This is a genomic window from Thermodesulfobacteriota bacterium (assembly GCA_040754335.1).
In the GTDB taxonomy this organism is placed as follows: Bacteria; Desulfobacterota_D; UBA1144; order Nemesobacterales; family UBA2774; genus 2-12-FULL-53-21.
Genome location: JBFMCV010000002.1, coordinates 518,640 through 576,310, shown reverse-complemented (window position 1 = coordinate 576,310; position 57,671 = coordinate 518,640). Strand labels below are relative to the sequence as shown.

General features: G+C 53.8%; 53 protein-coding genes (1 of these 53 only partly in view). 21 read left to right on the top strand and 32 right to left on the bottom strand.

Going from position 1 to position 57,671, the window contains the following annotated elements:
- Positions 1-299 precede the first annotated feature (299 nt).
- From AB1598_06070 to AB1598_06055, 4 genes are all read right to left on the bottom strand, one after another.
- Positions 300-818 carry a hypothetical protein gene (locus tag AB1598_06070; protein ID MEW6144569.1) on the bottom strand — a complete coding sequence of 173 codons (519 nt, stop codon included), beginning with the start codon at positions 816-818 and terminating at the stop codon, positions 300-302.
- A 141-nt stretch (positions 819-959) separates the two neighbouring features.
- Positions 960-1,712 (bottom strand): IPTL-CTERM sorting domain-containing protein, encoded by a 753-nt coding sequence (locus AB1598_06065; GenBank protein MEW6144568.1) that lies wholly within the window; start codon positions 1,710-1,712, stop codon positions 960-962.
- Between the two features lie 369 nt (positions 1,713-2,081).
- Complete coding sequence (locus AB1598_06060; protein MEW6144567.1) at positions 2,082-2,597, bottom strand: IPTL-CTERM sorting domain-containing protein; 516 nt, start codon at positions 2,595-2,597, stop codon at positions 2,082-2,084.
- 26 nt (positions 2,598-2,623) lie between these two features.
- Positions 2,624-3,136, bottom strand: a complete 513-nt coding sequence (locus AB1598_06055) for a hypothetical protein (protein MEW6144566.1) — start codon at positions 3,134-3,136, stop codon at positions 2,624-2,626.
- A gap of 147 nt (positions 3,137-3,283) precedes the next feature.
- Between AB1598_06055 and AB1598_06050 the strand changes: the two genes are divergently transcribed.
- Positions 3,284-3,949, top strand: coding sequence for a hypothetical protein (locus tag AB1598_06050; GenBank protein MEW6144565.1), 666 nt, complete (start codon positions 3,284-3,286; stop codon positions 3,947-3,949).
- Between the two features lie 496 nt (positions 3,950-4,445).
- Here AB1598_06050 and AB1598_06045 read toward each other — a convergent pair whose 3' ends face one another.
- From AB1598_06045 to AB1598_05970, 16 genes are all read right to left on the bottom strand, one after another.
- The gene (locus AB1598_06045; protein ID MEW6144564.1) at positions 4,446-4,637 is read right to left on the bottom strand and encodes a hypothetical protein; all 192 of its coding nucleotides are present in this window, start codon (positions 4,635-4,637) and stop codon (positions 4,446-4,448) included.
- Between the two features lie 264 nt (positions 4,638-4,901).
- Entirely contained in the window at positions 4,902-5,420 is a 519-nt protein-coding gene (locus AB1598_06040; protein MEW6144563.1) for an IPTL-CTERM sorting domain-containing protein, read from the bottom strand.
- A 339-nt stretch (positions 5,421-5,759) separates the two neighbouring features.
- Positions 5,760-6,302 (bottom strand): hypothetical protein, encoded by a 543-nt coding sequence (locus tag AB1598_06035; GenBank protein ID MEW6144562.1) that lies wholly within the window; start codon positions 6,300-6,302, stop codon positions 5,760-5,762.
- Between the two features lie 632 nt (positions 6,303-6,934).
- Positions 6,935-7,438: a hypothetical protein gene (locus tag AB1598_06030; GenBank protein ID MEW6144561.1), complete on the bottom strand. Its 504-nt coding sequence runs from the start codon at positions 7,436-7,438 to the stop codon at positions 6,935-6,937.
- A gap of 344 nt (positions 7,439-7,782) precedes the next feature.
- Positions 7,783-8,295 (bottom strand): IPTL-CTERM sorting domain-containing protein, encoded by a 513-nt coding sequence (locus tag AB1598_06025; GenBank protein MEW6144560.1) that lies wholly within the window; start codon positions 8,293-8,295, stop codon positions 7,783-7,785.
- Positions 8,296-8,614: 319 nt separating this feature from the next.
- Entirely contained in the window at positions 8,615-9,139 is a 525-nt protein-coding gene (locus AB1598_06020) for an IPTL-CTERM sorting domain-containing protein (protein ID MEW6144559.1), read from the bottom strand.
- Positions 9,140-9,214: 75 nt separating this feature from the next.
- Positions 9,215-10,078 (bottom strand): hypothetical protein, encoded by an 864-nt coding sequence (locus tag AB1598_06015; GenBank protein MEW6144558.1) that lies wholly within the window; start codon positions 10,076-10,078, stop codon positions 9,215-9,217.
- Positions 10,079-10,506: 428 nt separating this feature from the next.
- A complete protein-coding gene (locus AB1598_06010; GenBank protein MEW6144557.1) occupies positions 10,507-10,881 on the bottom strand; it encodes a hypothetical protein in 375 nt (124 codons plus the stop codon).
- Between the two features lie 514 nt (positions 10,882-11,395).
- Complete coding sequence (locus AB1598_06005; GenBank protein ID MEW6144556.1) at positions 11,396-11,548, bottom strand: hypothetical protein; 153 nt, start codon at positions 11,546-11,548, stop codon at positions 11,396-11,398.
- Between the two features lie 111 nt (positions 11,549-11,659).
- Positions 11,660-12,403: a hypothetical protein gene (locus AB1598_06000; GenBank protein ID MEW6144555.1), complete on the bottom strand. Its 744-nt coding sequence runs from the start codon at positions 12,401-12,403 to the stop codon at positions 11,660-11,662.
- A gap of 376 nt (positions 12,404-12,779) precedes the next feature.
- Positions 12,780-14,633: a hypothetical protein gene (locus AB1598_05995; protein ID MEW6144554.1), complete on the bottom strand. Its 1,854-nt coding sequence runs from the start codon at positions 14,631-14,633 to the stop codon at positions 12,780-12,782.
- Between the two features lie 126 nt (positions 14,634-14,759).
- Positions 14,760-14,936 (bottom strand): DUF559 domain-containing protein, encoded by a 177-nt coding sequence (locus AB1598_05990; GenBank protein MEW6144553.1) that lies wholly within the window; start codon positions 14,934-14,936, stop codon positions 14,760-14,762.
- Positions 14,937-15,061: 125 nt separating this feature from the next.
- Positions 15,062-15,181: a DUF559 domain-containing protein gene (locus AB1598_05985; GenBank protein ID MEW6144552.1), complete on the bottom strand. Its 120-nt coding sequence runs from the start codon at positions 15,179-15,181 to the stop codon at positions 15,062-15,064.
- A 195-nt stretch (positions 15,182-15,376) separates the two neighbouring features.
- Positions 15,377-15,646 (bottom strand): hypothetical protein, encoded by a 270-nt coding sequence (locus AB1598_05980; GenBank protein ID MEW6144551.1) that lies wholly within the window; start codon positions 15,644-15,646, stop codon positions 15,377-15,379.
- A gap of 190 nt (positions 15,647-15,836) precedes the next feature.
- Positions 15,837-16,247: a hypothetical protein gene (locus AB1598_05975; GenBank protein MEW6144550.1), complete on the bottom strand. Its 411-nt coding sequence runs from the start codon at positions 16,245-16,247 to the stop codon at positions 15,837-15,839.
- An 85-nt stretch (positions 16,248-16,332) separates the two neighbouring features.
- The gene (locus tag AB1598_05970; GenBank protein ID MEW6144549.1) at positions 16,333-16,761 is read right to left on the bottom strand and encodes an endonuclease domain-containing protein; all 429 of its coding nucleotides are present in this window, start codon (positions 16,759-16,761) and stop codon (positions 16,333-16,335) included.
- 217 nt (positions 16,762-16,978) lie between these two features.
- On the opposite strand from AB1598_05970, the gene AB1598_05965 reads away from it, so the two are divergent.
- Positions 16,979-17,623, top strand: coding sequence for a S24 family peptidase (locus tag AB1598_05965; protein ID MEW6144548.1), 645 nt, complete (start codon positions 16,979-16,981; stop codon positions 17,621-17,623).
- Between the two features lie 709 nt (positions 17,624-18,332).
- On the opposite strand, the gene AB1598_05960 is transcribed toward AB1598_05965, so the two are convergent.
- Positions 18,333-20,507, bottom strand: coding sequence for a cation:dicarboxylase symporter family transporter (locus tag AB1598_05960; protein ID MEW6144547.1), 2,175 nt, complete (start codon positions 20,505-20,507; stop codon positions 18,333-18,335).
- A 236-nt stretch (positions 20,508-20,743) separates the two neighbouring features.
- Positions 20,744-21,373 (bottom strand): carboxymuconolactone decarboxylase family protein, encoded by a 630-nt coding sequence (locus AB1598_05955; protein MEW6144546.1) that lies wholly within the window; start codon positions 21,371-21,373, stop codon positions 20,744-20,746.
- Between the two features lie 311 nt (positions 21,374-21,684).
- On the opposite strand from AB1598_05955, the gene AB1598_05950 reads away from it, so the two are divergent.
- Positions 21,685-22,119 (top strand): GFA family protein, encoded by a 435-nt coding sequence (locus AB1598_05950; GenBank protein ID MEW6144545.1) that lies wholly within the window; start codon positions 21,685-21,687, stop codon positions 22,117-22,119.
- 932 nt (positions 22,120-23,051) lie between these two features.
- On the opposite strand, the gene AB1598_05945 is transcribed toward AB1598_05950, so the two are convergent.
- Positions 23,052-23,906: a class I SAM-dependent methyltransferase gene (locus tag AB1598_05945; protein MEW6144544.1), complete on the bottom strand. Its 855-nt coding sequence runs from the start codon at positions 23,904-23,906 to the stop codon at positions 23,052-23,054.
- A 158-nt stretch (positions 23,907-24,064) separates the two neighbouring features.
- Between AB1598_05945 and AB1598_05940 the strand changes: the two genes are divergently transcribed.
- The 5 genes from AB1598_05940 to AB1598_05920 all read left to right on the top strand — a co-directional run bounded on the left by AB1598_05940 (position 24,065) and on the right by AB1598_05920 (position 27,932).
- Positions 24,065-24,766, top strand: a complete 702-nt coding sequence (locus AB1598_05940; GenBank protein MEW6144543.1) for an IPTL-CTERM sorting domain-containing protein — start codon at positions 24,065-24,067, stop codon at positions 24,764-24,766.
- A 546-nt stretch (positions 24,767-25,312) separates the two neighbouring features.
- Positions 25,313-25,891, top strand: a complete 579-nt coding sequence (locus tag AB1598_05935) for an IPTL-CTERM sorting domain-containing protein (protein MEW6144542.1) — start codon at positions 25,313-25,315, stop codon at positions 25,889-25,891.
- A 376-nt stretch (positions 25,892-26,267) separates the two neighbouring features.
- Positions 26,268-26,441, top strand: a complete 174-nt coding sequence (locus AB1598_05930) for a hypothetical protein (protein MEW6144541.1) — start codon at positions 26,268-26,270, stop codon at positions 26,439-26,441.
- 237 nt (positions 26,442-26,678) lie between these two features.
- Positions 26,679-26,849 (top strand): hypothetical protein, encoded by a 171-nt coding sequence (locus AB1598_05925; protein MEW6144540.1) that lies wholly within the window; start codon positions 26,679-26,681, stop codon positions 26,847-26,849.
- Between the two features lie 477 nt (positions 26,850-27,326).
- Entirely contained in the window at positions 27,327-27,932 is a 606-nt protein-coding gene (locus AB1598_05920; protein MEW6144539.1) for a hypothetical protein, read from the top strand.
- Positions 27,933-28,799: 867 nt separating this feature from the next.
- Here AB1598_05920 and AB1598_05915 read toward each other — a convergent pair.
- Positions 28,800-29,222: an ester cyclase gene (locus tag AB1598_05915; GenBank protein ID MEW6144538.1), complete on the bottom strand. Its 423-nt coding sequence runs from the start codon at positions 29,220-29,222 to the stop codon at positions 28,800-28,802.
- A gap of 623 nt (positions 29,223-29,845) precedes the next feature.
- Here AB1598_05915 and AB1598_05910 point away from each other — a divergent pair.
- Positions 29,846-30,196, top strand: a complete 351-nt coding sequence (locus tag AB1598_05910; protein ID MEW6144537.1) for a hypothetical protein — start codon at positions 29,846-29,848, stop codon at positions 30,194-30,196.
- A gap of 271 nt (positions 30,197-30,467) precedes the next feature.
- Here the strand turns inward: AB1598_05910 and AB1598_05905 are convergent, their stop codons facing one another.
- Positions 30,468-31,232, bottom strand: coding sequence for an IPTL-CTERM sorting domain-containing protein (locus AB1598_05905; GenBank protein ID MEW6144536.1), 765 nt, complete (start codon positions 31,230-31,232; stop codon positions 30,468-30,470).
- Between the two features lie 176 nt (positions 31,233-31,408).
- Here AB1598_05905 and AB1598_05900 point away from each other — a divergent pair, with 176 nt between their 5' ends.
- The 3 genes from AB1598_05900 to AB1598_05890 all read left to right on the top strand — a co-directional run bounded on the left by AB1598_05900 (position 31,409) and on the right by AB1598_05890 (position 38,358).
- Positions 31,409-32,119 (top strand): hypothetical protein, encoded by a 711-nt coding sequence (locus AB1598_05900; GenBank protein MEW6144535.1) that lies wholly within the window; start codon positions 31,409-31,411, stop codon positions 32,117-32,119.
- 1,009 nt (positions 32,120-33,128) lie between these two features.
- Positions 33,129-36,833 carry a PAS domain S-box protein gene (locus tag AB1598_05895; GenBank protein ID MEW6144534.1) on the top strand — a complete coding sequence of 1,235 codons (3,705 nt, stop codon included), beginning with the start codon at positions 33,129-33,131 and terminating at the stop codon, positions 36,831-36,833.
- Between the two features lie 631 nt (positions 36,834-37,464).
- Positions 37,465-38,358: an alpha/beta fold hydrolase gene (locus AB1598_05890; protein ID MEW6144533.1), complete on the top strand. Its 894-nt coding sequence runs from the start codon at positions 37,465-37,467 to the stop codon at positions 38,356-38,358.
- 302 nt (positions 38,359-38,660) lie between these two features.
- On the opposite strand, the gene AB1598_05885 is transcribed toward AB1598_05890, so the two are convergent.
- Positions 38,661-39,830 (bottom strand): Fic family protein, encoded by a 1,170-nt coding sequence (locus tag AB1598_05885; GenBank protein ID MEW6144532.1) that lies wholly within the window; start codon positions 39,828-39,830, stop codon positions 38,661-38,663.
- 223 nt (positions 39,831-40,053) lie between these two features.
- Between AB1598_05885 and AB1598_05880 the strand changes: the two genes are divergently transcribed.
- On the top strand, positions 40,054-40,749 hold the full coding sequence (locus AB1598_05880; GenBank protein MEW6144531.1) for a hypothetical protein: 696 nt from the start codon (positions 40,054-40,056) through the stop codon (positions 40,747-40,749).
- Between the two features lie 1,089 nt (positions 40,750-41,838).
- The gene (locus AB1598_05875; protein ID MEW6144530.1) at positions 41,839-43,458 is read left to right on the top strand and encodes a D-alanyl-D-alanine carboxypeptidase; all 1,620 of its coding nucleotides are present in this window, start codon (positions 41,839-41,841) and stop codon (positions 43,456-43,458) included.
- 364 nt (positions 43,459-43,822) lie between these two features.
- On the opposite strand, the gene AB1598_05870 is transcribed toward AB1598_05875, so the two are convergent.
- Positions 43,823-44,089 carry a hypothetical protein gene (locus tag AB1598_05870; GenBank protein MEW6144529.1) on the bottom strand — a complete coding sequence of 89 codons (267 nt, stop codon included), beginning with the start codon at positions 44,087-44,089 and terminating at the stop codon, positions 43,823-43,825.
- Between the two features lie 1,454 nt (positions 44,090-45,543).
- On the opposite strand from AB1598_05870, the gene AB1598_05865 reads away from it, so the two are divergent.
- Positions 45,544-46,179, top strand: coding sequence for a hypothetical protein (locus tag AB1598_05865; protein ID MEW6144528.1), 636 nt, complete (start codon positions 45,544-45,546; stop codon positions 46,177-46,179).
- 484 nt (positions 46,180-46,663) lie between these two features.
- On the opposite strand, the gene AB1598_05860 is transcribed toward AB1598_05865, so the two are convergent.
- The 3 genes from AB1598_05860 to AB1598_05850 all read right to left on the bottom strand — a co-directional run bounded on the left by AB1598_05860 (position 46,664) and on the right by AB1598_05850 (position 49,401).
- Positions 46,664-47,116, bottom strand: a complete 453-nt coding sequence (locus AB1598_05860) for a protein tyrosine phosphatase family protein (protein MEW6144527.1) — start codon at positions 47,114-47,116, stop codon at positions 46,664-46,666.
- Positions 47,117-47,611: 495 nt separating this feature from the next.
- Positions 47,612-48,361 (bottom strand): IPTL-CTERM sorting domain-containing protein, encoded by a 750-nt coding sequence (locus AB1598_05855; protein ID MEW6144526.1) that lies wholly within the window; start codon positions 48,359-48,361, stop codon positions 47,612-47,614.
- 257 nt (positions 48,362-48,618) lie between these two features.
- Positions 48,619-49,401, bottom strand: coding sequence for an IPTL-CTERM sorting domain-containing protein (locus tag AB1598_05850; protein ID MEW6144525.1), 783 nt, complete (start codon positions 49,399-49,401; stop codon positions 48,619-48,621).
- Positions 49,402-49,911: 510 nt separating this feature from the next.
- On the opposite strand from AB1598_05850, the gene AB1598_05845 reads away from it, so the two are divergent.
- From AB1598_05845 to AB1598_05830, 4 genes are all read left to right on the top strand, one after another.
- Positions 49,912-50,601 (top strand): hypothetical protein, encoded by a 690-nt coding sequence (locus AB1598_05845; GenBank protein ID MEW6144524.1) that lies wholly within the window; start codon positions 49,912-49,914, stop codon positions 50,599-50,601.
- 587 nt (positions 50,602-51,188) lie between these two features.
- Positions 51,189-51,572, top strand: coding sequence for a nuclear transport factor 2 family protein (locus AB1598_05840; GenBank protein ID MEW6144523.1), 384 nt, complete (start codon positions 51,189-51,191; stop codon positions 51,570-51,572).
- Positions 51,573-52,156: 584 nt separating this feature from the next.
- The gene (locus AB1598_05835; GenBank protein MEW6144522.1) at positions 52,157-53,251 is read left to right on the top strand and encodes an IPTL-CTERM sorting domain-containing protein; all 1,095 of its coding nucleotides are present in this window, start codon (positions 52,157-52,159) and stop codon (positions 53,249-53,251) included.
- A gap of 304 nt (positions 53,252-53,555) precedes the next feature.
- Entirely contained in the window at positions 53,556-53,867 is a 312-nt protein-coding gene (locus AB1598_05830; GenBank protein MEW6144521.1) for a hypothetical protein, read from the top strand.
- 546 nt (positions 53,868-54,413) lie between these two features.
- Here AB1598_05830 and AB1598_05825 read toward each other — a convergent pair.
- The gene (locus AB1598_05825; GenBank protein ID MEW6144520.1) at positions 54,414-54,695 is read right to left on the bottom strand and encodes a hypothetical protein; all 282 of its coding nucleotides are present in this window, start codon (positions 54,693-54,695) and stop codon (positions 54,414-54,416) included.
- 726 nt (positions 54,696-55,421) lie between these two features.
- Between AB1598_05825 and AB1598_05820 the strand changes: the two genes are divergently transcribed.
- Positions 55,422-56,090, top strand: a complete 669-nt coding sequence (locus tag AB1598_05820; protein MEW6144519.1) for a hypothetical protein — start codon at positions 55,422-55,424, stop codon at positions 56,088-56,090.
- A gap of 354 nt (positions 56,091-56,444) precedes the next feature.
- Positions 56,445-57,140 (top strand): SOS response-associated peptidase, encoded by a 696-nt coding sequence (locus AB1598_05815; protein ID MEW6144518.1) that lies wholly within the window; start codon positions 56,445-56,447, stop codon positions 57,138-57,140.
- A 219-nt stretch (positions 57,141-57,359) separates the two neighbouring features.
- Here the strand turns inward: AB1598_05815 and AB1598_05810 are convergent, their stop codons facing one another.
- Positions 57,360-57,671, bottom strand: partial view of a hypothetical protein gene (locus AB1598_05810; GenBank protein MEW6144517.1) — the 3' portion only. 369 nt of this gene lie beyond the right edge of the window; only the last 312 of its 681 coding nucleotides appear in the window; its start codon lies off the right edge, out of view; the stop codon is at positions 57,360-57,362.

Below are 57,671 nucleotides of genomic sequence, written 5' to 3'. Positions count from 1 at the left end.
GTGGGGGTTTACATTATTTCAACGAACGAAATCAGATTCAAACAGTCCGCGCCTTCCTTCTCCTCACCGCAAACCACACTCCCGCCATCGCCAACCCTGCCTTTAATTCCCTCCTTAGAAAAAGGAGGGTTAGGGAGGATTTATTCTTTTCTCTTTTTAAGAATTAAACGCCTTCCTTCTCTTCACCGCAAAGAATATGCCCACCAATCCTAATCCCGCAGCCGCCGCGATCATGCCCCATTCCTTCTTACATTCCCCCCTTTCGTAAAGGGGGGGTCGGGGGGATTTATATTTTTCTTTTAAGAATTAAACGCTCTTCTCTTCCTTATTGCGAAGAACACTCCCACAATCATCAGCCCCCCCGCCGCCGCGATCATGCCCCATTCGCTCAATGTCGGAATGGACGACACCGCACGCACGTTTGAGATCGTGCAAGTGGTCTCAACGATGAAGCCAGGCTGACATTCGATCTCGGCGCCGTTCTCGATCGGGGTGACGGTGAGCCCGTCCGTTACGTCGCATTCGACCCCCGAGAACGACCATCCGCCCGTAGGCAGCTCGATCAGCGTACTGGCCCCTTCCCCGGAGCTCAGCTGTACAGAGACGCATTCGCCAGAATCGAGCACACGAATCACCGGCTCGGGATTGACTTCCGTGAACGTTATAAACTGAAACGGAACGCCCACTACCCCCTCGGCTTCTTTGCAAAATTCTATGAAGCATTGCCCGGGCTGTGCGTGGGCGGAAACGCTGAAAAACATAATCGCGGCCAGAGCCGCCGTCGCAACGAAAGCACGAACACCGATCATTCTTTTCATATTATCCTCCTGGATTATTTACTCTATTTCCGAATCAAGCCGCCGCGATCATCCCCCACTCCTTATTTTCTTCCCTCCCCCTTGATTTAATGGGGAGGGTTTGGGTGGGGGTTTACATTATTTCAACGAACGAAATCAGATTCAAACAGTCCGCGCCTTCCTTCTCCTCACCGCGAACCACACTCCAACCATCATCAGTCCCGCCGCCGCCGCGATCATCCCCCACTCGGACAATGTCGGGATATTAGACACGCGTTGTCCGAACCCGAACCTCACCTCGTCCACGCCCTGCGCAATATCCTCCGGGCCCGAGATATCAACCCTCACCACCGGGACTGTTGAATCGAATCCCACGAACGTGCTGAAGAAGTCGTCGGTTTTCACTTCTATGGAATCGATGGTAATGCCGTTAGCGTCGAGGAGCCTTACCGTCTGAAGCGTATTGCAGCCGCTGCCCTCGGCAAAACACCCGATGTCCATTCCCGCGGTAGTCACGCCGCCCTCGAACAATATTTCAAACGTGCTCGGTCCGCCCCCGCGGGCAAGCGCGTTTTGAGGGTTCGCCGCCCCTTGAAAATTTATTCCTCCCAGGAATATGACGGTCGCATCTAACGGGAATGTCTCGAATGCAAGACCGGGGAATATGTCACCCGGTTCGAAGCAGTCGTCGTTGCTAAACTCATCCACAGGCTGGTTGCAAGTTTCATACTGTCCGGGATCGACTTTCCCCGCGTCGAAGTTCTGCACAAGCTGGTTGGGATGGTTCTCAATATAATCAGACTTGTCTAATAAAAATGTTACGCCAGCCGAGGCAGGGAGAGCCCACGAGAGGAACACGACCGCAACGAGCGCGGCCGGGAATAGGAGTTTTGTCACGGACTTTATACTTTCCATGCCCATCCTCCGCAAAGTTTTTATCCGCGGACATTAAATTCACGCCAGAAGCCGCTTACACCATTATACTATTTCCGGTAATAAAAACCAAATACCTTGACTTCCCGAAAGAATTAGTGATTATGGAAAGTTACACCTGCCCGTGTAGGCCCTCCTCTCTATCCTGATAATAAAAAAAGCCCCTTCCTCCGAACTGGAGGAAAGAGGCTCTGCAAATTATACTCCATCTTTTTATTCCCTCCTTTGAAAAAGGAGGGTGAGGGAGGATTTGTCTTTTATATTGTCATTTCGAACCGAAGTGTGAGAAATCTATCTTTATTCTTTCTAAAAAACAGATTTCTCGCGTACGCTCGAAATGACAGCTATTTTCTAAGCACGCACCTTCCTCCTCACCGCAAACCACACTCCCGCCATCATCAGTCCCGCCGCCGCCGCGATCATCCCCCACTCCGAAAGCGTCGGGATATTCGAAACCCTCACGTTCACGAACGTGCACTCTCCCTTGAAACCGCCCTCGGGGTCCAGGCATTCGAAAATAGCGCCGCCTTCAATTTCCGTTACAGTGACTCCGGGGTTGAGTTCGCAGACAACGTCCGCCAGAGTCCAGCCGGGTGTGGGAATCTCTGTAATAGTCACGGGCCCCGCTTGGCCAAATATGGCCGGGACAGGTATACCCGCCGGAAATTCAGCAAAGCCTATATTTCCATCTAACTCCACCTGAAATTCAAAGAGCTGACCTTCAGGCGCCCCCTCGGCGATCTTCGTCACTTCTAACGCACAAGCGTTCCCCTGGGCGCGTCCCTCCGCGGTTCCAAAATAAAACACCCCGGCAGCGGCCACGAAGAATAAGAGAAGTCTGAACAACGGTCTGGATTGTCTCAGCATTTCATCCTCCGAAAAGCAGATATTATTTATACGATCTGTGCTTTTTTCCTTTTAAGAACAAACCACGCTCCCACCATCATCAGTCCCGCCGCCGCCGCGATCATCCCCCACTCCGAAAGCGTGGGGATCGCCGCAGCCACAGGATCGTTGAATATCGTGCAGAATGTGGGAGCCTGCGGATTCACGCACTGCTCAACCCACCCATCCTCAAGTACTTCAAGTATGACGACTCCTCCCCCCGGTTCACATTCTATCCCTCCGAACTCCCATCCTGCCACAGGGACTTCTGTGATCGTAGCCGGGTCAGGTGATGCAAAGCCCGACGTGCTTTCACCCGCAGCGACAAAAAATGTAAAAATATTCTGTCCTTCTACCACGCCGTTGAATTCAAAGACCTGGCCCTCCGCCCCTGGCGCTATCTTGGTAACTTCGATAAAACAGCCCTGAGCGGCACTTTTCTCCGCCGAAACGAAAAAAAAGCCAAGAACAACAGTTACAAATAATACAAGGCTGAAAAAGGGGGCAAATTTCCTGTGCATATCATCCTCCTAAATGCGGAAAGTATCCACATTCTACATCAATACCGCATCTTATCCAATATAGTTAATATAATGCAAATGTTTTTCACACAAGGCTAGCATTATCCCGCGCTTGCCCCCCTCCTCTCCGCCGGTATCCTATTCAGCATGCATAAGCATATCACCGCCGTCTTGTTATCAACGCTGCTCATCGCACTCACCCCATTTGCACATGGAGAAGAATTCGCCGGATGGTTCGGGATACCGGGCGCCGACTCCGCGTGGAAGAAGGAGTGCGGCGGCGGGACCGCTTACGTCTATCCGAAATATATCATATATACGAGAAAGTCCCCAGCATTCGAGGGGCAGGACATATACGTCTACAAGCCCAGCTCCGGAGTCCCCGACCCGTGCCCGCTCGCCGCGAGGAACGCGTACTACACGATAAGCGCGGGCGAGTTCGGGGGCGCCAACACGTTCGCCGGAATGCACGGGGGCTACCTGCTCATAGACGAGTGGCCCGGGCGCGACCACAAGCGCCTGCTCGTCATCGACGCCGCGAAGCGGAGCCTGGTCTACTTCGACTGGTACGCCGACGCCAGGATCGAGGCCGGGACGCTCCTCTATAACCGCGTGCTAAAGGCGAGCAAGGCCACCCGGAAGAACATACCGTGCCCCGACGCGGAGAAATGGGAGAAGGAGGGGAAAGCAGTGCTCTACGTCGAGGGAATGACGCTCGACCTCCGGACGATGAAGGAAACGCACTCGGGCAAATTCTTCTGCGAGCCCGCCCCCGCCGTCACGCAAAGAGCCCGCGACTACACGATCCACTGAGCACACGCGCAGACACATAGTGTCATTTTACGATCCTTCCGAATCTCCTCAGCCTAGTCGAGTATCGTCACACTCCTCAGCTGTAGGAGCGGCTTCCATCCGCGATTCCTCCAGTATGTCATTGCGAGGAACGGAGTGACGAAGCAATCTCATCCTTTATCTTATATTCCCTCCTTTCGTAAAGGAGGGGTAGGGAGGATTTGTAATTATCTGTCTTTGCGAGGGAGCGGAGCGACCGCGGCAATCTCATGCTACATCACACCCGTAGGAGCGGCTTCCAGCCGCGATTCCTCCAGTATGTCATTGCGAGGAACGGAGTGACGAAGCAATCTCATCCTTTATCTTAAATTCCCTCCTTTCGTAAAGGAGGGGTAGGGAGGATTTTAGCGGATCCGACCCTCCATTCGACGCGCACACAATGCCCTTCCCACGGCGGCCGCGGACTTTTCCGCTCACACCGGCAATCCCTTATGTCCGCACTGCCGCCCGCCCCCGCTCAAATCCCGGCTGAGCCCATGCTCTCTTTCAGGTCCTCGAAATCGTCGGCGCTTATGTAATCGAATCCCGAGCCCCTGTCGCGCTGCACGGTGATGCCCGATTCGCGTATCTCGTCGAGGATGGTATCGACGTTGGTGCCGAGTATTCGCGCCGCTTTCTCGATTGTGACTTTTTTTATTTCGCTTCTCATAAGAAAAAGTCTATCAAATGATTCCAGATTTGGAATACTATTTTTTCCGCTTTAACCGGGCGTTCATAAAACCTTCGCGGGCAATTTATTCGCGGAACAAAAAAGCCCCTTCCTCCGCAGTGGAAGAAGAGGCTTCACAACTTTCCGTCATTCCCGACCCTGAATAGATCCCGTATTGAGTACGGGACATGGTTCACGGTAGGCGCCGATCGGGAATCCAGATATTTTGTCATCCTGAATTTATTTCAGGATCTCTTTTTTTAATCATGCATCCTGCATCTTTCTCCTCCGCACCGCAAACCACACTCCCACCAATCCTAATCCAACCACAGCGGAAATCATTCCCCACTCGCTCAGTGTCGGAATGGCACCCGTCTGCACGTTCAAGAATGTGCACGTAACCGAACCGAGGTTAGGCCCTGTACACATGAGGCTGACGCCGTCCTCAAGAAATCCTACTGCAACACCCTCGGCATTCGAGCAATCGATATCGACGAGCCGCCAGCCCTCAAGCGGTTCTTCAAACACCTCCGCGCTCTGCGTGAGGGGTATGCTTACGACAGTGTCGCAAGAGCCTTCCCCGCCGCCGGTCAGCGTAAACTCAAGCGGGCCTGAGGGAGCTTCCCCGATGAAATTAAATTCCGCATCGCCCGAGGCCGACTTGCATATCTCGATATCGCAATCCTGCGCTGAAGCATCCGACGGCCCGGCGGTTAGAAACAACAAGGATACGACGGGAACCAGAAGGAAAACACCAAGAGCATATTTAAATTCATGCCTCATAATAATCCCCCTTTAAATATGTTTAGAACAATACTACAATACGGATATTGCCGTTTCAATCATTTTTTCGGAGCCGGGAAAACGCGCGTCGGAGAGAACATAAAAGCCCCTTCCCCCGCAGTGGAAGAAGAGGCTTCACAACTTTCTGTCATTCCCGGCGCCGATCGGGAATCCAGATATTTTGTCATCCTGAATTTATTTCAGGATCTCGTTTTTAAATCCTCCCTATCCCTCCTTTTTCTAAGGAGGGAATTAAAAGCATTTTCCCCCTTTGGAAAAGAGCCTGTCCTGAGCTCGTCGAAGTATGAACGGGCCGCAGAGCATATCCTGTATCTTGCATCAAACAGCCGCCCTTCTCCTCCTCACCGCAAACCACACTCCAACCAATCCCAATCCCGCGATAGCGGAAATCATCCCCCACTCCGAAAGCGTGGGAATATTCTCCACAATCACTCTTTCATTCACCACTGTGCATTCAGCAAATCCGCCCGGCACGTTACATGCCGCCGTGAAACCTTCCTCGGTCTCCGTGATAGTAATTCCGTTCACGCCCTCACATATCACTTCCGCAATTTGCCAGCCGGGACTAGGCAGCTCGACCACTTCCAACAATGTGCCGAAACCGAAAGACGCCCCTATGAGTGCCATACCGTCCCCGGGCAAGCCCCCATCAAAAATCAAGACTCCGTTCTCGTACCCTTCGAAAAAGAAGACTGTGTCCCCCGAACGTTCTGCAAGTTTAAATATCCTGATATTGCACGGATCTGCCTGCGCCCAGGCGCTCCCGCCGGATGAAGGAATAAGCAGTGCTACGGAAATAATGAGTAATATCAGGGCAATACCTGAAACAGGTCTGAGAAAGCTCCACATAAGATCCTCCATTAAGTTAATTGCATGAATTTTACTAAATAACGGTTGCGTGTGCAATATGCACCGTCAGTGGAAAGTCCGCCATCCCCTTCTCCTTTTCCGTCATCCCCGAATGTCTTAATCGGGAATCCAGTTCTTATCTGTCTTTGCGAGAACGGTTCCGAACGTGTGCAAGAACCGGTCGCTATCGGCTGATTGCAAGTACGCTCATTTACTTATGCGCGAGAGTTACACAAACCAAATTACGCAGTATGCGACCGCGTCAATCCCATGCTACATCGCACCCGTAGGAGCGGCATCTTGCCGCGATTCCTTTTATTCCTCCCTTTCGTAAAGGGAGGTCAGGAGGGATTTTTATCCTGTCATTCCCGAAACAACTGCGATCGAGCGAGCAGTTGGTCGCTGCTGAATGAGAGCAAGGCAGCTCATTTCCTTGGGAAAATCTTGTGAAGCCAAATTAAACCGGTCGCTATCGGCTGATTGCAAGTACGCTCATTTACTTATGCGCGAGAGTTACACAAACCAAATTACGCAGTATGCGACCGCGTCAATCTCATTATTCTTTCAAATTCCCTCCCCCATTTGCCGAAAGGGGGGAGGGTTCGGGTGGGGGGTTTACATTAGTTTAATTGCACAAAGCGAGATCAAACCGCCCGCGCTCTTCTCCTCCTCACAGCAAACCACACGCCGACCAATCCCAACCCTGCAGCGGCCGCGATCATCCCCCACTCGGACAGCGTTGGGATATTCGACTCTACCGGACGGTTAAAGAACGTGCAGGTGCCTTCCGTGCTCTGGGTTATGCATTCAAGAGCGACGCCGTTCTCTACTTCGGTGACCAGGATACCGCTGCCGGTATCGCACTCCACGTGGTCGAGTACAAAGCCCTCGGTCTCGTTCTGCGTCACTACCTCCGAGCCGATTTTGAACAATACGGAACATGCTCCGTTTCCGAGAAAGAATTCGTCTGTGTTTCCGCCGCCGAAATCCCGTATGTAACTGAATTCAACGTGGCCCCCCTGGACCGTTACGTTGCAATAGCCGACGAAACATGACTGCGCGTTCGCGCTGTCGGTGAGCCCGGCGATCCCAGTCACAACAAGCACGAGTAGCGAAATCTTCAAAACAGTCTTGATAACTATATTCACGATCATCCTCCCCTAAATTTATTTTTTTACCATTTCTCCTTTCCGTCATTCCCGACCCCGATCGGGAATCTCATCATTTCTGCCTTTGCGAGCGATCTGTCCCCAGAAGCTTTAGAGAAGGGGGAAGCGCGGCAATCTTACCTTTAACCCGTTCGTACTGAGGCGCAGAATCTGCGCTCATATGCGATTGCTCCGTCACTACTCAGCTTTCGCCAAATACAGGAGCAAGGATAATACTGATCTGCGAGCCTGTCCTGAGCTCCGTTCATCCTGAGCCTGTCGAAGGACGAAGGGTCGAAGTATGGATGGGTTAAAGGACATTATCCTGTATCCTGTATCATGCATCATACAGCCTGCGCCCTTCTTCTTCTCGCCGCGAACCACACTCCCACCAATCCTAATCCCGCAGCCGCCGCAATCATCCCCCATTCTGATAGCGTGGGAATTGCATCCGTCTCCACGTTAAAGAATACGCATTCCACAAAGCCGCCGGGAATGAAGCATGTGGCAATAACTCCGTTCTCGATCTCAGTCGTGGCGATGCCGTCGTTGAAACAGATTATATCTTCGAGACGCCAGCCCGGAGGCACCGTCTCCGTAACTGTAATTTCGGATCCCGGATCGAATGCTATTAACTGAGATGTACCGCTAAAGACAGTAAAATCAAAAACCGAACCATCGTCTACCGATTGAAAATCGAACCCTAAATTCTCCGCCCTGGCTACTTTCGCAACCTCGATGTTACAGGTCTGCACCTGCCCCCATGCCTGACCACCGAAGGTAAACATAACCGCTGCTGATAATACTAGAATAAAGAATAAAACGCTCGTCAATAATCGTCCAGATTTGTATATCACGACCGTCCTCCTTTAATTTGGTTATAAATGAATTGGCTAGACACATTTTACGGCAATCCGGTCCGAATTACAATCGCTCTAAATCAGCAGTGATCATTGACTCATAGACGTCAGTCTGGTGCGAAAGAAGGGGTTGATAATTCCGAATTGTAAAAGCAACAAAAAAGCCCCTTCCTCCGCACTGGATGAAAGGGGCTTCACAATAACTTGTCATCCTGAAATTTATTTCAGGATCTCATCTTTTTTTCATTTGTCATTCCCGAAGTTATAATCGGGAATCCATTTCTTTTATCTCTTATCCTGCATCATGCATCTTGTATCATGCATCCTGCATCTTTCTACGTCTCACCGCAAACCACACGCCGACCAATCCCAACCCGGCAGCCGCCGCGATCATCCCCCATTCCGATAGCGTGGGAATGTTACCCACCTGTACATTGATAAAAAAGCATTGTGCCGCGCCGCCGTTGGGAGAACAGAAAAGTTGTATGCCGTTCTCGATTTCCGTCGCAATCACATTTTCAGTCTCACACTCCACATTCTGCAACACCCACCCGTCCGGCACCTCTTCGACTATCGTTGCCGTAACGCCTCCCGGAATCCCGAGGTCTTGACTCTCGCCGTTTTCCAGCCCGAATTCGTCCGAGTCAGTCCCGGTAGTTACGAACGGGAAGACAGTCGGGTCACCGGGTATCCCCTCTTTTACAATCCTGACCTCACAGCCGATCTGGGCATAGCTCTTCCCGGGCTGAAGAGTCACGAACAAGGCGAAAATAATTATAAATACAGAGAAACCGACGATAAAACACAGCAGATCAAAGGATTGATTAAACAGATATCTCATGGAATCCTCCTTCAATTAACTTGCCAAGATTATATAATTTTCCGAGGATTCATGCAAATACAACGTACCCCCCCCTCACTCCTCCTCCACATCCTCCGCCTGTATCCTCCTCACGTCCCTCTCCGGGATGCCGTAGAACAGGGCGAGCCTCCTCACGGTCTCGGTGCTGTACTTGATCGAGTACACGTCCTCCTCCTCTAAACCGAAGTGGAAAGCGATCCTCCCCGCCCGCGTCCTCTCCCGCTTCTTCGGAGGGTGCGGACTGTTCGCCGCGAGCGGCTCCCCTGCGGCCCTCCTCTTCTCTATCTTCTGCATGAGCCGCATGAGCGCGAAATAGTTCGTCTCCCCGTGCGCGATCCTCACGCTCCAGAGCGTGCCGAACCGCGAGCTCTCCGTGAACGATACCGCGAAGACACATTTGTGACCTTTTACGGGCGCAGCGGAATGTAGTGCCTTATTCTCTTCTCCAGCGGACAATTCACCCGCATCCGCATAAACCGCCGACCCTTCCGCGCGTCCTTGTATCGGCACAGCAGAAGCCGGCGTATCGTCCGCGCCTCCAGCTGAAGCCCCCTCCGTACGATGACGAACCTCGCATTCTTCGGTGTCATCCTGCATCATGGATCCTGCATCCTGCATAGCGTCGGCAGAATCTGGACTTTTATGACCTTGCTCCGCCGCTGCCCTTAGTGCCAACCTCAAATTACCTCTCTCCCCCTCATTCCATACCTTATATATATGGGGCCTCCCGTCCCCTCCCTCCGTGCCGCCCGCTCCATATTCCCCGCGCCGCTCGCGGAGCGCTGCCGCGGCCTCCCATTCCTCGCTGCTCATCGACTCGTACGGGTTCCGCGAGCAGCACATATCGTGCGTGCCTTCCGAATATATCAGCTCCCCGCCGCACATAGGGCAGCGCAGGTGTTCGAATCCCTCTTCCATCGCTCGCCTCCTCCGCAGTATGTGTCATCTCCCGACGTTTTTCTCTTTGTTTTGTCTTTTGAGCGACATGCACAGAATCGGCGGCACACAATGTGTGCTCATATACTATTCTTACCCGGCTCATTTACTTAACCAACACTACACCCACTCATATGCCCTGAGTTTGCAATTTAATTTCCCCCTTAGAAAAAGAGCCTGTCCTGAGCTTGTCGAAGGAGGGATTAAGGGGGATTTAAAAATGAATGGATAAATCCACCCTACCCCTCCTTTACGAAAGGAGGTAATGACAATTCATCCTCCCGGACGCACCCCTCCCGTCACGGGAATCACAAAATCCCCGCTCCACTCCACAGAAACGTTATGATGAAATCCCGGCCGGCGGCCCGGTGCGCAAGTTGCGCGCCCGTCCCCTCGATCGCGGCCGGCGGTTAGTGACCCTTCAGTTTCTCCACCCTGTTGTCCCAGGGCAGGTTGACCTCTTTCGGAGGCTTCACCTGCTGAGCCTGCGCATGCCTCTCGAAATTAACGTTCGGGACGTTGAACCTCCTCCTCCCGTTCTCCTTACGGAAGTGGAGTATCAGGTCCCTGTCGTACTTCTTGTTGCGGGCATGGTATATCTCGTACCTCTCGTCCTCGAACAGTAGTCCGATGACCCTGAAGCTGATACCCAGCCGCTCGTGAAAATAATGTGCCTTCATACGTCTTTCGTTGCCCCCGCCGCTAATTTCCCCCTTGCTTCCCGCATCGAGCGATATTTTTTCCCTGATGTGAATCGCGAGTTTTCTTTTTATGATCGCCTTCATCGGATTCTTCCCTGATGCCGCACTTAAAAAGGGGAAACTATACCAACTTAATAGTATACCTTATTAATGTGCAATTATCCCCTAATTTCGTTATAAATTATCAATTTCAATCAAATCGCATAGTTGCGCGCCCCCCTCGTCCCGTCATACGCATATATAATGCATCCGGTTCTGTTTCCTCCCTATCCTCCCGCAATCATTACGATGTGTCATCTAATACACCGCGAAATCCCGCGCCCGTCAGCCCCTATCCTGTCCCATTTGCCCCTTCTTGGGCCATATCGCACAATTTCTCAGAAGATTGCTCCTTTTCCTTCCCTGTTCAAACCAAGACGTCCCCGCAAAATACAACCTCCAGGGCGATAACCCGTAATTTCGCGGGTGAGCACCCGCAGGCTTACGATCTCTAGTCTCGTCATCTTTGTCATTTCGAGGCAACGCCGAGAAATCTATCTTTTGCCTTTCTCTTACCGACATTACAGAATTTGCGTTAAGAAAATCGATTGTACGAGCGTTAAAAATCTTCCACGGGATGCGGTGGAATTGGAAGATTTAGCGAGTACATGAGATTTTTAGCAAATTCTGTTCTGTCGGATGATTTTTGCTTCTTTTCATCAAGGAAAAGAAGGATAAAATCAATTACTTTTACCATTCTTTTTCTTTTCATAATCCACACTACGCGTTTGTCGCGGCTAGAAGCCACTCCTACAATTTAAGAGTAGAAGTGTGAGCAAAGCGAAGCAATCTCGTCACTCTCACCTCCCGCTACATCGGAACATCACACAAAATACCCCCTCTCCCTGTTCCTCCTCCTTATCTCCGCGAGGACCATGTCGGCCTCGGGCGGCCCCGTGCGCCCGTCCTTCCTCTCCTGCCTGAGAGACTCCACGAGCTCCCGCATGCGCCTCCTCGTCTCCTCCGACCACTCCTCCCACGCGGGCTTGACGAACACCGTCTCCGCGCCCGCACGCGGGTCCTTCTCCTTCTCGCAGCACGCCTTCATCCGCCGCCAGTCGTACGTGACCCCGTCCTTCCCTCCCGAGGCGCAGTAGTCGTCGTTCCCCTCTATGCCGAAGCACGCGCGGAAATACTCGTACATGGGCCCGAACCCCTCCTCGCGGTCCCCGTACTCGCGCCGCCACCAGGCGAAGCTCTGCCTGTAAAATATACCGTCATGCCCGCATATATCGGATATATATTTCTCCGAATACCCGCACTTGCGGAGGTAGGCGGTGCACCTGGCCCAGAAGTTGTCGAACGCGTTCACGAGCCTCACCCTCTCCTCCGCGCGCCTGAGTATGTAGTAGATGTATTTGAACCCTTCGAGGAATCGGTCGAGCGTGCGGTCCGCTTTCAGCACCGGGAAGAACTCCCTCTCGCCGGCCCTGATGTAGTCGGCGAACGGGTCTATCGTCTCGTATAGCGCGAAGAGCGCCTTGAGCGTGTTCGCGGCGCCTCTGTCCCCCGCGCTTTCAAGGAACCCCAGCGCCTCCCTGAGCAGTCTCTTCCGCTTAGGCGTCATTCCTCCATATATATTTCCCTCTCCACCAACAACAACTTCCCTCCCCCTACCAAGGGGGGAGGGCCGGGGTGGGGGTGTTACCTTACACTCATCCATACAACCCAACCCGTTCGTGCTGAGCCTGGCCTGCCCTGAGCCCGCCTGTCCTGAGCTTTGTCGAAGGGTCGAAGGATTGAACGGGTTATTCTCTCGCGCCTCCCCTCCGCCCGCGCCCGATCCTGCTCCGCCTCCTCTGCTTAGCCCGGCCTTAGTGCCAACCCCGTTCGTACTGAGCTTGTCGAAGTATGAACGGGGTGTGCTTCCGGCCCCCTCCGCATATCCGGCACCATCAGTTTTTATTTTCTGCGGCCAATCGCCGCCCATCCTCCCCGCGCCCTCAACCCCTCCCCCGCCGAAGCGCCCGACGCTCGACCGTTCGCCCTGAGCCTGCCTGTCCTGAGCTTTGTCGAAGGGTCGAAGGGTCGAAGGGTCGAAATGTCCGCCCTGAATCTCGCCCGCCGTCATTTTCGAAACCCCCGCTGCGCGATGCGCATTCGATCCCCCTGAGCTCTCCGTAAACCCTCTCGATCTGTTCGTTTGCATTTTGTCCCTCCCGCAATCTTTCTCTGAGCGCAGAATCTGCGCACATATACGATTTCTTCATTTCTCTCCCACCAGAATCAGCAGGTGAGGCGTTACCCGCTCGTCCTGAGCCTGTCGAAGGACGGAAAGGCACAGAACCTGCGTTTATATCCGAACTCTCGGAACCCTCAACGTCTAAAATTATTTCCCTCCCCCTTCCAGGGGGAGGGCTTGTCCCCCGAAGCCTCGGCGAAGGGGGATCAGGGTGGGGGTCATCATCTCGTGGCGATTCCGCCACCCTCCGCATCTTCCGCAGATGCCACTCCACCGACTGCGCCTGGCTCGCAAGCATGCATATGTCGGGCGGCTTGTGCATCCACCCGAATACTCCCCCCTCGAGCTGGGACGCTATCATGAACGCTGCCCCCTCCCCCGCGAGCTCGTACACCTCCCCCGGCTCCATCTCCGGGTTGAGCTCCCGGAGCCTCCTGAAATACGTCTCCGCCGCGCCGTACTCCCGCCCGCCCGTGAGCGCGGGCTGCCCCGCCGCCTCCTCGTATAGCCCCCTCCACACCTCGTTGTACCACCGGGACGGCGAATACTCGCCTCTTTCAATTCTCCTGTCATTGCGAGGTACTAAGGGTACTTCAGCAGGCTCATCGTTTAGGTCAGCACTTGAACCATTAACCGTTCGTCCTGAGCCTGTCGAAGGACGGAAAGACGCGGAACCCGTTCCCGGATATGACTCATCCATCACTCCTCCGCCTGAATCAGCAATCGTAGCAATCTCATCTTTTGCGTTTAATTCCCTCCTTTGTAAAGGAGGGTTAGGGTGGATTTTATTTTGTTGTCGTCCGTACTCCTCCCCCGAAACGAGACCCTGGGGGCCCTCCCCCGCCCGCGCAAGGTGGATTTGACTCGCCTTGCCTCCCTCGGTCACGGCGTCGCTTTCGCGAGCCGGACGGCGGTCATTGCGCGGAGCCTCCTGATCGGGCCCCCCGGTCCCCCGTATAAAGCCGCAGCTTGTGTCTCCCGCCTCTCCTGTACCCTCACCGTCGTAAACACCGTCGACGTCAGTGCCCACATGTTTGTCATTTCGAACTGAAGCGTGAGAAATCTGTCTTTTATTCCGTCCTTCCGTAGTCTCTCCCAAGGACATAGCTTCTTTCACGTTCAAATCATCCCCGCACTCGCGCGCGCGAACGTCCGTGTTTTTTACGGACGTGTTCTTATCCTCTTCTCTCTTATTAATCTCTTCTCCTGTATTTGGGGGGACGGATTTTTCCCCTACGTAGGGGACAATTTCTTCCCCCACTGTGGAGGACATTTTTTTCATGACGGTCTTCAGCCTCCTGACCAGAGGAGCTATGCTGAACACGACTCCTTTTGTCCTGCCGTTCCCGTGCAGGTTCACCACACGCTTGAGCAGGCCCTTGTTTTCGAGCGAGGTCAGGATCCTCCTGATCCCCCTCTCGCTCATCCCGCTCACCTCGGTCAGGTGCCTGTACGGGTTCATCGTCCCGCTGAACGAATAATAGTCCACATAGTCGAGCAATATGGTATATTCGTTGTTCGTTATCCCGAGCTCCGCTCGCTTCAGCCTGAGCGCCCTCGGCACGCGCATGAACCCCTTCTCCGTTATCAGACTCTCCCAGTTCTCCCCGCTCATCTCCGTCTCCGTATAAGTCCCGTTGGAATTCGGTCCTCACAACCACATTTCCCAACCCTTTCAATGATGAAGGCATCAAAAAAATCTCCTCCCCCTTGAGGGGGGAGGATTAAGGTGGGGGTGACACTATCCACTTTCTTCTAAAACTTTTATGATTGCTTCCAAAGCAGCCTTCACATCCTCAAGCACTTCATTGTTCCAGAATCTAAGAACCCGGTAGCCGCAGGATTCAAGCCACGCTGTCCGTTCGGAATCATAAGCAACATTCTCGCTGTGTTGACCACCGTCCACTTCGACTATCAATTTCTTCTCAAGACACACAAAGTCCACTACATATTTCCCGATTGGATGCTGCCACGGTTGCAAACAAGTGAGCAACCGGATGCCCTCTGCTGAATGCATAAATCTCTAGTGATCATCGCGAACAACTAACATAAAACAAAATAGAATTTGTTTCCTCCGATATTCTTTAAACGGAGATGTCTCCATAATTTCTTTTCAGCATCCGTCAGGTTCTTCCTCAATTGGCGAGCATTGGCTATATTCATCCTTTACCCCCCATCCTGCCCTTCCCCCTCAAGGGGGGAAGGAACTAAAATCTCCTCTCCTCCAAGCGGGAGGAAACTCGTTCTTTCTCCCCCCCTACCTTATATATAAGCGGTCCCGGCGCCCCGGCCTGCCAGGGGACTGGCCGCCTGAGCGTCTCCGGGACCGTCTCTGTAGGAGTGCCGCCTCCGCCCGTCTCACCTCTTCGTGAGCTCGAGCAAATTATTATTCCGCACGGACACGGGCCCGGTAGTTTCCTCCATCGCGCGCTCGTACGCGCGCCTGAGCTCGCCGATCTCGACGTCGACCGCCCTGCAGTCGTACCCGGCTGCGGTCTCCCTGCACGCCGTCACAGTCACTTCCCGCCCGTCGCCCCCCTCATACGCCCTCCCCAGGTGCCACGTCATGTAGAGGAACCCGAACCCCAGCACCGCGTAACTCATGTACCTAAGCAACGAATACTTCATGACCGCCTCCCATCAATTTATTTGTCACCCTGAACTCGTTTCAGGGTCTCATTCTTTAAAACCCGTTCGTGCTGAGCCTGTCGAAGCACACCCCCACTCATCATTCACCCTCCTCCCCCTCTCCCTTTCTCTCAACATCGCGTCCATAATTCATTCACTCCTCTCTTCATCAGCAGGGGCGACCAATTCCTCACTCGTTCGGAATTGTTTCCAGCACCTCCCAGAGCCCGCTCCTCTTGAGCCCCGTCACCACCTCAGGGTGCGGCTCCTTCATCCTGAGCGTCTCTATCAGCTCCACCGGGTTGAGCCCGTCAGTCGCGACGTACCCCGAAAACGTCTGCCCCCTCCTCCGGAGCTCCTTCTCGAACCTGAGAAGGTTGAGATACCCGTACTTCCTGAGCGCATCCTCTACGGGCCTGCTCTTCGCCCCGTCCACGTATATCACCATCTTGGTCGACGCCGGGCTCACCCCGTGCGAAGCCGCGAAATTCTCTATGCTCCCCCACTCCCCGATTATCTGCTGCGTGGTTATGTGCTCGATCCGTCCCATCAGACTCCATTCTCTCCCTGTCAATTCCGTCATAGTCATTCCCGTCATCATCCGACTTCCCCTGCCTTGTCATCCTGAACCATGTCCCGGACTCGTTTCAGGATTGTTTCAGGATCTCATCTCGTCATTTCCGTCATCATCCGACTTCCCCTACTTTGCAAGCTGTGCTTCTCATTTTCCTCCCCCTTGAGGGGGGAGGAGTAAGGTGGGGGTGACACCGCATGTCATCTTCCAAAGCTCTTACAATTACCTCCAATACAATCTCTACGTCCTCAAGCACCTCATTGTTCCAAAACCTGAGCACGCGATAGCCTTCGGATTCGAGCCAGGCTGTGCGTTCATTGTCATACGCGATTTGCTCTCCATGCTGCCCGCCGTCTACCTCTACGACCAGCCTCCTCTCATGACATACAAAATCCACAATGTATTTCCCGATCGGCTGCTGCCTTCGAAACTTGTTTCCTCCAATATTCTTTAACCGTAGATGTCTCCATAATTTCTTTTCAGCATCCGTCAGGTTTTTCCTCAATTGGCGAGCATTGTCAGTGGAGGCCTTTCTATTCACTTCACCCCCATCCTCACCTTCCCCCCTCAAGGGGGAAGGAACAAAAGAATCTCCCCTCCCTTCATCATCTCTGTTCACAATTTCCATTGATCCCCACTTGCAATTCACAGTATTGTGTATTAATATTGCTATTGTCATATTGTTTATGTATATTATATTCACAGAACTGGGAATTTGTCAATAGGTAAAATCACAGTTTTGTGAATCAGGGGGCAGAATGGATCACAATAATGAAATAGGGCAGAGGCTCAAGCTTGTGCGGGAAGCGCTCGACTTGACGCAGGAGGAGTTCGGCAAGGGGATAGGGAAATCACTCAACACGGTGCTAAGCTGGGAGTCCGGCCGCACCCGCCCGCCCGATCACTTCCTCAAGGTCATCGAGAAAATATACGGCATCAGCCCGAGGTGGCTCCGCCGCGGCCAGGGGGACATGTTCCTTCCGGATATATCGTCCGTCTTCGGCGGCGACAGCCTCGTCGAGATAAAGATATGGGAGCTCGCCGGCGCTGGTAATCCGCTCACCTCTCCCGACGCCGAGCCGATAGAGCGCGTCACGCTCCCGTCGAAGCTCGTGCGGAGCTACACGAACGGGTTCAAGGTCGAAGGGGACAGCATGTACCCCACGATCGTCAACGGCGCTTACGTCGGCTTCGACCCGAACGACAAGAAGATCGTGAGCAACGGCATCTACTGCCTGCACCTCCCCTACGAGGGCTACGTCGTCAAGCGCCTCGAGATCACGCCCAGCGAGATCATCATCAAGAGCGACAACAAAATGGTTGCCGACTACCCGGTCCCTCTCGACGAGCTCGACCGGAATTTAATCGTCGGCCGCGTGAGATGGGTATTCCAGAATGTGTGACGGGGGGAACATTACATTCTTGTCTTTGCGAGCGAAGCGAAGCAATCTCATCTTTTGCTTTTCATCTTTAATTCCCTCCTTAGAAAAAGGAGAGTCAGGGAGGATTTTCTCTTTCGCTTTTTTAAACCCGTTCGCCCTGAGCTTGTCGAAGTGTGTCTTTGCGAGGGAGCACAGCGACCGCGGCAATCTCGTCCCTTCCTTTCTGTCATTCCCGACGCCGATCGGGAATCTCGTCTTTCAACGTTGTCATTTCGAACGCACGTGAGAAATCTATCTTTTTTGCATTTATCTGTCATGCTGAACCATGTCCCGTGCCACGACACGGGATCTATTCAGCATCTCGCTTTAATCTGTCTTTGCGAGCCGAAAGCGCGGCAATCTCATCATTTGCAATTAATTTCATCCCCTCCTTTCGTAAAGAACGGTTCTGAGCAAGCGTAAGAACCGGACACCCTAACGACAAAGGCACCAAAGTAAATAAATTTGCGGCTGTTCGTGGCCTAAGCCAAATTAGGCTAGGGTGGATTTTTCCTTTCACTTTGTTAAACCCGTTCAACCCTTCGATCCTTTGACTACGCTCAGGACAGGCGCGCAGTTCTGGATTGGCTCCATAATTCGGTTAAATCTTAGGAGCGACACAGGGACCATATACGAGCGCAGGTTCTGCGCTTCAGGGCGAACGGGTGTCAATCCAGTAGAGCACCAACCCCTACTCCACCCAGCCGAGCACGTTCCTTATCACGCTCCACCGCGGCTCGGGGGCGGCCCCGGTCTTTCCCTGGAACCAGTACTCCTTCATCCGCTCCGTGAACCCGTCCGAACCCCTCAGCTCAAGCCAGTAATTTATATACCTCAGCATCTCGTCAGATCCGGGCGGCATCATGTACGCGAAGAGGAGCGGAGAGTGGAGGTCTTTCGTCAGGACGACGCTTATGCCCGGTCTCAGCGACGCGAGTATGAGCGCCTGCTCCTCGGTCCAGATGAGCGCGTCGAAGCCGTTGAAGGAAAGCATGTCCTCGAGGCTCGTCACGTACACGACCTGCGCCTCAGGGAAGGTCTCCCTTACGAACCCCGCGAGCACGGTGTCGTTGAACACCCCGATCCTCAGGTCCTTTATCCGCGACATCTTCTCTCTCGATACGTAATCGCCCGCCTTTTCAGAAGGCGCTATCATGACGACGGGGCTCTCGAAATAAGGGTGTGATACCTCGAGGTCCTTTATCCTGTCGTCGGTTATGTATATCCCCGAGACCGCGATGTCGAACCGCCCCGCCTTGAGGTCGTCCGCGAGCCCTTCCCACGTGTAGGGCACGAAAACGGGATCGACGTTGAGCGTCCTCGCCAGGTCGTACGCGAACGACACGTCGTATCCGACGAGCTCCCCTTTGTCGTTGAAATAGCTGAACGGTATCGGCGCCGCGTTGTATCCTATCCTCAGCACCCCTGTACTCTGGATGTGGCTGAACAGCGACCCGCCGCCCGCTCCGGGGTCGTGAGCCCCGGCCTTGAGCGCGGCGTCCCTGTCCTTGTATACCGTCGCGTTTACTCCGTCGCCTGTCCCGGCCGGCAGAGAGTACGAGAGGTAGGGGTTAGGCCTTTTGGGGCTGAGCCATGCCTCGAGCTCGTAGATACCGTAGCTCGCCGCAGAGAGCACGATGAACGGGAGCGCGAGATGTATGGCGAACCGCGATTTACTGAACCTGATCCTTTTGAAGAAAGCGAATGTCACGACGACGGTGATGAAAAATATTCCCGCGACCGAGGCGATGACCTGAAAATACCTCGTGATTGTCATGAGCTCGACGTAAAGGTCGGTCGTGTTCTGCGTGAATCCCAGCCACGAGCTCATGAACGATATCGAGTTGAGAGTGGCGATCGGCGTGCCGAACGAAGAAAGCAGGCTCAGCACGGGCATGAGGAGCTGGTCCAGGAAATTCACCGGGTGCTTGTAATAGAATATGCAGAACCCCATGAAGAGGTATACGAACAGGTTGCCGATCTGCGTCAGCGGATAGCTGAACGAGAGCACCGTCTCCTTTATGCCGAATTCGTCGTTCTTGTCGAAATTAAGCTCCTCCGTGAACCTGTCCACCGCCTGGAATATGTAGGGTATGGACGTTACGGGGAGCATCGTCACCGCGGACATGAATACCCCCTCCCGCATTTCCCTGATAATCCTCGTGACAGGGAAGCCGATAAACGCTGATACCATTCCGGGCACGATCCAGAACGTCAGTATGAGCGACGCGGCTATGAACAGGAGCAGGTACGCGACCAGGTTGTCGAGCTGCGTGACGGTTATGGTCCCGAACAAATTGGCGAAGAGCGCGAAGACCGCGATCGGCGAGAACTTGATAATCCCTTTCCAGATGAGGAGGCACGACTTGCTCACGACGTCGAAGAGCTCGAGCGTGGACGCCTTCTTCTCTATCCTCTGCACCGCGAGCCCGAGAAGTATGGAGAAGACGACTACGGCCGGAACGAAGTTGCTCGTAAAGTCGACGAACAGGTTCTTCGGGATGATGAGCTCGAGGAACTGGGAGGCTGAATCGCCCGACCCCGCCGGGTCTATCAATAGCGGCGACGCTACAGGGAACGCGCGTATGAGTATAGCCAGCGCCGACAACGTAACCGCCCACAAAAGGATGTAGTAGTGCCACCCTCTCCTGAAAAGCTTTCCGAAATTCTCGGGGGACATTTTGCCGAGCCCGTATATCAGCGAGGACACGAGGAACGGGTACAGCACCGCTTCGAGCAGCATCACGAAGACGGAGCCTACGGGGGCGAGGACCCTGCAGTATTCACCGAAAAACAGGCCGGCGAATATGCCCAGCACGAGCCCGATAATTACCTGCACCGTGAACCCGACGGAATTTATGCTCATAGGAGGACAATTATATCAACTTTACGCCCGGATGTAATCAGGAATGACGGTCCCCAAGTTCAAAGACTTCCCCAAGGAAGCCGGCTGCTCGGGCGGGACGATGGTGGAGTAATAAAACAATTCCCTCCCCCTTGAGGGGGGAGGGCATGGGTGGGGGTGTTACCTTTCAATCATCTATCTAACAAACCCATTCAACCCTTCGACAAGCTTCCGTCTTCGTCAGAGTCCTCGCCGTTCTAACTTCCCCGCTTTAATTTAACCGGGGACGGGCTTGTGATTATCTCCTCCAGATTCTCCTCGTAAGGCACGCGCGTCGACTCGACGTATCTTATGAGCATGTTGAACCACGAGACGATCAGTATGAGCTCGGACGCCGCATCCACGCCGAAGCGCTTGAGCAGTTTTGCGAGCGTATCGTCGCTCAGGCTTATGTTTTTGGTTATCTCCTCGGCCGCTCTGCAGGCAAGATTTGTGTCTGCGTCGAGCCCGTCCACCATGCCGTCGCTCGTCAGCGCCGCGATCTCCCCTTCCGTTATACCCAGCTTCCTGGCGAACAGCACATTGTGCCTCATCTCGTAATACAGCCCGCAAATGTAAGCGATGCGTATATACATGCACTCCCTCAGCCTCTTGTCGAAGCTTCCTTGATTGAAAATCTCGTCTATGAAGCTCATGAGGGTTTTGAAACAGCGAGGGACGCGCGCGAACATGCGGAGGTTGTTCAGCCTCGGAAGCCCGGACAGCGCGGCCGCGACATCGGCCGGCAGATCCTTGTCCGCGGGGAGCGGTATGGAGACCGCCGACGTTCTCGGCTTCAACCCGAAATTATTTCGCCAGTCATTATTCCTTATATTTATTACATTCATTTGCAGCCTCCCACGCTCCGGTCGATCTACCAAATGATTGCGCCCGGTATGCTCTTTTGTCAAGCCCGCGCCTGGTTTATTCAATGTCCCGGTTCCCGTTATTATTTCATAACGATTTCTCGCAAATAGCGGGATTACGCCACACGGGAAATTCCCCGTAACGCTTCTTAATCCTCCGTGATCAGTAACAAATATTCTGCCCGCTCCAATTGGCATCTCGTTTGCACCTATATATACTCATACGATTCATAAATGAGATACGCCATGAGAACGGCAGCTGTAACAGATAACATTTTCAGAGGAGGATCGATATGAGTCAGAATCAGAAATACAAAGGGACCTGCTTCTGCGGGGCGGTCGAAATTGAGGTAACGGGCGAGCCTGCGCTCATGGGCTACTGCCACTGCGATTCCTGCAAGAGCTGGTCGGCGAGCCCCGTGACGGCGTTCACGCTCTGGAGCCCTGAAGCGGTCAGGGTCACGAAGGGCGCGGACAACATAGGCACGTACAACAAAACCCCCTTCAGCTTCCGCAAGTGGTGCAAGTCGTGCGGGGGCCATTTGCTAACGGAGCATCCGACGATAAATCTCAAGGACGTGTACGCGGCCGTGATCCCGGACTTCCCGTTCAAAGCGGCGATCCACGTGAACTATCAGGAGACGGTGCTCCGCATGAAGGACGGCCTGCCCAAGTTCAGGGACTTCCCGAAGGACGCCGGCGGCACGGGCGAGACGATGGCGGAATAAGGTATGAAAACTCAACCCGTTCGTCCTGAGGCGCAGAATCTGCGCTCATGTACGATTCCTCTGTCACTCATCAACTTTCGCCAAATAATGGAGACAGGATAATACCGAACTGCGCGCCTGTCCTGAGCTTAGCCGAAGGGTCGAAGCATGAATGGGTTAGGCTTCCTTAATTTTTCTGTCATTCCCGCCTGTCCTGAACCATGTCCCGGCCTGTCCTGAACTTGATTCAGGAACTCCGATCCGGGATCTATTCAGGAACCACGATCGGGAATCTAATAATTTTGTCATGCTGAACTTGTTTCAGCATCCCGTCTGTTCTTTTTCATTTTATCCCCTCCTTTGTAAAGGAGGGATAGGGTGGATTTGCTTTTAATCTGTCTTTGCGAGGGAGCATAGCGACCGCGGCAATCTCATGAATAAAGCGAGATCGCCACGGCTACATTCGTAGCCTCGCGAAGACAGAAAAAGGGTGTCATTGCGAGTCCATCGACTCCGCTCAGGATAAACTCCGCGCGGCAATCCCGTTCTTTTCCTTTCCCGACATTACAGAAACGATTTCGAGCAAGCGAGGAATCGGTCGCTCTATCCTAACAGACAACGTGCCACTTTCTTGGCTCCGTTATTTTCTACTGGCAAATCGTTAAGAAAATAGAGTATTAAGGCGTGAAAATCGTTCAGGGAACGAATGCAAGCGAGCGCGCATTCGGACGCCCTCACCTACCATTATGAAATAAATTAACCTTGGCTATCACTAAACTACTTTGCCAATTGGGGCAGAATTGAACGATTTTAGCCTTAATGCGATATTTTTAGCAAATTCTGTTCTGTCGGGTGATTTTTGCTTCTTTTCATCAAGGAAAAGAAGAAATAAAATTAGCGTTCCTTTTCTTTAGTCTTTTCCTAAACCCCGCGTGTGCGGCCATCGGAAGAATTTACTTCCTCGCCATGATGAACCACGTGCTCGACGGCATGTACACGCCCCCGTTCTTCACGTAAGGCTCCATCGCCCGCTTCATATCCTCGCGCACCAGGGGGAGCTTCTCCTGCCCGAGCTCCGCGGCCTCCCGTATTATCTCCCCCGACGGGCCGACGAGTATCTGGTAGTCGAGCGCCTCCTCAATGCTCGTCCCGATGCACACCTCGGCGTCGTTCCTCATGAACAGGTCCACCTTCTCGAACCCCGCCGCCCTGAGCATCCCCCTGTCCGTCTCCTCGTCGGCGAGCGCGAACGGCCCAGGCCCGCACGTCTGCGCGCCCTCTCCCGGAGGCGGCAGATGCTTGAGCGCTATGTCTTTAGCCAGGCCCCAGCACGGGTTGTCCCTGATCGTCCTCCACACTATCATGCAGAGCTTTCCTCCGGGCTTGAGCGCCCTGTGCGCGTTCTTGAGCGCGTAGACGATGTTCTGGAAAAACATCACGCCGAACCGCGAATACACCACGTCGTAGTAATTCGCCGGCAGCTCGTAACTCTGCGCGTCGCCGAGGACGAACTTCACGTTCGTAAGCCCCGCCTCGTCCCTCTCCCTGTTTGCGACGTCGAGGAACGCCTGCGTGCAATCGAGCCCCAGCACCTCTCCCGAAGGGCCGACCATCCTGCCCATCTCTATGGTCGTCTCCCCGTAACCGCACCCGATGTCGAGCACCTTGTCGCCGGGCTTTATCCGGAAATATTCGTACGCCGCGGCGCTGTGCACGGCGCCGTTCCCCGACAGCAGGTGGCGGAACCTGTTCCATTTCGGGACGAGTATCTCGTTCCAGCAGCTTATGAAATCGTCGTTAACGTTCATTGCATACCCCCATTGATTGATATACAAAGTCTATTTTAATTCAGAACGCTGTGTCAAGGCAGCAGAAACTGAACCCCCCATCAACGTTGACAAATATTATCAAACTATTGTAAAATGCTGACTATTGGAATACTTAAAAAACTTTGAGGAGGATGGGAATGAAAAAATTCTTTTTATCATTAGCCCTTACGTTCCTTTTTATCTCATCCCCGCAATTACTTGCACAGCCTCTTCCCGCCACATGCGACGATCTCGTAACTGACATACCTATGTGGGGCCAACCGGCAAGAGGAGTGGACCTGCGTGCGTACACGAACAGCACGCTCCACTGGATCGGCTGTCCGACGAACGGCTGCGCACCCGAGGATTTCTTCTGTAATTTCGACCCTGCGACGGAGACGCTCTCGTTCGGATCAACTGGAAGTGGTGCGATGAGAGCCGCCGTCGATCCCGGCAATGCGGAAGGCGATGTAATGCCGGACGTGAACCTGACGGGATGCTGCGACGCTGAAAATCCCCTGTTCGGCGTCTGCAACGCGCCCGACGCCAACAATAACGGGGTGCCGATCGACGCAGCCGAAGCGCTATGCTTCGCCCTGGGATACGAATCCGGCAGCCTCACTTGGATCGATTCCAACACTTGCCCGGAAGCCAATACTTTGACACCGAGGGGCAGTATCTGGTCGTCGGATTTCGTTGACAGCAACGGGTTCGGCCAGACATACACCTGCGTCGGATTCAGAGGCGATTCCGTCACCACGCCCATACCTACGCTCTCCGAATGGGGCATGACAGCCATGGCGGCGTTTTTCGGAATGGCCGGACTCATGGCTTACCGGAGAAGGAAACAGACCGCGTAAGATATATAAATCAACCAGTGAAAAGAAAAGGGAGGCTCCGGTCTCCCTTTTTTATTTCGCCGCCGAACCTCGGCAATCCCGTCCCCTTCCTGTCTTTGCGAGCCCTTCGACTATGCTCAGGATAAACTCCACGCGGCAATCTCCAGCGAAAAGAGAGATCGCCACGGCTATAAGACAGCCTCGCGAAGACAGAAAAGGAAGTGTCATTGCGAGGGAGCGAAGCGACCGCGGCAATCTCCCCCCACCTGTCATTGCGAGCCGAAGGCGCGGCAATCTCATCCTCATCTTGTCATTTCGAGCAGCGCGAGAAATCTATTGTTTATCTTTTCATTCTGTCATTCCCGACCCTGAATAGATCCCGTATCAAGTAAGGGACATGGTTCAGGGCAGGCGCCGATCGGGAATCTCGTCTTTCATCCCGCATCCTGCATCTTGTATCCCGTATCCTGCATTATCCCCCCGCAATCTCTCCTCATTGACCCGCTTATCGAATTATTGTAGGATGTTTCCAACCGCGTTAATTAACAATCCAGGAGGATGGATACCGTGAAAAAAATATATTCATCGATATTTTTCATTATTATTCTTACCGCGGCCCCGAGGCTCTGGGCGCAGCCCGTGGAGCTGCCCGAAGGGGCGTGCATTACGCCAGCTGTCGAGCAGTGCCAGAACCCCAACGAGGCAATACTGAAGTGGAGCGAAGGCACAGAAGCCTGGCCCGACGAAGCGTGCAATTCCAACTTCAGCTTCGGCGACTGTAATACCAATAGCTGCGACCAGGCAAACTCCTGGGCGCAGTTCGTATGCGAGTCGAACGGATACGACGTAGGCATCTGGACGGGCAGGAAACAGGCCGGCTGCGGACCGGGCGGCCCCGGCGGCCCTGTAACGAACGGCACCGGAGCCATCAGCTTTTTTTGCCAGGGCGAAATCCCCTGCAATCCGAGTTTTGAAGATTTCTGCCAGCCTACTGACCAGACGCAGGTCGAGGTCTTCTGCTGCAATTTCTCAAGGCCGGCTCTCGCCCCTATACCGACTGTGTCCGAGATAGGGCTGTTAGGTTTGGCAGCGTCGCTCGGAATAGCCGGATTCATGGCTTACAGGAGAAGGAAACAGACCGCGTAAGATTTATAAATCAACCAGTGAAAAGAAAAGGGAGACTCCGGTCTCCCTTTTTTATTTCGCCGCCGAACCTCGGCAATCCCGTCCCCTTCCTCTCTGTCATTCCCGACCCTGAATAGATCCCGTATCAAGTACGGGACATGGTTCAGGGCAGGCGCTGATCGGGAATCTCATATTTGTCTTTTAATTCCCTCCTTTAACAAAGGAGGGTTAGGGTGGATTTGCCTTTTCTTTGTCATTGCGAGCGCAGCACCCATCTCATCCTGCATCATGCATCCTTTATCCTGTATCTCGCATCACCCCCCCTCCCCCGCTTGCAATTTCAGCACGGCGAACCTAAGATAATTCATATACCGACTGACGACAGGGGGTAAACGCCATGCAGCTGAATTTGACGGCAGAAGAAGCAGACATGCTGAAAGAGATCCTCGCGAGCTACCTCTCCGACCTCAGGATGGAGATCGCGGATACGGACAGCATGGATTTCCGTGAAGAGCTGAAAAAGAGAGAGGTCCTTCTGAAGAGGCTGATAGCGGATATCGGGAAGTCGTAAGCGTAATCCCCGCTGTAATGCCCGACCCTGATCGGGAATCCACATATTTAATCCCGTATCCCGCATCCCACCCGTAAGAGCGGCTTCCAGCCGCGATAACATGGATCCCACTGCGAAACAACGCATCAGTCCCACCCCCTCCAGACAACCCGAAAGTTCTCCCCCTCCCCCGCTTGCAATTTGAGAGCGGCGAACCTATGATATTTATATGCCAAATGAGAATAGGGGGTAACCGCCATGCAGCTCAATTTGTCAGCAGAAGATGTCGAAATGATGAAAGAGATTCTCTCGAGCTATCTCTCCGACCTCAGGATGGAGATAGCCGACACCGACAGCATGAGCTTCCGCGAAGAGATGAAGAAGCGCGAAGAGCTCCTTAAGAGGCTCCTCAACGACCTGGGTCAATAGGAAGCGAAGATTTGGTTGTCATTGCGAGCCGAAGGCGTGGCAATCCCGTCTTTTGCACTTAATTCCCTCCTTTGTAAAGAACGGTTCTGAGCAAGCGTAAGAACCGGACGCCCGAACAACAAAGGCACCAAAGTAAATAAATTTGCGGCTGTTCGTGGCCTAAGCCAAATTAGGCTAGGGTGGATTTTTCTTTACTTTTCTTTAAATCCCCCTAAATCCCCCTTTGCTAAAGGGGGATTTAGTATTTAACCCGTTCGTCCTGAGGCGCAGAATCTGCGCTCATGTACGATTCCTCCGTCACTCATCAACTTTCGCCAAATAAAATAATGGAGACAGGATAATACTGAACTGCGCGCCTGTCCTGAGCTCCGTTCATCCTGAGCCTGTCGAAGGACGAAGGGTCGAAGGACGGATCATGTATCCTGTATCCTACATCTTGCATCCTGCATGTATACTTTCTCCGCAGGAGAAACCGCATTGAAGAATCCCGTCACGCCGGCGCTCATCGCGTTCATCATATTTACCGCCCTCATCGATCACGCCCACGCGCAGAAGGACCCGTCCCACGACTTCCGCAGCACGCGGTGGGGCATGACGCCCGCGCAGGTGAAGCTCACCGAGAACTCAGCCCCCGTGAGCGAGACCGATCTCCCGCCCTACGACCTCGCGGTCTCGTACAAGGGCAAGTACGAGGGGCTCGACGCCGAGATCGGATACCTGTTCACGAACGATAAGCTCGTCCTCGGCGGTTACGCCGTGACGAACAAGTACGGCGACCCCGCGCAGTACGTAAAGGACTACGAGAAGATAAAGGGCGTCCTCGCGGGTGAGTACGGCCAGCCCGCGCGCGACGACAAGGTGTGGCGGGAGGGGAAGGAGGAGGCGAACCCCGAGGGCTACGGCAAGGCGGTGGCGGAAGGCAGGCTCGTGCTCCAGAGCGCCTGGCGCACGCCCCGGACGGAAATCTTCCTCACGCTCGAGGGCGGGAACGTGAACACCATACTCTCCGTGCTTTACTACAGCGTCGAGCTCAACCCCCGCGTCGAAGAGCGCAGGCTCAAACAGGAGATGGAGAACTTCTAAGCACACAATGTGTGCTCATATACGATTCATCCGCACCTCATCTGCTTAAACCACCCATAGTGCCCAACCCGTTCGTCCTGAGGCGCAGAATCTGCGCTCATATATAATTGCTCCGTCACTCCTCAGCTTTCGCCAAATAACGGAGCAAGGACAATACTGATCTGCGAGCCTGTCCTGAGCTCCGTTCATCCTGAGCCTGTCGAAGGACGAAGGGTCGAAGCACGTTTCATCTTCCCCCTTCCCCCCTGCTAGGGGGAAGGTCAGGAGCCTGTCCTGAACCATGTCCTGAACTCGTTTCAGGATTGTTTCAGGATGGGGGTGTCACCTTAATATTATTGTCATGCTGAATTTATTTCAGCATCTCGTCTTTACAGTCTGTAGGAGCGGCTTCCAGCCGCGATATATTTTTTATTTGTCACTGCGAGTCCTTCGACTCCGCTCAGGATAAACTCCGCGCGGCAATCTCGCTTTTTATCCTTCCCCGACATTACAGAAACGATTTCGAGCAAGCGAGGAATCGGTCGCTCTATCCTAACAGACAACGTGCCACTTTCTTGGCTCCGTTATTTTCTGCTGGTTAATCGTCAAGAAAATCGCGTGTTGAAGCGAAAAAATCTTTCAGCTTTCCATTTGAAAGATTTTAGCTTAAACGCAAGATTTTTAGCAAATTATGTGCGGGTGAGCACCCGCAGGCACACGATCCTTAAGCCTCCGCTACCGCTCAATTTATACGATTGCTAGATTTGCACCTGTAGCTGCTTAACAACCGTAAAACACACTACGTGTGTGATTTTTGCTTCTTTTCATCAAGGAAAAGAAGAAAACATGTTTTAGGATTGTCCTTACTCGCGTAACCAGACAACCCCCTCACTCCTTCGGCAGCTGCTTTATTATCTCCGCGAGGTCTATCCACACGTTCTCCCTCTTTATCATAGAGTCGTCCGTGAACTCGATCACGTGCAGCAGCCTGAACTTGAGCGGACGCCCCTTGCCCTCGATGCCGAAAGGGCTGCCCGGCGCCCTGCCCTCCCATAGAGATTCGTCGACGAGGAAGTTCTCCCCGTAAAGCCTCCTTATGCACGTAACCTTCCCCCCTTCGAGGTCTGCGAACATCCCCTCGTAGAACGCCCGCGCGTTCTCCCTTCCGTACGTCGGCCCCGTCGGCGAGCCTACTATGTCGTGGACGACGTCCTCCGTGAGAGTGCTCAGCACCCCCTCCACGTCGTCCTTCGCCTCATACCCGAAATGTTCGTCGATCATCCTGTCCATCTGCTCTCGTGTCAGCGCCATGTAATTCCTCCGGATTTAATTTTGGATACAACCCTTGCCGTTAGAATAATATCAGATTCTAAAAACATTTCCTCTTTCATACATTATATGTCATTGCGAGCGGAGCGATTTATCACGGCGTCTCGTCCGGCGTAGTTTTAGCGAAGACGGAAGCCTATTGGCGAAGCCTGGAGCCCGTCGAAGGACGGAGTTTTAATTCCCTCCTTTGGAAAAGGAGGGTTAGGGAGGATTTTCTTTTCTATTTTAAATCCCCCTTAATCCCCCTTTTTCTAAGGGGGAAATCATTATTGCAACAATTGCGATTGAAGCGAAGCAATCTCATCCTTTGCATTTCAATTCCCTCCTTTGGCAAAGAACGGTTCTGAACAACAATTCCGAGCGAGTAAGGAATTGGTCTCTAATGGATGAGTACACAAACCTTATTATTTCTCCGCATCGTAGCAACGGAAGCCAAAATAGCAAGAACCGGACGCCATAACAACAAAGGCAGCTGGGCAAATTAACTTCCAGCTCACCGTCGCCTAAACCAAAAATAGGCAAGGGAGGATTCATCTTTAATAAGTTGAGCAAAATCTTGTTGCAACGGAATATCCGTATGGTATCACTAGACCATGAGGTGCTCGATGAAAGACAAATTCCTTCCGTTCAGGCCCGTCCTCATAAGCCTGCTCATGGTAATCCTGTGCGCGGCAGCGGCGGCGGCGGACGACGATGACGACGATTGGGACGACGACCGGGACGAATATTACGAAGACTATTATGATTATGACGACGATGATTATTACAAGGGATACCCGCCCGGAATTCCATACGGCTACGTCGTAATCCCGCCGGGACAGTATCCCCCGCCGGGTGAGTGCCGCATCTGGGTGCCGGGGCTTCCTCCCGGGCATCAGCCGCCGCCGTTTGACTGCTCGTACTTCGTTCCGAACGTGCCTGCCGGAGGGCTGCTCCTCTACCGCGCTCCCTATTGATCAGGTATTTAGTTAGAATGGGGAAAGTCCACTAATCTTCCTGTCATTCCTGCGAAACCGGGAATCTCCTCTTTGTCTTTAATTCCCTCCTTTAGCAAAGAACGAATGCGAACAAGCGAGCATTCGGACTCCTCACCAACAAAGGCTGCAGAGCAACTTAACTTTTTAGCTCATCGCAGCCTAAGTCAAAATAGGTTAGGGAGGATTTGGTTTTTAACCCGTTCGCCCTGAGCCTAGCCTGTCCTGAGCTCGTCGAAGGGTCGAAAGCGTATTATGCCGCGGAAGATGCTCTTCTCCTCCTCACCGTAAACCACACCCCCACCAGCCCCAACCCCGCAGCCGCCGCAATCATCGCCCACTCCGAAAGCGCGGGAATCGGATTCACAGGCTGGTCAAACCTCACTTCGGTTACAGCCTCGACAGTTGCATTCCCCTGGAAGTCCGAGACCGTAACACGCTCGACCGGCGTCGTCGAATCGAATCCTATGAACGTTTCGAGCTCATCTGTCACGGGTATCGTGATCTCGTCAAGAAGCACGCCGCCCGCGCCGTACACCTGGAACAGGGATACACCGTTACAGGGCGGCTCTCCGTCGAAACAGCCCGTCGTTACCCCGGCGGACAAAACACCGGGCGGGGGGAGCGTTATCTCTATAAACTCGTTCTTCCCGTCCGTCTGCCTCCCGAGCCCATTCCTCGGGTTCGGGTGTCCGTTGTCGTGTGCGCCCACGAGATAGAAGCTCCCGAATGTCGGATTCGAGAAGAACTCGAGACCGGGCAGAATGTCCCCGGGATCAAAGCATGGATCGTCCGAGGAGCTGTTTATCAATACTGTGTCGCAGAAAGTCTCACCTCCCGGAGCTACGTTTCCGTCCTCGAAAGTCTGCACGAGCTGGTCCGGATGGTTCGCTATGTATTCGTCCCTGTCGGTCAGGAAAGTGACCTGCGCCCTCGATTCCGTACCGGACGCGGATAAGGCGATAAAAACGACCAAAGCGGTGAATATAGCCCTGTATTTATGGATTAATTGACACACGAGAGTCCATCCTCCTTCAAGAAGTGTTCCTGTAATTCTATCACAATTGAAGGAGCTAATAAAATATCCCGATCCCCCGGCGCCGCCCCCTCCCGGAAATTTCACACCGCCCGATTCTCCGAGTATAATTCAGTTGTCCGCAGCTAAATCCCCCCTGCCAAGGATAGGTAAAACCGATGCGCGCTGTTTTGAGGATTCTGGCGGCAGCAGCCGCCGTTGTCGTTATAGGCTATCTGGCGTCTGTCTGGGCGCCGAGGCTCTACGACTACTTCACAGCCGAGTCCCGGATACTCGAGGTCCCCGCCTTCCCCGAGATAAAGGAATTCTACCCCGACCTCTACGCGCAGATTCTCTCCGACACGAAATCGGCGATACTCAGGGGCGGAAGCATGGACGACGTTATATCGGATAACGGCATGACGCTCGCGGCGCTCCTTCAGAACGATCTCCCCCTCGCTTCCCCCGAGGCGACGTCGGCCTTCATAACCTCTTTCATCCGCGTATTCGAGAAGGCCGGGAACACCGACCCCGGCTGCTGCGTCGAGCTCATAAACGGTAGCGAAGGGTGCATGTGGTCGCTCATGTCCGGGGAAGAGCAGAACGAGGTGCTCCGTGGGATAGCGCTCATAATAAGGTCGGCTAACACCGAGCCCGCCGAGCTCGCTGACGTGAAGCAGGCGGAGAAGGACATAGGGAGGATATCGTCGAACATCGTGGCGAAGTACGGCCCCGAGATCGACTACACCGCGCAGACCCCGCTCACCGAAGAAGAGAAGAAGAAGGTCTGCTTCGCCATCGCCGATCTCTACTCCGAGACGCTCAAGCTCCCTCCCGGCCGCTCCTCGGACGCGATCAAATACCTCCTCTCCGGCCCCGGCGGCGGGTGAGCACCCGCGGGCATACGGTCCTATTCACCGACTCTGCTCAACCATACCCGTTCGCCCTGCTTGTGCGGCGTAGCCTTGGGCGAAGCCGTAAGCGCGGCAATCTCTTCTTTTATTTTTGTCATTCCCGACACCGATCGGGAATCTCGCCTTTAATAAGCTGTAGGAGCGGCATCCTGCCGCGATTCCTTTAATCCCCTCCCCTGTCCTGAACTCGTTTCAGGATCTAAAAGGAGGGCTAGGGAGGATTTAGTTTTTTCCCTGTTCGTCCCGGGCGCACATGCAGCGTACAGTCGAAGGACGCGATATTTGTCATTGCGAGGCTCAGAATGAGCCGCGCCTGCCCCGGACACCGATCCGGGGGCAATCTCATCATTATCTTGTCATCCTGAACCATTTCCTGGACTTGATCCAGGATCGTTTCAGGATGAGGGGGCACGCTATAAATAACTGTCATGCTGAACTTGTTTCAGCATCTCGGCTCTATCTTTTCCGTCATTACGAGGGAGCGCGACCTGTCCTGCGAAGTTTCAGCGAAACCGGGAGCAGCGCTGCAATCCCGCACCTTCCTCTTTTCCCCTCCGCCTTCCAAACGGGGACCGGCTGCAAGCGAGCGCGAAACCGGTCGCACTCACAACAAAGTCACAGAAGCAAATTGACTTCCGGCTCAATCACACATAAGCCAAAAACAGCTTGGGCGGGGGTTTACCTTAATCTTTCCGTCATTCCCCGCTGCGATTGTAAGTGCCCGGTCCCGGCGTTCCGTCCGGTTCCCGGCGGTATTTCACGAATTCCGCACCCTGTGCGGACGGGCCGGCAAATTCCGGCAAATAGGGATTATAATTAAGTAAAATTAATAAGCCCTATCTGTGATTAAGCAATACAGAATATGGAGTACAAGTTTCGTTCGCCGGATGAATAAAATTCCTTCTCGCGCCGCCCCGCGTCGTCCCCTGCCGCTCATTATGCTGCTGGCTCCGGCACTCAGGTCACGAAGTGAAAGTAGTTACTCATGCCCCGCCGTAACGGGAAGGCAGCCTCGGCCGGACTCTGCCGAGGCGTGGTAGAGGAGATGAAAGAAAGATTTGTTGGAAAAAAAGAGCTCGCTGAAGAGATCGAAGGCCTGCGAAAGCAGAGCTCCCGCCGGGAAAGCATCCTGAACATCACCGAGGACGCCGTCGTGTCCGTCGGCCGGAACCAGAAGATCGTCTTCTTCAATAAAGGGGCGGAGAAGATTTTCGGCTACAGCCGGGACGAAATCCTGGGCAAGCCGCTCGACGTCCTCATACCCGGCCGTTTCGTCGAGGAGCACCAAAAGCACGTAGAGAATTTCGCCCGCGGCCCCGTATCTTCAAAGTACATGAACGAGCGCTCCCGGTTTGCGGCCCTCCGCAAGGACGGCACGGAGTTCCAGGCCGAGGCCTCGATCTCCCGGCAGGGCACGGGGGACGGCATGGTGTTCACGGCCATACTCCGCGACGTCAGCAGAGAGGAGAGATCGAAAAACGAGCTCGAACATGCGCTATCGCTGCTGCGCGCCACGCTCGACGCCACGGCGGACGGCATTATCTCGATAGACGCCTCGAACAGGATAACGAGCCTCAACCGGAAGTACATCGAAATGTGGCGGCTTCCGGAATCTATAGCTGAGACGAAAGACTTCGGCCTGCTGATAGAGCACCTACTCTCACAAGTAAAGGACACCCAAAGCATCCACGGGACGGTAAGGCATCTCGAGGAGTTCCCCGGGAAGGCGATACACGAGTTCATAGAGCTCAGGGACGGCAGGGTATTCGAGCACTCTAGCAATCCTCAGATGGTGGGCAACGAAATAGTCGGCGTCGTCTGCAGCTACCGCGACGTCACCGACGAGAGGCACCTCGTCGAAGAGTTGAACGAGAGCCTCACCCGGCTTTCGAAGAAGAACCGGTACGAATCTATAACCGGCTCGATCAGCAGGAGCGTTACCGAATCCGATAACCTTCAGGAAATTCTGGAAGACATAGTCGACGCCATAAGCAGGAACCTGGATCCTTCCGACATCGTTTCGATCTATTTCGTCGAAAGCCGCGAGGCGGTGCTCAAGGCCTATAGAGGCTACCCGGCCTGGTACATCAGCGAGGCCGGCAGGATACCGTATCCGAAGGGCTTTACCTGGAAAGCGATCATGGAGAACAAGCCCTTGCTCTATTGCTCCGACGTGGACAAGGACATGGCCATCGGTCCCGCCGGCAGAAAGCTGGGAACGAAGAGCTACGTGTCCATGCCGTTCAGCGACGAAGGCAAGGTCACGGGGACTATTAACATACATTCCCTGAAGAGGGAGGCGTTCGACGGGGAAGAGCTGAATTTATTGGAAACGGTGGCCGGCCAGATCGAGAGGGCCATCACAAAAATACGCATGACCGAGGCGCTCCGGCAATCGGAGGAGCGCTACCGCATACTCTTCGACCAGTCGCCCGTCGGCGTGTATATATTCGATAATGAGTTGAGGATTACCCAATGTAACAAGCGTTTGGCTGAGATAATACAGTCGTCCTATGACGAGATTTTTGGACTCGATATGAGGAAGCTCAAGGACAAGAGTTTTATCCCCGCGATGGAGCGTGCAATTGAAGGGCAGTCTTCTTACCATGAAGGTCTCTACTCCGCTACGACAAGTTCGGCGGACTTATGGTTATCCCTTTACTTTTCTCCCCTGCGCGATGTAAATGGAAAAGTCATCGGCGGCATGGCGGTCGCCGAGGACATCACCAAGCGCAGGGAAGCGGAGGAAGCGCTCCGGAAGGCCAAGGAGAGCCTCTCCGACGCGCAGCGCATTGCGCACCTCGGCAACTGGGACTGGGATGTAATTACGAACGAGCTTCACTGGTCGGACGAAGTCTACCGCATATTCGGATACGAGCCCCAGGAGTTCGGCGCCACTTACGGATCGTTCCTGAATTCCGTCCACCCGGACGACAGGGATTTCGTAAAGAAGGCCGTCGACGACGCGCTCTACAGGGGTGCGATCTACAGCATCGACCACCGGATAGTGCTGCCGGACGGCTCGGAGCGGTTCGTCCACGAGCAGGCCGAGGTCGTCTTCGACGATTACGGCCGGCCTGTCCGCATGATAGGGACGGTGCTCGACATCACCGGCCTGAGAAAGACGGAGAAGGCGCTGAGAGAGCACGAACGCATGCTCACGACAGTGCTGAGCAGCCTGCCGGGATGCACCTACCGCTGCAGGAACGACGAGGACTTCTCGTTCGAATTCGCGAGCGAAGGCCTGAAGGCGCTCACCGGCTATACGTTCGAAGACTACGAGAGCAAAAAGGTGAATTACCTCGACATCGTCAACCCCGAAGACCTTCCGCCTCTCCTGAGCGACGTGTACGAGGCGCTCGAAAAGCACAAAATGTATGAGCTCGTCTACAGGATAAGGACGAGGACCGGAGAAGAGAAGTGGGTATGGGACAAAGGCCAGGGCGTATACTCGCCCTCGGGAGAGCTCCTTTACCTGGAAGGCTTCGTCACGGACATAACCGAGAGGAAGCGTCTCGAAGAGCGGCTCCGCCAGTCCCAGAAGATGGAAGCCGTTGGGAAGCTCGCGGGCGGTATCGCCCACGACTTCAACAACCTGCTGACGGTCATACTCAACTACAGCGACCTCCTGCTCTCGCGCCCGCTCGTCGATAAAAAGCAGGAGGAGGGCATACGTGAGATCAGGAACGCCGGGGAGCGCGCCGCGGCTTTGACGAACCAGCTCCTGGCCTTCAGCCGCAAGCAGATACTCCAGCCCAAGGTTCTCGACCTGAACGGAGTGGTTACCGGCATGGAGAAGATGATACGGCGGCTCGTCCGCGAGGACATTGAGCTCGTTACCGAGCTCGAGCCCGCGCTCGGGCGCGTGAAAGCCGACCCGGTACAGATCGAGCAGGTGGTGATGAACCTCGTCATAAACGCCGGCGACGCCATGCCCAGGGGGGGCAGGCTGCACATACAAACGTTGAACGTTTCTCAAGTCGATGCTTCCGCGGTCCTCAAACCCGATCTCCCGCCAGGCCGGTACGTGATGCTCGCAGTGAGCGATACCGGACACGGCATGGACGAGGCGACGCTGTCGCAGATATTCGAGCCCTTCTACACGACGAAGGAGCTCGGGAAAGGGACAGGGCTCGGCCTCGCGACCGTCTACGGGATAATCAATCAGAGCGGCGGACACGTCACGGTCGATAGCGGAAGGAACAGGGGCACGACGTTTAAAATATATCTCCCCGCGGTCGACGGTCAGCCCGAGCAGGCCGGAGAAAGCGCGGGTGTAACGGTGCGCCCGCAGGGAGGGCCCGAAACCATACTTATTGCCGAGGACCAGCAGGAGGTCCTGTCCCTGATCAGTCTCGTACTGGAAGAAGCCGGCCATAAGGTGCTTAAAGCGAATAACTGTATCGAAGCGGTCCGTGCCTGCGAGGAGTACCGGGACCCGATCCACCTGCTTCTGATAGACGTGGTAATGCCGCGGATGAGCGGCCCCGAGCTCGCACGGCGCTTGACTGCTCTTCACCCGGAGATGAAAGTCCTTTACATGTCGGGCTACATCGATCATACGATCGATGAGCATGGTATCTTCTCGAACGGAAAATCCTTCATCCAGAAACCTTTTACGCCGTTGAACCTGCTCGGCAAGGTGCGCGAGGTTCTGGACTCGCCTCCGGCCCGGCCCGCGGCTAAATAGAAGAGATGATTTCCCGAGCATATCCGGACCGGGGTATAGATTCACTCCCGCGCCCGGCGAATCCGGAAGCGACCGCGGTAATCTCCCCCCACCCTGTCGTTGCGAGGGAACGCTTTTTGTGACCGCGGCAATCTCATCATTATCTTGTCATCCTGAATTTATTTCAGGATCTGTCTTTATCCTTTCTGTCATTCCCGAGAAATCGGGAATCTCGTCTTGTAGAAACTGTAGGAGCGGCTTCCAGCCGCGATAGATTTTTATCTGTCATTTCGAGCAACAGTTCTGAGTGTGCGCAAGAACCGGACGCCCTCGCTTAGGTAACAGAAGCTAATTAACGAGGAGAAAATGCGGGATCAAGTTCTAATAGCGAGAAATCTATTGTTGTCTTTATTCCCTCCTTTGAAAAAGAACGAATGCGAGCAAGTAAGCATTCGGACGCCCAAGCTAAAAGAGCATCATAGAAGATTAACTCCCCGCACAACGCTGCCTTAGCCAAAATAGGTAGGGAGGATTTGTCTTTAACCCGTTCGTCCTGAGCCAGTCGAAGGACTGTTGCGCGCCGTAATCCCGCCCTCTGGATTCACCCCCATAGCCGCCATCCTCTAAATAATGTAGTATCGTACTATCCGTCATGCCCGGAATAAAAGACGAAACGTTCGGCGGCGCGTATCCCTTCACCTCCCGCTTCTTCAGCGCGGGCGGTCTCGACTTGCATTACGTAGACGAGGGTGGAGGCGAGCCCGTCCTCATGCTCCACGGCGACCCGACGTGGGGCTACCTGTGGCGTAGATTCATCCCGGCGCTGTCGCGGAAAAGGAGGGTCATAGTCCCCGACCACATGGGCATGGGCAAATCGGACGCGCCCGCGGAACCGTATCCTTATCTCCTCCGCCACCACATAACGAACCTCGAATCGCTCGTCCTCTCTCTCGGTCTCTCGGACATAACGCTCGTAGTGCACGACTGGGGCGGCCCAGTGGGCTTAGGCTTCGCAGCGAGACGACCGGAGCTGATTAAGCGCCTCGTGCTCACGAACACCTGGGCGTTCGCAGAGTGGCCGGGCGCGCCCTTCCCGAAATTGATAGAGATGATACGCTCCCCCCGCGGCGAGCAGTTCGTATTGGAGAAGAACGGATACGCCGCGCGCGCGTTAACGGGCACAGTGAACTACCCTGAGAAGCTGACGCCGGAGGTTATGTCCGCGTATCTGGCGCCATTCCCCACGCCGGAATCGAGGAGAGCTCTACTCTGCTGGTCCCGCGACATCCCGGTCGCCGAAGGGGACGCGTCGTGGGACGAGATGAAGCGTATCGAGGACAGCCTGCCGCTATTCGGCAATATCCCCATTCTCATCGTCTGGGGCATGCTCGACCCCGTGCTCCCGCCCCAGGTTCTGGAAATGTGGAAACGCGTATATCCCCGCGCGCGAGTCGTCGAAATACCCGACGCCTCCCACTTCCTCCAGGAAGACGCCCCCGGGGAAGTGCTCGCAGCGATCGAGGAATTTTTGGCGGGGTCAATTTGATATCCTCCCCTGTAGGAGCGGCATCTTGCCGCGATTGAACCGGGATCGATGCAAGATTCACTACTGCGCTTGTCATTTAGAACGTATGTGAGAAATCCGTTTACAAAGTCATTCTGAACTACGGGTCTGAACTAGTGCAAGAACCGGACGCCATAGGCAAAATGCAATGAAGTGATTGTTCCTCGGATAATATTGGTTAACCCAATATATTCGGGATCTCATTTTTTCTTTCTATTCCCTCCTTTGGCAAAGGAGGGTCAGGGAGGATTTTTGTATCCTGTTAACAATGGCAATTAAGCTAATCAGCTTCCGGAAGGTGTTTCCCCAATACTAGGCAACTCATCCTTTTCAGAAAAACTCGAAGTCTTCACAGTATCAAGAAGTTCCTGAAAAGCATAGAGCGAATTTCTTTTTTCTTCACCAATTTCGCTGAGAATCCCTCCTTTTACAAATTTGTCCAATAGATTATAAATCGTCTGATTACTCTTTGCATCCATCAATTTTTTTAAAGTTTTGAATGAAACCATGGGATTCGAAAATAATATGTCTAACAAGTTCATCGCATACTTCGAATTCATGGATCCTATTACTTCCTTTTTCTCATGATAAAGGATTAGCATATTGAGGGCTTTTATTTTGCTGCCAATAGCTTGAATCGTGACTGAGCGAAGAAAAAAATTTATCCAATCTTCCCAAATCTTGTTCTCATCCATCTGTTGAAGCCAAAAAATATAATTATCCCTTTTATGCTCAAAATATTCACTCATATATAAGTAAGGATAGTTCAAGTATTTCTTCTGAAATAAAATGATTGGAATTAGTATTCTCCCTATCCTTCCGCTCCCGTCCATAAACGGATGTATCGCCTCGAACTGATAATGAGAGACTGCAGCAATCACCAGCGGATCTTCATCTTTATTCATATTCACATAGTTTTCCCAATTACTCAGCAAGCGAGGAAGATCCGTTGGAGGCGGTGGAATATAGTTCGCCTCATCAATAGTCGCTCCACGTCTTCCTACGAACACCTGAATTCTCCTCAAATTCCCCCTGTCCTTTTTTTCTCCTCTAGTAGAATCTAACAGCATGGAATGTATTTCCTTGATGAAATTTTCGCCTATTGGTTGACCCTCTTTTTCTATTTTATCAATTGAGTACTTTAAAGCTTTCCTATAGTTCAATACTTCTTTTATATCTTGTTCTTTTTCGATTCCTTCAATTTGCTTTTTTGAAGCTTCATACTTATATATTTCTTCTAGACTTGCCTGAGTCCCCTCAATTTTTGAACTGGTAACTGCTTCATTCGTTAACATTGGGTCAATTAACAAAAATTTATTTGGAATGTTCGTCAGAACTCCCTGAAGTTCACCCACAGCCTTATTTGCCTGACCCAATTCTCTAAATATCTTGCTATAGTCGATCTTTGGCGGTAGAAGTTCAGGTATCTTCGGAAGCTTATTTCTTTCCATCATATCCGCTCTCTTATTCCAATTTATTCTAACTTAATGGAATAAGAATACCCCTTATTCCACTAAAACGCAAATTAATGGAATAAGGCCCTTCCTTATTCCATTCCATTGGAATAACCACCCTCCTTATTCCACTCAAACTCGTTTTAATGGAATAACAGGTCGCATTTGCATCTTCCCCCTCCCCCGCACATAATATAGCCAATCACCCCGGGAGCGTTAACCCTTGACCAGCCGTACATGCGCCGTAATCCTCGCCTTATTTATATGCCTCGCCGCAGGGTGCACCTGCTCCCGCGACGAAAAGCCCGACTTCAGGAACGTCAGGTGGGGCATGTCGAAGGAAGAGGTGAAGGAGCGCGAGTCGGGGGAGCTCATGAGGGAGGGGAACGAGGCGCTCACGTACAGGATAGGCGGCGAGCTCTCGACCGTGGCGTCGGAGGGCGTGGTCGAGGTGGAGGTCGACGGCGAGGACGGCGCCGTATCGCATCCGCGCGTGACGATAGAGGTCGAGAACGTCGAGCCCGAATACGACATAGTCTACGCGTTCAAGGACGGGAAGCTCGGCATGGCAGTCCTTCACCTACGCGACAGCGGGCAGCCCCCCTCAGAGTACGTAAGGCTCCTCAGGGCAAAGTCTGCCGGGATATCTAAAGAGACGGGCGTCCCCGCCTCGGGCGTCGCCGAGTACGGCGATTCCCCGCCGAAGCAGGACCCTTATTCGAGCCCCGGAGAGATATGCGAGGGAAAGTATGCGCTCAAGCACGTCTGGCCCACGCTGAACGGGAGGACCGACGTCTCGATCGAGCTCGACGAAAAGAAATTCTCCCCCTCGCCCGACTGCAACCTCTCCGTATTCTACGAGAGCGTCGAATACCCAGTAGACCCCTCACTCTCGGACGAGCTCCACGAGATGCTTTAAGCAGCTCCGTCCATGCACCTCCTGTTTTGTCATTTCGAGCAACAGTTCTGAGCAGGCAACAATTGCGAGCAAGTGAGCAATTGGTTGTTATTGGTTGAGTGCAAGTCTGCTGATCAACGAAGGACAATCTCGTGAAGCCATATTAAACTGGTCGCTCTTAGCTGATTGCACATAACTCACATTCACATCGTATACAATCCGCACAAGCCAAAACAAGAAATCTATCTTGTCATCCTGAACCATGCCCTGAACCACGTCCCGGCCTGTCCTGAACTTGATTCAGGAACTCCGATCCGGGATCGTTTCAGGATCTATTCAGCATCTCATCTTTTTCCTGTCATTGCGAGCGGAACGAGTGAAAGCGAGTGGAAGCGCGGCAATCTCATCCTTAACTTGTCATTTCGAACTCACGTGAAAAATCCAACTTTTGCCTTTCCTTTTAATCCCCCCTTTCTTAAAGGGGGGTTCGGGGGGATTTTTATTTTTGTCATTCCCGACCACGGTTCTGAACAGCAAATCCGGGCAAGTAACGGATTCGAGCAACGATTCTGAACGCGTGAGGAATCGGACTCCTTAGACAGATTACTCACAAGTTAATTATCCCCGGCTACTTACTGATTTAAGCCAAAATAAGAGAATCCGGTCTCTTCCGGCCGAATACACGGACGATTATAGCATGGGATGCTCTATTGAAGCCAAAATAAATTGGTCTCTAATGGATGTGTGCACGAATCTTATTATTTCTCCGCATCGTAGCAACGGAAGCCAAATTGGTGAGAACCGGTCGCTCATGGCTTATTGCAAGTAAGTCTCTTTATTCAGGCTCCTCGGCAGCACAAGCCGAAATAAATCGGGAATCCATTTCTTTCATCCTGTATCCTGCACCATGCATGTCCCGGCGCATGCCACGGCGTAGCGAAGCGAAGCCGGTAAGCCGGGTAGTCAAAGACGTAGCCAGACATCCTGCTCGGGCGTGCAAAGTAAGAGGCGTAGTCCCCGTCTCCCCCTTCCATCCAGCCGGGGTTATAATTATTAATCTTTATATTTTCGTGTTAATCTATGCCACTCGGCCTTAAAGGAGGATGGACAATGAGATACAGGAAAGCATTACTATCACTTTTACTCGTCTTCACGGCCGCGTTCGGCCTCGTCGGAGGCTGCAATAACGGCGGAGGCTCGAACATCCCGGCCGACATCCGCGCGATATTCAACAAATCATTCTACAATGGAGCCATATGGGGGCTCCGCGTAGTTGACCTCGAAACAGGCGAAGTGCTCATCGACTTGAAACCAAATTACCCGTTCTTCATCGGCTCTGTCAGAAAGGTCTTTTCAGTCGGCGAGCTGCTCAATGCAATCGGAGCCGACACCCACTTCGTCACTCCGATATACAAACAAGGCGAAGTCGACGGCTCGGGGGTGCTCGACGGCAATCTCATCCTCGTCGCCTCGGGCGACATCTCGATGGGCGGCCGTACCAAGGCGAACGGGCAGTTCGCGATCAGCAACTTCGACCACAACGAGGCGAATTCCCTCGGGAACGCCGTGCTCACGAAACCCAACCCGCTCAAGGGATACAAGGCGATAGCCGAGCAGATAGCGGCAGCGGGCATCACGCAGGTGGACGACGTCGTCATCGACGACAGGCTCTTCCAGCCCTACCCCTTCAGGAACGAGGGCAATTTCGCGATCAGGCCGATATTCGTGAACGACGACTGCGTCGACCTGATTGTTAATCCGGCCTCGGTCGGAATGGAAGCGTCCGTCGACTGGCGTCCCAAATCCGCCGCATTCACCGTGCAGAATGATATAGTCACGAGCGGCCCGGGAACAGAGTTCATGCTCGAACTCGACCCGGAATTCCCCCCGTGCTTCGGCGAGCCCGGCTGCTCGGGAGAGATTTCGGGACAGCTCCCTATCGATTTCATACCGCCCCTCACGGAAGAGTTCCCGCTCATAAGAACCTTCAGAATAGTCGAGCCTCAGAACTACGCGCGCACCGTGCTTATCGAATTGCTGGAAGACGCGGGCGTCACTGTGCTCGCCGACACCGTGGCCCTGAACCCCGTCGCGAAGCTCCCGCCCAAGGATTCGTACTCGCAGGACGACCTCGTAACGACCTTCGTTTCGTTTCCGTATGGTGACTACGCGAGGCTAATCCTGAAAGTGAGCTACAACATCGGCGCGGACACAAGCCTCCTCCTCTGGGGACTCACTGCCGGTGTAGATAACATGGACGACGCGCTCGTCGAGGAAAGGGAATCTCTCACCACGGTTTACGGCATACCCGGCGACGAGTTTTTCTTCGTCGACGGGAGCGGAGGCGGCGATACAACCGCGACCAACCGTGTAGTGACCCAATGGCTTGAAATTATGACCGACCAGCAGGCGTTCGACACTTTCTTCGACGCGCTCCCGATACTCGGAGTGGACGGCTCCCTCGGGTTCGTGACCGATTTCGAGCAGGACCCCTCGCTTGCGGGCGCAAAGGGACAGGTCCACGCGAAGACCGGCACGTTCGCCGCGGGCGACGAGTCGGGCCTCGTGATCAAGGGGCAGGCGTTCGGGGGTTATATCGACACGAAGAGCGGCAGACGTCTCGTCTACCAGCTCGTCGTCAACGACGTCCCCATAGTCGAATTCGATCAGCTGCTCGACATATTCCAGGACGAGGGCACGATCTCCGCGATCCTCTGGCGGGATTATTAACACAAAGCGCACGTTGTGCGCTCATATACGATTCTAGTGAACCGTTGTTGCTTTTACCACCACACGCAGCCCGACACGTCCTACTTCGACAAGTTCAGCACAACCAACTAATTCCCTCCCCCTTCCCAAGGGGGAGGGTTCGGGTGGGGGTTTACATTTAAATCAGTCATCCTGAATTTATTTCAGGATCTAGGTTTTGTCGTTCCCGACCACGATCGGGAATCTCGCTTTTTCTTTCCCTACACAGAACCGAATACGCCCGCACGTCCGCGCGCACAAAAAAGCCCGGGGAGCATTCACCCGGGCTTCGTATTCCCAGGATTGAAATTTTTATCGGCTCTTCGTGAGAGCGCAAAACCCTACATCAGAACGGCCCCGCTCCGAGCGACGCACACGTCTCTCCGGGATGGAAGACCGCCGTCCAGTGCGCAGGCAGACTCGTCGGAGAACTGGCAGGCAGGGATCTTACAGCGATGAGGTCCGTATTGGCGGTAAAATCGATGCAGTGAGTCGTGTCGCTGCATGTGAGGTTTCCGTGTGTTATTTGGCACGTGACCGATGCGTCGGCACTATTCTTTCTGATGAAAAACGTGTAGCTGTCGCCCGCACCCGAAGCAATAGCCGATCTCAAGCGTACCCTGAGAGATGTTATCGCACCCGAGGCCGGCATAAGCTGTTGAACCTGACTTTCATTAGAATTGGTCTCGGAATAAAACATGGGTAAATAACTTGATCCCGAATTCGAAAGGTTGGTGGACGTCCCGCCGCCGATTATTTGAATCGCAGGCCCCGCAGGCCCTGCAGGCCCCTCTTCTCCCTCTTCGCCCTGAGGCCCGGGATCGCCCTGCGGCCCGGCTGGCCCCGCTGGACCGGCTGGTCCTGTTGCCCCTGTGGGTCCGGTCGGCCCCGGATCACCCTGCGGCCCCGCTGGTCCCGTCGCTCCGGCAGGTCCGGTCGGTCCCGTCGGCCCTTGAGGCCCCGGATCACCCTGAGCTCCCTGCGGTCCCTCCGGCCCGTTACATACATAAGTAGTGCTCGTAACTATGCTGTTCTGCCCCGATTCAACCTTGACCCCGCCGCCAGCGCAGTTAGCGCCAGGGGGTTCGGGCGTCGTGTTGACGAATGCATCGAGTCCTGCTGGCCCTTGCGGCCCGGTTGCACCGGTAGCACCTGTTGGCCCTGTCGGTCCTTGAGGCCCCTGGTCTCCCTGCGGTCCGGTCGGTCCGGTCGGCCCCGTATTGCCTTGGGGGCCTTGAGGCCCGGTGTCTCCCTGTACCCCCTGTGGTCCGACAGCTCCGTTACAAACGAAAGTAGTGCTTGATACAATATTGTCCTGTCCCGATTCCACCTTAATACCTCCATCGGTGCAGTTAGACCCCGGCGGCTCGGGGGTCGTGTTTACGAACGCATTGAGCCCGTTCGTCCCGGTTGGCCCTTGCGGCCCGGTTGCGCCGACAGGTCCCTGAGGTCCCGTTGCTCCGACTGGCCCTTGCACACCCTGAGGCCCTATAGGCCCGATCTGCCCCGGAGGACCTTCCACACCCTGCGGACCCTGCGGTCCCGGAGGTCCGGGAGGCCCCTGCTCGCCGGAGGTGATTTCGAGCGGTATCTCCTGACTGGAACATTCCGTGTCAGGCCCCTTGTAAGTGACTATTTGAAGAAAATCGTCGAGAACGCAAAAGCTAACTTCTTCGGCAAAAGCGGCGCTTCCGCACAACAAAAAGCAGAAGGCACAAAAAACCCTTGTGAACCTTTTCATAATATCCCCTTCCTCCAAAGTGATTTTAAAAAGGTCTAATACAAATCTTGTATTGACTACATGTCACGGGTAACAGACGATAACAAAAATGTCGTTTATTTTAATATTTGTAATTGCACTTGTCAAATTTTGCGATATAGGTTATTTTAGTAATCGGTAATAAGACTGGTTGTTTTAAGCTAATTCTTAATAACTGTTCTTAGGTTTCAGTCACTTATGTTCATTTTATATTTTTAGTTTTAATTAATTGTGATTACCCGGCAGCGGTGTTTTTTCGCATCCATTCTGCTGTGGTAAAATTGTTCAAATTTTATCGGAGGATAAAGATGAAATCTGGAGGATTACGTTTAGTTATATTTGTAACTGCATTTATCGCCTTGATTTACGCCTGCGGAGGAAGCTCTTCCTCGGACAGCCCAAACCCCCAGCCGACTCCCGAGCCTACGCCGCAGCCCACATCCAGCCCGTCGGCGTGCAATTCCCCCTCGCTGAATACGCCCTACCTCGACGGCGATGACGTGGAGGAGTTCTACGTCTACAACGCTCCCGGAAGCACGCTCGACACGCACCTCTTCTCTGACGGCAGCAACGTTTACGTGCTGGTATTCGACGGGACCACCACTTTCGGATTCAGCGGCGTACCCACGGGCGCGGGCACGGCGTGCGAATTCATCAAGGCTGACGCCGACTACAATAACGACGGTACGTTCGACGAGACGGCCAATAGTTTCTTCAGCAGCTGCATAAGGCTCGACAACGGAGGCGGGTTCACCTTCCTCGACGGCCCGAGCAGAGTGGACGCGTCTCCCGAATTCGAGCAGAGGCTCCTCATACTTTACAATCAGGTCCTCTACTTCAACGTGTTCGCAACGCTCTCGTGCGACCTGACCGAGCCCGTTCCCGATAGCGGTATCTACGAGCCTCTTCTTTTGCAGCTCCAGGCCGGCATCAATGCACTGTGAGACACAAGATAGACCGCCTACAGTGCAGGAGCGATTTTCCTGAATAGATCCCGGATTGGAGTTCCTGAATCAAGTTCAGGACATGCCGGGACATGGTTCAGGACAGGCTTGTTTCAGGATCTCATCTTTAAATCTGTAGGAGCGGCTTCCAGCCGCGATTTCTTTAATTCCCTCCTTTGTAAAGGAGGGTTAGGGTGGATTTGTCTTTAATGTTGTCATTCCCGAACGTCTTAATCGGGAATCTAAAAATCTTGTCATGCTGAACTACGTTTCTGAGCGTGTAACAGATTCGAACGAGTGAGAATCTGGCCTCTTTCGGCTGAATACTCGGACGTCTATGTGCTTGAGATGAACTATTGAAACCAAAACGAAACGGACGCCATTGGCTTAATCCACTTACGTAACAATTCTCCGCATATTCATTCATCAACCCAAAATATTCAGCATCTCGTCTTTCTCCAGCATGCACAACACCCCTCCACCCCTACCGCCCCGCAGCATAACTCTCCTTCGCCCGCTCGATGAACGCCCGCCATATCCCGTCAGGCTCCCACACCTCGTCCATCGGGGCCCTCGCCTCATCCTCCGGCACCCCGAGCTCGATGAGCCTGTAGAGGTAAACGAACGCGGACGCCCGCATGTTGACGACGCAGTGAATCCACACCTTCTTTCCGCGGAGCGAGTCCATGACGGAGAAGAAGCGGTCGAGGTCCGATAATTCGGGAGCGGTCCACGCGACCGGTATGTGGTAATACGTCATCCCTTCAGCGGAAACTGCCTGCCCTTCGTCGGGTATCGCGTCAGGCGACGTGCCCGTCGCGAGGTTGACGACGGCCGCATAACCCGCGTCCGCTATTCCGGCGAAGTCCTCCCGCGCCGGCTGTCCCGACGTGGCTATATCATCGCTAACACGGACGTAGTTCTTGATACGGTGCATGCAGGGAAAATATACCCATCACTGACCAGAAGGGAAAAGACATTCATACCTTTGTCACCCTGAACTTGTTTCAGGGTCTCATTTTTAAGCCGTTCGTACTGAGCGTGCGGCACGTCGCCCATAGGCTATGAGCCGTCGGGGGATCGAAGTATGAACGGGTTAATGGACATTATCCTGCATCCCGCATCTTCCTCTTCCTCACCGCAAAGAACACTCCCGCCAATCCCAATCCAACAGCGGCGGACATCATCCCCCACTCTTCTTTTCCCTTCCCCCTGTATGGGGGAAGGTTAGGATGGGGGGTGACACCTTGCATTAATAAATCAACCGTATTCAAACAGCCTTTATCTTTCTCTTCCTTATAGCAAAGACCACTCCGACCAGCATCAACCCCCCAGCCGCCGCGATCATCCCCCACTCCGTTTTATTTCCCTCTCCCCAGCGAGGGAGAGGGTTAGGGTGAGGGGGTACCTCTCATTAATATTCCAACTGAAATCATATAGCTCTTACCTTTCTCCTCCTCACCGCAAACCACACTCCCGCCAATCCCAATCCGACGGCGGCGGATATCATCCCCCACTCGCTGAGCGTGGGAATGTTGGTAGCAAATTCCGTAAAGCCGAAGGCGATCCCGTCTATGCCCTCGAAACGTTCCAGAACCGCGTTTGAAACATTTATCCTCGTTATGGGCTCAGCCGATTGGATACCCAGGAAACTATCGAAGAGACTCGTAACTGCAACAGAAGTAGAGCCGATCAGCACGTCACCCTCGCCGAATACCTGAACAAATACAGTGTCGCTGCAGGGACCCAGGCTTTCGACAAGGCAGCCCAGATCCACCCCTACGGCGTTCACTGTATTGCCCGGGAATGTTATATCCAGAGAATCCGGAGGGATGTTGGGAACGAGAACAACGAAAGGATTGTTGTTGAAGCCCGGTCCCACAATGACTAAAACATTTAATAAGGCAGTGAACTCGATCCCTGGCAGTATATCCCCCGGCGAAAAGCACGCGTCGTTCGTATTCTCGTTTATAGTCTGGGAGCAAGAGGTGTTGCCACCAGGCGCAACGTTTCCGCTCTCGAAGTCCTGAAAAGCCAGATTCGGATTCTGCGCGAAGAACACCGCGTCGTCGGTCGTGAACGTGACCTGCGCTAAAGCTGAGGGTGCAGAAAATAAAAATACTGAGATTACAATGAGATACAGCTTTACAATTAGCTTTTGGTTAATGGTTTTGGATATCACACCGTCCTCCTCTAAGAAAAGTGTCGTATTCATTTTACAATAAATAATGAATTCAATCCAGCTCTTTTCCGGAGTTCCAAAAATTCAGAAAACCTCTTCGCATAAGAAACAAAAAAGCCCCTTCCCCCCGCACCGGAGGAAAGGGGCCGCAAATTTTGTTATTCCCGCGGAAGTGGGAATCAATTTTTTTCCTTTCTATTCCCTCCTTTTGTAAAGGAGGGTGAGGGAGGATTTTTCTTTTTATCTTTCATCCTGAATCATGCATCCTGCATCGTGGATCTTTTCCTCTTCCTCACCGCAAACCACACTCCCGCCAATCCCAATCCCCCCGCCGCCGCAATCATCCCCCATTCGCTGAGCGTGGGAATATTTATCTCTAGAACCCTGGTTCCGAATCTTAAATCAAGCAACCCGTTCTGGAAATCACCGGACATAGGTATTTCATTATCCAGTAATATCTCCACAATAGGCTCAGTCGACGTAATACCCAGGAACGAGTCGAATGCGTCGGATACGAGCAGGTTTGTTGTGCCGATGAGTCCGTTTTCACCGAATACCGATACGGACATATTCCTCGGTGTGCACGGTTCGAACTCGAGCAGGCATCCGGCGGTAATTCCGACAGCGTTGGTATCCGGCGTTAAAAAGAGAATATCGAGGCCCGAGCCGAACTGGTTCGCTATCAGGGCATTCGTCGGGTTGGCATTACCAAAAAAATCGGAGCCGACGAGTATTATCTCGGCAGGCCCGAGACCTTGGGGTTTTGCCTGGAATACCAGGCCTGGGAGAATCTGCCCGGGTGTGAAACAATCATCGTTTGTTGATGAGTCCACAACATCATCACACACCAGCAAATCCCCCGGCGCTACGAACGTACCGAGGAAATTCTGGAATTGCAGGTTCGGATTCTGGGCCAGGAACTCCGCTTCATCGAATGTAAAATTCACCTGTGCGAGCGCTGGAGTTACGGAAAAAATGAACATGGTCAAAAGGATTAAATAGATCTTTGCAACCGAGGTGCAGCACGTCAGCTTAAACATCTCCAATCCTCCATAAGAGAGAAATTTTCCGACCATTTTACATAAAAACCCCGCATAATCCAATACCGGCCGGCATACCGGACTTGATCCGGAGGCAATCTCATCCTTTCCTTTCCGTCATTCCCGGCATCGAACGGGAATCTCATCTTTAATCTGTCTTTGCGAGGGAGCGCTTTATCACGGCGTCTTGTCCTGGCGTAACCTTTAGGCGAAGCCGGAAGCGACCGCGGCAATCTCATCCTTTTGTCTGTAATCCCCTCCCTTTAGCAAAGGGGAACAATTCCGAGCAAGTGAGGAATTGGTCAGTGGTGATAAACGGCAAAGAAATGACATAATTGAAGTGACTCGGTAAGTTAAGCCAAATTCAGAGGGATTTTTCTTTCTGTCATTCCCGAATGTCTTTATCGGGAATCTCGTCTTTAATCTTGTATCCTGCATCTTGTATCCCGCATCGTTTCTCCCCCCGCCGTCAGGTAAAATGTTGAAAACCATCCCCCCGGAGGAGGAGACATGAGCGGAGAGCTGAACGAGGATCTGGATTCAGGCAGGAAAATAGGCGCGGTTACTTTCGCGGCGGGCGTAGCCGCCGGTGTGATAATCACGCTCATCATACTCTCCCTTTCCGGCCCCCCGAACCGCTACCAGCTCGCCGCCTCTCAGGACGGCTCGGTCGTCCACAAGATAGACACGGAGTCGGGCAGGGTGTGGTGGAAGAACTCCTACGTCGAGATGGACGCACAGGGGCAGCCCGTCACGATATGGTACTGGGAGGAGCTCACGCTCGACAGGCCGGGCGCGTCCAGGCTTGCGAGCGACATGAAGTCGAGCACGAACGAAGCCCTCGAAGCGGAGCAGGAGGCGAGGCTCGCGGAGGAGAAAGCGAAGAGCGAGATAAAGGAAAAGAGGCTCGGAGAGATATACGACATCTGCGGCGACGACGTCGGGTGCGTGAAGAAGAAATGCTCGGTCGGCTACAAGGGCGCCGACGACCCCGACTGGACAGCCTACTGCACGGACCGGGTCAGGGCCCGGATATCGGACGTGATAATAGAGCAGTGCGGCGGGGATGCGGGCTGCATAAAGAGCTACTGCGTAAACAAGTACAATAACACCTACCCTGCCGTGAGCGACTGCGTGAGCGACGTCAACCTCCAGAAGGTGAAGAACGAGAGCCAGCAGTCCCAGACACCCGGTGAGTAACTATTCATCCGTAGGAGCGAGTACCAGGGTCGAGTCCGGAACAGGCCAGCCGCGACCTATTTTATTCGTCATTGTTGTAGATGTTAAATAATTCGCGGCCGGAATTCTCCTGGATAGAATGGAAGGAATGGTGTTTGTATTTCCCGACATTCACAGAATTGGCGTGAAAAAAAAATCAGCTGTTAACGCGTGAAAATGTTTCGGGGTTGCGGGTCGAATGAAACATTTTTGCGTTAACTAGGGATTTTTTAGCCAATTATGTGCTGTCGGTTGATTTTTGCTTCTTTTCATCAAGGAAAAGAAGAAAAATAAATTGCTTTTATATGTATTCAGGTGAGACAACTTTTGTCCTCGAATTACTTGGCATCTAAAATTGCGAGCGGAGCTTACGGAAGTTTGCCCTTCGACTACGCTCAGGACAGGCTCCACGCGGCAATCTTGCCTTTACTGTTAATTCCCTCCACTACAAAACAGTGTCAGGGTGAGGGGGACAAACCCGCTCACATGGAGCAGAAAACCGGCGAACGGCTTGTCTGACAACGCAATTGTCTTTATTCTTCCCATAAAAGACGTGGAGGCGCACCGGTATGGACAATGAGCTCATGGAGCATCTCACAGCGCTCGAAAGGACACGTGCGAAGGCGTGGCTCGAGCGCGACCCCGCATTGCTCGCGAGCCTCCTCGACGACGACTTCGTGGAGGTGAACTACGTCGGGAGGCTCACGGGCGGGGAGATTTTGAACGACCTCTTCCCTTCCCTCGTGCTGAATAAGTTCGACATGGACGGCTTCAGGCTGCTCGCGTTCTCGGACTCCCTCGCGGTTCTCTCCTACCGCGCGGACGAGGAGATCAGTTACAAAGGCAACGACATTGCAGGAACCTTCCACGTCACGTCTATATACAGGAAGAGCGGCGGGAAATGGCTCCTCCTCGTCTGGCAGATCACGCCGTACATTCCGGACAAGGGCTGACACACATTCCCTTCCCGTCATCCCCGCAAGATCGGGAATCTCGTTTTAAACTGTCATTGCGAGGGAGCTCAGTCTGCGACCGCGGCAATCTCATGAATAAAGCGAGATCGCCACGACCTAGATCCTGAAACAAGTTCAGGACATGCGGTCTCGCGAAGACAGAAAAAGAGGTGTCATTCCCGAAAACGATTCTGAGCATGCGCAAGAATCGGTCGCCCTCCACCGATTGCATATACTCTTCATTATCCCGGCACCATAGCAGCACAAGCCAAAAAGAATCGGGAATCCATTTCTTTAATCCCGTATCCTGCTCGTCCCGGCGCTTGCCACGGCGAAGTAATACGCGTGCCACGGCATAGCAATGCGAAGCCGGGTAGTCAAAGACGTAGCCGGACATCCTGCATCCTGTATCCTGCATCTTGTATCCCGCATCCCTCATACGCATACACATCGCCGAATGCAACACCCCTTGTCTAAAGGCAAAAACGCGCTTGACCCTATCACCCGCACCGGTGTAAAATTGATGTTAGGGTTTGAGTGAGCGCAGTGAGCCTCATGCCCAACCAGCAAGTCGGAGGATGTCGATGGCAAGAACAATAGCGTTATACCTTTGCTTATTATTTTCACCCCTGTTTACCGTTTTCTCCGCATATGCCCAGCCCGTCGCGTACATCGGCAGCAACAACAATAACTACGTATCGATCGTGGACGTGCCCACGAACCAGATTGTCTATATATTCCGCCTGCAGAACGGCTCGAGCGCGGACACCTCGGACGTATCCTCGGACAGCAGATTTATCTACTACGGCGGGAATACCGTGACCGCAATCGACACGTCGGACGCTAGCATCGCCGGCGCGGTCGCTGTAGGCAACGCGGGCTCTAACGGCATCGCCGTTTCGCCCGACGGGTCCACGGTCTACGTCACGAGCTCCATAACGGACACTCTCACGGTAATAAGGACTTCGGACTTCACGGTAATCGACTCGATACCCATGGGCGCAGGCCCCGACAACCTCGACTTCACCCCCGACGGGACGAAGGCTTACGTCGCGGACCAGGTCGAGAATGCGGTATACGTGATAGACACGGCGTCCGTCACAATATCGGACGTCATCCCGGTCCCCGGCGGCTCACTCGTCAGGAACGTCACGGTCGCGCCAAACGGCCAATTCGTCTACGTCGCCTCCACGGGAAGCAACATAGTGACCGTGATCGACACGCTGACCGATACCGTTATCGACACCGTAACTGTCGGCAGCAGCCCGAGGAACATCGCTTTCACGCCCGACAGCGCGTTGGCATACGTCGCGAACGGTAACAGCAGCGACGTGTCCGTCATCAGGACCTCCGACCATACCACCGTCGATACGATCCCGACTGGACAGGACACCCCGCACGGAGCGGACATTACGCCCGACGGTCAGTTCGCCTACATCACCGCGATTTTCAGCGACGACGTGGCGGTGATAAGGACTTCTGACAACGAAGTGATAGATACGATATCCGGCGGACAGCTCGACGGCCTCGTCGATAACGGGACGTTCATAGTGAATGCCCCCGCGCCGTCAAAGAGCATTCCGACCCTCGGGGAATGGGGCATGATGGTTATGGTCGCGATTCTGGGCCTGGCCGGGTTTATCACGCTCAGAAAACGAATGAAGATGCGCGCAGTCTGACACACAATGTGTGCCGATATACGGTTCCTGCGGGACTGCTCCGCTTAAACCGCCAGGGAAGCCAAACCCGTTCATCCTTCCTGCCAGGCGGCCTGTCCCCCGAAGCCTCGGCGAAGGGGGATAGGATGGTGGTGATATTTATCCCCCTCATCCCGTCCTTCTCCAACATAGTAAAGAAGGAACTCTATTTGCATCCTGAATCCCGCATCCTTCATCCCCCCTTCCCTTCCGAGCCCGAATTGTAATATACTATATATATATTCCAACCCGTTTCAGGGCGTAACGCCGGGGGGGCGTTGGCGGTATGGAGACGATATCGGAAAGGCTGGGGGACATCCTTCTGAACATAGACGATATAAGCGTCGTGCTCAGCGGCAGGATAATCTGCAAGTTCCGGCTCAGCCACAAGTACGAGCCCGACAGGACCCTGGCCGAGCTCTACGCCGAGCTCGGGGAGGACGGGACGCTCGAAGTCGTATGCCGCACGCCGCTCACGCCGAGGCGCCTCGACATAGTCTCCCGGTTCCTCCACCTCTACGAGACGAACATCGTCAAGCTCTTCCGTGACTCGACGCGAGGCATGAACCCCTACATGTTCAAGGTCCCGATGCCTTAGCACACAGTGCGTGCTCACACGATCGTTCCCGGTCCACTCAGTAATTTCCGACGCATCGTCACATCCACCCGTAGGAGCGCCATCCCTGGCGCGATTATTTTCTGTCATCGCGGCTGGCCTGTCCTGAACCATGTCCTGAATACTGAAACAAGTTCAGCACAGGTTTATTTCAGGATCGATTCAGGAAACCCGCTCCTACGGAATAAGGGTTCGAGAAACCTTTGCTGCATCGGTCTTACCCAATTAAACCGACCGTACGACGGGAGCCGCCCCTCACGCATGCACCTGCATGCGATTTTTGACTTCGCGGTGTGTATGAACCAACCGGTTCCCGCTTATAAAATTAATTGTTATCAATAGGTAAGGGTCTTTGGGGAATGTAAGTGAAACAAGGCACATAAAAAAAACCCTCCCCCCTCCTTAACTACAAGTAATGAGGGGCGAGGGTAGAGAAGGGGATATTCAAGATTAATTATACCAGTTATATCGGAGTTACCAAGCAAAATTTTACAGAGGAAAAAAAAGAGCCCGAACCTGCAGGCGCGCTCACTCGGCTTCGCTCTTGCCGCCTAAAAACCCGAAGTTGAAATCGAGCGTCTTCCACGTGCCGCCCGAGCGCTCGAGCTGAGCCCTCCCCTCTTCGAGCGTGTAGAAATATTCTCGCGTGAAAATCACGTCTTCGAAATCGTAGGCCGGGTAAACCTGGCTGCTCCTGTCGTCGGCCCCTTCGGGCGAGACAGCTTTCTCGAAATAATCGTCGGCGAGCGCCCCGCCGCGGGCGGCGGTCAGAAGGAACGTAATCAGCAGAGCGGTTAATAACGCTTTCATATAATCACCCCCTCGAACTTTCCCCGTGATTATATAAGTGTAACAGATCGGGTCGGCGATTTCATCCGTTTTGTTTTTGCCGCACATTGAAATTCCTGTCATTCCGAACCATGTCCCGGACTCCGATCCGGGATTGTTTCAGAATCTCGTATTTAAATTTGTAGGAGCTGCTTTCCTGAATCAAGCTTGTGCTGAACTTGATTCAGTATTCAGGACAGGCCTGCCGCGATCCCGACTTACTGTCATCGCGAGCCCTTCGATGAACTCAGGACAGGCTCCGCGCGGCAATCTCCCGCCACTTGTCTTTGCGAGGGAACGCTTTTTGTGACCGCGACAATCTCATCTTTTGCCTTTTCTTTCGATTCCCTCCTTAAAAAAAAGAGGGGCAGGAAGGAATACAGCCATAAATCGGGATCGGGATCACGGATCCGTCAGGAAACAAAAAGGCGGCATCCCCGCCGCGGCAGGTTCTGATCCCCTTCTCGAATCGATTGCCTTTCACCGCAGCGAGGGAATGCCGTAAAGCGCTATTCCCCTTAGCCTTACTCCATTACTATCTACGTACGCAGATGCGGTGCCGGATTAAAAATTCCGCAAGTCTTCATAATGATTGAGCCGGCGGGGATCCTCCCACGCGCAGCCCTGCTTCAAAATCCCCCTCCCCACTCCCTCCGGGTCAGGTAAACTATTCACCCGTTCGCACAAAAGCTTGAGGAGGTAGAGAATTTGAAAAAGTCTTTGATGATAGTCTTCGGGATCGCGCTCGCGCTCGCCGCATGCAAGAACGAAGGGAAACAGCCCGGCCCCGCGCCCACGCCCGAGGCCGCCGCCGAAATAACGCCGGCCCCCCCTGTCACCCCCGGACCGCAATCGAAAGAAGAGCAGAAATTCGATTTCAGGGCCGCGACATGGGGCATGTCCAAAGCGGAGGTCAAGGCCGCCGAGCGGAAACAGCCGCTGTACGAAGACGAGGGCTCTCTCACGTTCGACGGCCGCTACAAGGGGCAGTTCGTCTACATCACTTATCAGTTCAAGGACGACAAGCTCTACCGCGCCGGGGTCCTTTACTCCCAGAAGCACGACAGCGACAGTAAATACCTCGAGAATTACGAGAACCTCAAGAGCGCCATTACGAAGGAATACGGCGCGCCTGTGATAGACGGGGAGAAGCAGCTCAACCCCGGCGCAGTCATAGAGAAGGATAAAGAGGCGGAGGCCGTCTGCAGGGGCGACCTTATGTACGGAGCCCAGTGGAACGTGCCGGGCTCGATGGTGGTGCTGATGATCCGCGGCGACGGCAAGAAATGCCTCGTGTCCCTCATCTACGCGAGCGAGGAATCGCTGAAATCGATCTCCGAGATGGACGGCTCCGGCAGCATAGGCATAGCTGAGTAGCACGCAATAGATGCTGATATACTATTCCATTCAAGCTCATCCTCTAAGCCAACAAACCCACTCGTGTTGAGCTTGTCGAAGCACTGACAAAATCCCCCTGAATCCCTCCTTCGACAAGCTCAGGACAGGCTCTTTTTCAAAGGGGGAAAAATCTTTCCATTCCCTCCTTAGAAAAAGGAGGACAGTTCCGACAAATCGGAGGAATTGGTCGGTGCTGATAAATGGCAAAGAAATGCCTTAACTCATAGTAACGCAGGTAGTAAACCCAAATTAGGGAGGATTTAGTTTTCTTCTTCTCCCTCCCGACATTCACATACTCACCCGCAGCCCCGCCCGAGATGGTAAAATTACCCCATGTGCGGAAGGTTCGTGCGGAAGGGCGACAAAGACCTCCTCGAAGAAAGGTTCGGGTGCGACGCCCGGGGCATTCTGTTAGCGCCCGGGTATAACATCGCGCCTTCGCAGGACTGCCCGGTCGTCACGGTCGAGGGCGACAGGCGCGTGCTCGGCCTCATGCGCTGGGGGCTCGTCCCCGCGTGGGCCGAGGACGCGAAGATCGGGTACAGGATGATAAACGCGCGCGGAGAGACCGTGGCCGAGAAACAGAGCTTCAAGACGCTGCTCAGGAAGTCCCGCTGCCTGGTCCCGGCCTCCGGGTTTTACGAATGGAAGAAGCAGAAGGGCGGCGGGAAGACGCCCTACTTCTTCGGGCTCAGGGGCGGCGCGCCGTTCGCTTTCGCCGGTCTCTGGACCGTGTGGCATGCGGGCAGGGAGGACGAGATCCGCTCGTTCACCATCGTCACCACGTCGGCTAACGAGCTCATGGCCCCTGTACACGACAGGATGCCCGTGATACTGCATGAGAAGGACGAGGCGCGCTGGCTCGACCCGGAGATCGGCAAGCCCGGCGACCTGCTCCCGCTCCTCGTTCCCTATCCGTCCGGCGAAATGGAATGCTGGGAAGTCTCCCCGTACGTGAATTCATACAAGAACCAGGGCGAGGAGTGCATCAGGCCGTTAAGCAGTGAAGAAAAAAACCGTTCGTCCTAAGTTTGCTATTTATTTTCCCCCTTTGTAAAAGAGCCTGTCCTGAGCTTGTCGAAGGAGGGATTAAGGGGGATTTAAAAATAAAAAAGAAAAATCCTCCCTACCCCTCCTTTTCCAAAGGAGGGAACTAAGCCAAAAACGAAGATGAAAACTCCGGAGGTCTACAAATTCTGTGCTATCTTTTCATCAAGGAAAAGAAGGATAAAAACAATTGCCTCTCTCCTAAAACTCATCCACGATATCGCCCGGATCGACGTCGTCGTTGAAAGCAGGCACGAAGACGATGACGTCCCTCGGCACTATGCAAGGCGCGTCCGCCCCGCACATTCCGTTGAACTCCCCGAGCACTATCGTGTCCCTCCCGCGCTCGACGCCAATCTCCGGCATATCGAGGCACACTCCGCTGAAGAACTCGAGGTCCTGCACGGGCGCGTCGCCGTTACACGGGTTGAACACCATGCCGTCCTCGTCGAATATGTCGGGGTTGTTCTCCTCGCATTCGTTGAGCGTCATCGTGGTCTCGAAGTCCCCCGG

Coding starts and splice junctions, on each gene's coding strand:
- AB1598_05910 (MEW6144537.1), top strand. CDS start 29,846: ATGAAAGACAAATTCCTTCCGTTCAGGCCCGTCCTCATAAGCCTGCTC.
- AB1598_06035 (MEW6144562.1), bottom strand. CDS start 6,302: ATGGAGGATCTTATGTGGAGCTTTCTCAGACCTGTTTCAGGTATTGCC.
- AB1598_05815 (MEW6144518.1), top strand. CDS start 56,445: ATGTGCGGAAGGTTCGTGCGGAAGGGCGACAAAGACCTCCTCGAAGAA.
- AB1598_05930 (MEW6144541.1), top strand. CDS start 26,268: ATGCAGCTGAATTTGACGGCAGAAGAAGCAGACATGCTGAAAGAGATC.
- AB1598_05960 (MEW6144547.1), bottom strand. CDS start 20,507: ATGAGCATAAATTCCGTCGGGTTCACGGTGCAGGTAATTATCGGGCTC.
- AB1598_05885 (MEW6144532.1), bottom strand. CDS start 39,830: ATGATGGAAAGAAATAAGCTTCCGAAGATACCTGAACTTCTACCGCCA.
- AB1598_06020 (MEW6144559.1), bottom strand. CDS start 9,139: ATGAGATATCTGTTTAATCAATCCTTTGATCTGCTGTGTTTTATCGTC.
- AB1598_05940 (MEW6144543.1), top strand. CDS start 24,065: ATGAAAAAATTCTTTTTATCATTAGCCCTTACGTTCCTTTTTATCTCA.
- AB1598_06060 (MEW6144567.1), bottom strand. CDS start 2,597: ATGCTGAGACAATCCAGACCGTTGTTCAGACTTCTCTTATTCTTCGTG.
- AB1598_05850 (MEW6144525.1), bottom strand. CDS start 49,401: ATGTTTAAGCTGACGTGCTGCACCTCGGTTGCAAAGATCTATTTAATC.
- AB1598_05995 (MEW6144554.1), bottom strand. CDS start 14,633: ATGAGCGGGGAGAACTGGGAGAGTCTGATAACGGAGAAGGGGTTCATG.
- AB1598_06010 (MEW6144557.1), bottom strand. CDS start 10,881: ATGAAGGCGATCATAAAAAGAAAACTCGCGATTCACATCAGGGAAAAA.
- AB1598_06065 (MEW6144568.1), bottom strand. CDS start 1,712: ATGGAAAGTATAAAGTCCGTGACAAAACTCCTATTCCCGGCCGCGCTC.
- AB1598_05925 (MEW6144540.1), top strand. CDS start 26,679: ATGCAGCTCAATTTGTCAGCAGAAGATGTCGAAATGATGAAAGAGATT.
- AB1598_06070 (MEW6144569.1), bottom strand. CDS start 818: ATGAAAAGAATGATCGGTGTTCGTGCTTTCGTTGCGACGGCGGCTCTG.
- AB1598_05860 (MEW6144527.1), bottom strand. CDS start 47,116: ATGCACCGTATCAAGAACTACGTCCGTGTTAGCGATGATATAGCCACG.
- AB1598_05865 (MEW6144528.1), top strand. CDS start 45,544: ATGAAATCTGGAGGATTACGTTTAGTTATATTTGTAACTGCATTTATC.
- AB1598_05965 (MEW6144548.1), top strand. CDS start 16,979: ATGGATCACAATAATGAAATAGGGCAGAGGCTCAAGCTTGTGCGGGAA.
- AB1598_05915 (MEW6144538.1), bottom strand. CDS start 29,222: ATGGCGCTGACACGAGAGCAGATGGACAGGATGATCGACGAACATTTC.
- AB1598_05890 (MEW6144533.1), top strand. CDS start 37,465: ATGCCCGGAATAAAAGACGAAACGTTCGGCGGCGCGTATCCCTTCACC.
- AB1598_06015 (MEW6144558.1), bottom strand. CDS start 10,078: ATGGAAGAGGGATTCGAACACCTGCGCTGCCCTATGTGCGGCGGGGAG.
- AB1598_05955 (MEW6144546.1), bottom strand. CDS start 21,373: ATGAATGTAATAAATATAAGGAATAATGACTGGCGAAATAATTTCGGG.
- AB1598_05900 (MEW6144535.1), top strand. CDS start 31,409: ATGCGCGCTGTTTTGAGGATTCTGGCGGCAGCAGCCGCCGTTGTCGTT.
- AB1598_06050 (MEW6144565.1), top strand. CDS start 3,284: ATGCATAAGCATATCACCGCCGTCTTGTTATCAACGCTGCTCATCGCA.
- AB1598_05875 (MEW6144530.1), top strand. CDS start 41,839: ATGAGATACAGGAAAGCATTACTATCACTTTTACTCGTCTTCACGGCC.
- AB1598_05835 (MEW6144522.1), top strand. CDS start 52,157: ATGGCAAGAACAATAGCGTTATACCTTTGCTTATTATTTTCACCCCTG.
- AB1598_05950 (MEW6144545.1), top strand. CDS start 21,685: ATGAGTCAGAATCAGAAATACAAAGGGACCTGCTTCTGCGGGGCGGTC.
- AB1598_05980 (MEW6144551.1), bottom strand. CDS start 15,646: ATGAAGTATTCGTTGCTTAGGTACATGAGTTACGCGGTGCTGGGGTTC.
- AB1598_05830 (MEW6144521.1), top strand. CDS start 53,556: ATGGAGACGATATCGGAAAGGCTGGGGGACATCCTTCTGAACATAGAC.
- AB1598_06000 (MEW6144555.1), bottom strand. CDS start 12,403: ATGACGCCTAAGCGGAAGAGACTGCTCAGGGAGGCGCTGGGGTTCCTT.
- AB1598_05975 (MEW6144550.1), bottom strand. CDS start 16,247: ATGATGACGGGAATGACTATGACGGAATTGACAGGGAGAGAATGGAGT.
- AB1598_05985 (MEW6144552.1), bottom strand. CDS start 15,181: ATGAATATAGCCAATGCTCGCCAATTGAGGAAGAACCTGACGGATGCT.
- AB1598_06045 (MEW6144564.1), bottom strand. CDS start 4,637: ATGAGAAGCGAAATAAAAAAAGTCACAATCGAGAAAGCGGCGCGAATA.
- AB1598_06005 (MEW6144556.1), bottom strand. CDS start 11,548: ATGAAAAGAAAAAGAATGGTAAAAGTAATTGATTTTATCCTTCTTTTC.
- AB1598_05840 (MEW6144523.1), top strand. CDS start 51,189: ATGGACAATGAGCTCATGGAGCATCTCACAGCGCTCGAAAGGACACGT.
- AB1598_05945 (MEW6144544.1), bottom strand. CDS start 23,906: ATGAACGTTAACGACGATTTCATAAGCTGCTGGAACGAGATACTCGTC.
- AB1598_05895 (MEW6144534.1), top strand. CDS start 33,129: ATGCCCCGCCGTAACGGGAAGGCAGCCTCGGCCGGACTCTGCCGAGGC.
- AB1598_05845 (MEW6144524.1), top strand. CDS start 49,912: ATGAGCGGAGAGCTGAACGAGGATCTGGATTCAGGCAGGAAAATAGGC.
- AB1598_06040 (MEW6144563.1), bottom strand. CDS start 5,420: ATGAGGCATGAATTTAAATATGCTCTTGGTGTTTTCCTTCTGGTTCCC.
- AB1598_06055 (MEW6144566.1), bottom strand. CDS start 3,136: ATGCACAGGAAATTTGCCCCCTTTTTCAGCCTTGTATTATTTGTAACT.
- AB1598_05825 (MEW6144520.1), bottom strand. CDS start 54,695: ATGAAAGCGTTATTAACCGCTCTGCTGATTACGTTCCTTCTGACCGCC.